The 56,629-nt window shown below is 65.4% G+C and carries 54 protein-coding genes and 1 pseudogene (1 of these 55 cut by a window edge); 31 read left to right on the forward strand and 24 right to left on the reverse strand.

Annotation, left to right across the window (positions count from 1 at the left end):
• Positions 1-156: 156 nt before the first annotated feature.
• A pseudogene (locus J5474_RS23235) lies at positions 157-255 on the forward strand (IS5/IS1182 family transposase); the annotation flags it as partial.
• An 88-nt stretch (positions 256-343) separates the two neighbouring features.
• Here the strand turns inward: J5474_RS23235 and J5474_RS06285 are convergent.
• Both J5474_RS06285 and J5474_RS06290 read right to left on the reverse strand, forming a co-directional pair.
• Positions 344-787, reverse strand: a complete 444-nt coding sequence (locus tag J5474_RS06285; RefSeq protein ID WP_209359966.1) for a host attachment protein — start codon at positions 785-787, stop codon at positions 344-346.
• Between the two features lie 11 nt (positions 788-798).
• Positions 799-1,218 carry a CBS domain-containing protein gene (locus J5474_RS06290; RefSeq protein WP_209359967.1) on the reverse strand — a complete coding sequence of 140 codons (420 nt, stop codon included), beginning with the start codon at positions 1,216-1,218 and terminating at the stop codon, positions 799-801.
• A 136-nt stretch (positions 1,219-1,354) separates the two neighbouring features.
• Here J5474_RS06290 and J5474_RS06295 point away from each other — a divergent pair, with 136 nt between their 5' ends.
• From J5474_RS06295 to J5474_RS06325, 7 genes are all read left to right on the forward strand, one after another.
• On the forward strand, positions 1,355-1,780 hold the full coding sequence (locus J5474_RS06295; protein WP_209359968.1) for a DUF2267 domain-containing protein: 426 nt from the start codon (positions 1,355-1,357) through the stop codon (positions 1,778-1,780).
• A gap of 300 nt (positions 1,781-2,080) precedes the next feature.
• On the forward strand, positions 2,081-2,803 hold the full coding sequence (locus J5474_RS06300) for a FadR/GntR family transcriptional regulator (RefSeq protein ID WP_209359969.1): 723 nt from the start codon (positions 2,081-2,083) through the stop codon (positions 2,801-2,803).
• On the forward strand, positions 2,800-3,981 hold the full coding sequence (locus tag J5474_RS06305) for a PLP-dependent transferase (protein WP_245216296.1): 1,182 nt from the start codon (positions 2,800-2,802) through the stop codon (positions 3,979-3,981). Before J5474_RS06300 ends, J5474_RS06305 begins: the two co-directional genes overlap by 4 nt.
• A 66-nt stretch (positions 3,982-4,047) precedes the next feature.
• Complete coding sequence (locus J5474_RS06310) at positions 4,048-5,295, forward strand: ABC transporter substrate-binding protein (RefSeq protein WP_209359970.1); 1,248 nt, start codon at positions 4,048-4,050, stop codon at positions 5,293-5,295.
• Between the two features lie 75 nt (positions 5,296-5,370).
• Positions 5,371-6,312: a carbohydrate ABC transporter permease gene (locus J5474_RS06315; RefSeq protein WP_209359971.1), complete on the forward strand. Its 942-nt coding sequence runs from the start codon at positions 5,371-5,373 to the stop codon at positions 6,310-6,312.
• A gap of 15 nt (positions 6,313-6,327) precedes the next feature.
• Positions 6,328-7,146, forward strand: a complete 819-nt coding sequence (locus J5474_RS06320) for a carbohydrate ABC transporter permease (RefSeq protein ID WP_209359972.1) — start codon at positions 6,328-6,330, stop codon at positions 7,144-7,146.
• 3 nt (positions 7,147-7,149) lie between these two features.
• Positions 7,150-8,217: an ABC transporter ATP-binding protein gene (locus tag J5474_RS06325; protein WP_209359973.1), complete on the forward strand. Its 1,068-nt coding sequence runs from the start codon at positions 7,150-7,152 to the stop codon at positions 8,215-8,217.
• A 3-nt stretch (positions 8,218-8,220) separates the two neighbouring features.
• Here J5474_RS06325 and J5474_RS06330 read toward each other — a convergent pair whose 3' ends face one another.
• The 7 genes from J5474_RS06330 to J5474_RS06360 form a co-directional block, all read right to left on the reverse strand.
• The gene (locus J5474_RS06330; RefSeq protein WP_209359974.1) at positions 8,221-8,637 is read right to left on the reverse strand and encodes a RidA family protein; all 417 of its coding nucleotides are present in this window, start codon (positions 8,635-8,637) and stop codon (positions 8,221-8,223) included.
• A gap of 102 nt (positions 8,638-8,739) precedes the next feature.
• Entirely contained in the window at positions 8,740-9,507 is a 768-nt protein-coding gene (locus tag J5474_RS06335) for an SDR family NAD(P)-dependent oxidoreductase (protein WP_209359975.1), read from the reverse strand.
• Positions 9,504-11,789: a bifunctional salicylyl-CoA 5-hydroxylase/oxidoreductase gene (locus J5474_RS06340; RefSeq protein ID WP_209359976.1), complete on the reverse strand. Its 2,286-nt coding sequence runs from the start codon at positions 11,787-11,789 to the stop codon at positions 9,504-9,506. The genes J5474_RS06335 and J5474_RS06340 overlap by 4 nt, the downstream gene beginning before the upstream one ends.
• Positions 11,790-11,946: 157 nt before the next feature.
• Positions 11,947-13,566, reverse strand: a complete 1,620-nt coding sequence (locus J5474_RS06345; RefSeq protein ID WP_209359977.1) for an AMP-binding protein — start codon at positions 13,564-13,566, stop codon at positions 11,947-11,949.
• Positions 13,567-13,732: 166 nt separating this feature from the next.
• Positions 13,733-14,884: an acyl-CoA dehydrogenase family protein gene (locus J5474_RS06350; RefSeq protein WP_209359978.1), complete on the reverse strand. Its 1,152-nt coding sequence runs from the start codon at positions 14,882-14,884 to the stop codon at positions 13,733-13,735.
• The gene (locus J5474_RS06355; protein WP_209359979.1) at positions 14,884-15,684 is read right to left on the reverse strand and encodes an enoyl-CoA hydratase family protein; all 801 of its coding nucleotides are present in this window, start codon (positions 15,682-15,684) and stop codon (positions 14,884-14,886) included. The genes J5474_RS06350 and J5474_RS06355 overlap by 1 nt, the downstream gene beginning before the upstream one ends.
• A complete protein-coding gene (locus J5474_RS06360; protein ID WP_425342863.1) occupies positions 15,681-16,175 on the reverse strand; it encodes a MarR family winged helix-turn-helix transcriptional regulator in 495 nt (164 codons plus the stop codon). Before J5474_RS06360 ends, J5474_RS06355 begins: the two co-directional genes overlap by 4 nt.
• A gap of 192 nt (positions 16,176-16,367) precedes the next feature.
• Here J5474_RS06360 and J5474_RS06365 point away from each other — a divergent pair, with 192 nt between their 5' ends.
• From J5474_RS06365 to J5474_RS06400, 8 genes are all read left to right on the forward strand, one after another.
• Entirely contained in the window at positions 16,368-17,198 is an 831-nt protein-coding gene (locus J5474_RS06365; protein WP_209359980.1) for an alpha/beta hydrolase, read from the forward strand.
• Between the two features lie 121 nt (positions 17,199-17,319).
• Positions 17,320-18,507, forward strand: a complete 1,188-nt coding sequence (locus J5474_RS06370) for an ABC transporter substrate-binding protein (RefSeq protein WP_209359981.1) — start codon at positions 17,320-17,322, stop codon at positions 18,505-18,507.
• Between the two features lie 30 nt (positions 18,508-18,537).
• Complete coding sequence (locus J5474_RS06375; protein ID WP_209359982.1) at positions 18,538-19,455, forward strand: branched-chain amino acid ABC transporter permease; 918 nt, start codon at positions 18,538-18,540, stop codon at positions 19,453-19,455.
• Positions 19,452-20,453 (forward strand): branched-chain amino acid ABC transporter permease, encoded by a 1,002-nt coding sequence (locus tag J5474_RS06380; RefSeq protein ID WP_209359983.1) that lies wholly within the window; start codon positions 19,452-19,454, stop codon positions 20,451-20,453. Before J5474_RS06375 ends, J5474_RS06380 begins: the two co-directional genes overlap by 4 nt.
• A complete protein-coding gene (locus J5474_RS06385; protein ID WP_209359984.1) occupies positions 20,450-21,205 on the forward strand; it encodes an ABC transporter ATP-binding protein in 756 nt (251 codons plus the stop codon). The genes J5474_RS06380 and J5474_RS06385 overlap by 4 nt, the downstream gene beginning before the upstream one ends.
• Positions 21,205-21,891, forward strand: coding sequence for an ABC transporter ATP-binding protein (locus J5474_RS06390; RefSeq protein WP_209359985.1), 687 nt, complete (start codon positions 21,205-21,207; stop codon positions 21,889-21,891). The genes J5474_RS06385 and J5474_RS06390 overlap by 1 nt, the downstream gene beginning before the upstream one ends.
• Positions 21,892-21,924: 33 nt before the next feature.
• Positions 21,925-22,371, forward strand: coding sequence for a cupin domain-containing protein (locus tag J5474_RS06395; RefSeq protein WP_209359986.1), 447 nt, complete (start codon positions 21,925-21,927; stop codon positions 22,369-22,371).
• A gap of 4 nt (positions 22,372-22,375) precedes the next feature.
• Positions 22,376-23,617 (forward strand): flavin-dependent oxidoreductase, encoded by a 1,242-nt coding sequence (locus tag J5474_RS06400; RefSeq protein WP_209359987.1) that lies wholly within the window; start codon positions 22,376-22,378, stop codon positions 23,615-23,617.
• A 57-nt stretch (positions 23,618-23,674) separates the two neighbouring features.
• Here the strand turns inward: J5474_RS06400 and J5474_RS06405 are convergent, their stop codons facing one another.
• Positions 23,675-24,490: a sulfite exporter TauE/SafE family protein gene (locus tag J5474_RS06405; protein ID WP_209359988.1), complete on the reverse strand. Its 816-nt coding sequence runs from the start codon at positions 24,488-24,490 to the stop codon at positions 23,675-23,677.
• Positions 24,491-24,675: 185 nt separating this feature from the next.
• Between J5474_RS06405 and J5474_RS06410 the strand changes: the two genes are divergently transcribed.
• The 12 genes from J5474_RS06410 (at position 24,676) to J5474_RS06465 (ending at position 38,543) form a co-directional block, all read left to right on the forward strand.
• Entirely contained in the window at positions 24,676-25,719 is a 1,044-nt protein-coding gene (locus J5474_RS06410) for a C4-dicarboxylate TRAP transporter substrate-binding protein (protein WP_209359989.1), read from the forward strand.
• 77 nt (positions 25,720-25,796) lie between these two features.
• Positions 25,797-26,306, forward strand: coding sequence for a TRAP transporter small permease (locus J5474_RS06415; RefSeq protein WP_209359990.1), 510 nt, complete (start codon positions 25,797-25,799; stop codon positions 26,304-26,306).
• Positions 26,306-27,643, forward strand: a complete 1,338-nt coding sequence (locus J5474_RS06420; RefSeq protein ID WP_209359991.1) for a TRAP transporter large permease — start codon at positions 26,306-26,308, stop codon at positions 27,641-27,643. The genes J5474_RS06415 and J5474_RS06420 overlap by 1 nt, the downstream gene beginning before the upstream one ends.
• A gap of 17 nt (positions 27,644-27,660) precedes the next feature.
• Entirely contained in the window at positions 27,661-28,467 is an 807-nt protein-coding gene (locus tag J5474_RS06425; protein WP_209359992.1) for an IclR family transcriptional regulator, read from the forward strand.
• Between the two features lie 11 nt (positions 28,468-28,478).
• The gene (locus J5474_RS06430) at positions 28,479-30,557 is read left to right on the forward strand and encodes a 3-hydroxyacyl-CoA dehydrogenase NAD-binding domain-containing protein (RefSeq protein ID WP_209359993.1); all 2,079 of its coding nucleotides are present in this window, start codon (positions 28,479-28,481) and stop codon (positions 30,555-30,557) included.
• The gene (locus tag J5474_RS06435; RefSeq protein WP_209359994.1) at positions 30,554-31,744 is read left to right on the forward strand and encodes an acetyl-CoA C-acyltransferase; all 1,191 of its coding nucleotides are present in this window, start codon (positions 30,554-30,556) and stop codon (positions 31,742-31,744) included. The genes J5474_RS06430 and J5474_RS06435 overlap by 4 nt, the downstream gene beginning before the upstream one ends.
• A 40-nt stretch (positions 31,745-31,784) precedes the next feature.
• Positions 31,785-32,981: an acyl-CoA dehydrogenase family protein gene (locus J5474_RS06440; protein ID WP_209359995.1), complete on the forward strand. Its 1,197-nt coding sequence runs from the start codon at positions 31,785-31,787 to the stop codon at positions 32,979-32,981.
• A 1-nt stretch (position 32,982) separates the two neighbouring features.
• Positions 32,983-34,089: an acyl-CoA dehydrogenase family protein gene (locus J5474_RS06445; RefSeq protein ID WP_209359996.1), complete on the forward strand. Its 1,107-nt coding sequence runs from the start codon at positions 32,983-32,985 to the stop codon at positions 34,087-34,089.
• Positions 34,086-34,505 (forward strand): PaaI family thioesterase, encoded by a 420-nt coding sequence (locus J5474_RS06450; protein ID WP_209359997.1) that lies wholly within the window; start codon positions 34,086-34,088, stop codon positions 34,503-34,505. Before J5474_RS06445 ends, J5474_RS06450 begins: the two co-directional genes overlap by 4 nt.
• Positions 34,502-35,491, forward strand: coding sequence for an NAD(P)H-dependent flavin oxidoreductase (locus tag J5474_RS06455; protein WP_209359998.1), 990 nt, complete (start codon positions 34,502-34,504; stop codon positions 35,489-35,491). The genes J5474_RS06450 and J5474_RS06455 overlap by 4 nt, the downstream gene beginning before the upstream one ends.
• A complete protein-coding gene (locus tag J5474_RS06460) occupies positions 35,488-36,966 on the forward strand; it encodes a class I adenylate-forming enzyme family protein (protein WP_209359999.1) in 1,479 nt (492 codons plus the stop codon). The genes J5474_RS06455 and J5474_RS06460 overlap by 4 nt, the downstream gene beginning before the upstream one ends.
• Positions 36,967-37,031: 65 nt before the next feature.
• Entirely contained in the window at positions 37,032-38,543 is a 1,512-nt protein-coding gene (locus tag J5474_RS06465; RefSeq protein ID WP_209360000.1) for a malonate--CoA ligase, read from the forward strand.
• On the opposite strand, the gene htpX is transcribed toward J5474_RS06465, so the two are convergent.
• From htpX to chvE, 11 genes are all read right to left on the reverse strand, one after another.
• Positions 38,544-39,482 carry a zinc metalloprotease HtpX gene (gene htpX / locus J5474_RS06470; protein WP_209360001.1) on the reverse strand — a complete coding sequence of 313 codons (939 nt, stop codon included), beginning with the start codon at positions 39,480-39,482 and terminating at the stop codon, positions 38,544-38,546.
• A gap of 82 nt (positions 39,483-39,564) precedes the next feature.
• Complete coding sequence (locus J5474_RS06475) at positions 39,565-41,463, reverse strand: pyrroloquinoline quinone-dependent dehydrogenase (RefSeq protein ID WP_209360002.1); 1,899 nt, start codon at positions 41,461-41,463, stop codon at positions 39,565-39,567.
• Positions 41,464-41,470: 7 nt separating this feature from the next.
• Positions 41,471-41,836 carry a hypothetical protein gene (locus J5474_RS06480; RefSeq protein WP_209360003.1) on the reverse strand — a complete coding sequence of 122 codons (366 nt, stop codon included), beginning with the start codon at positions 41,834-41,836 and terminating at the stop codon, positions 41,471-41,473.
• Positions 41,837-41,928: 92 nt separating this feature from the next.
• The gene (locus J5474_RS06485; RefSeq protein WP_209360004.1) at positions 41,929-42,417 is read right to left on the reverse strand and encodes an RES family NAD+ phosphorylase; all 489 of its coding nucleotides are present in this window, start codon (positions 42,415-42,417) and stop codon (positions 41,929-41,931) included.
• On the reverse strand, positions 42,414-42,764 hold the full coding sequence (locus J5474_RS06490; protein ID WP_209360005.1) for an antitoxin Xre/MbcA/ParS toxin-binding domain-containing protein: 351 nt from the start codon (positions 42,762-42,764) through the stop codon (positions 42,414-42,416). The genes J5474_RS06485 and J5474_RS06490 overlap by 4 nt, the downstream gene beginning before the upstream one ends.
• Before the next feature lie 84 nt (positions 42,765-42,848).
• Positions 42,849-43,766 (reverse strand): dihydrodipicolinate synthase family protein, encoded by a 918-nt coding sequence (locus J5474_RS06495; RefSeq protein ID WP_209360006.1) that lies wholly within the window; start codon positions 43,764-43,766, stop codon positions 42,849-42,851.
• Between the two features lie 16 nt (positions 43,767-43,782).
• Positions 43,783-44,706: a Gfo/Idh/MocA family protein gene (locus J5474_RS06500; RefSeq protein ID WP_209360007.1), complete on the reverse strand. Its 924-nt coding sequence runs from the start codon at positions 44,704-44,706 to the stop codon at positions 43,783-43,785.
• Complete coding sequence (araD, locus tag J5474_RS06505; RefSeq protein WP_209360008.1) at positions 44,706-46,448, reverse strand: L-arabinonate dehydratase; 1,743 nt, start codon at positions 46,446-46,448, stop codon at positions 44,706-44,708. The genes J5474_RS06500 and araD overlap by 1 nt, the downstream gene beginning before the upstream one ends.
• 3 nt (positions 46,449-46,451) lie before the next feature.
• On the reverse strand, positions 46,452-47,684 hold the full coding sequence (gene mmsB, locus J5474_RS06510) for a multiple monosaccharide ABC transporter permease (RefSeq protein ID WP_209360009.1): 1,233 nt from the start codon (positions 47,682-47,684) through the stop codon (positions 46,452-46,454).
• A gap of 12 nt (positions 47,685-47,696) precedes the next feature.
• Positions 47,697-49,217: a multiple monosaccharide ABC transporter ATP-binding protein gene (gene mmsA, locus J5474_RS06515; protein ID WP_209360010.1), complete on the reverse strand. Its 1,521-nt coding sequence runs from the start codon at positions 49,215-49,217 to the stop codon at positions 47,697-47,699.
• A 97-nt stretch (positions 49,218-49,314) separates the two neighbouring features.
• Entirely contained in the window at positions 49,315-50,370 is a 1,056-nt protein-coding gene (gene chvE / locus J5474_RS06520) for a multiple monosaccharide ABC transporter substrate-binding protein (RefSeq protein ID WP_209360011.1), read from the reverse strand.
• 164 nt (positions 50,371-50,534) lie between these two features.
• Between chvE and J5474_RS06525 the strand changes: the two genes are divergently transcribed.
• The 3 genes from J5474_RS06525 to kce all read left to right on the forward strand — a co-directional run bounded on the left by J5474_RS06525 (position 50,535) and on the right by kce (position 53,426).
• The gene (locus J5474_RS06525) at positions 50,535-51,452 is read left to right on the forward strand and encodes a LysR family transcriptional regulator (protein WP_209360012.1); all 918 of its coding nucleotides are present in this window, start codon (positions 50,535-50,537) and stop codon (positions 51,450-51,452) included.
• 102 nt (positions 51,453-51,554) lie between these two features.
• A complete protein-coding gene (locus J5474_RS06530; protein ID WP_209360013.1) occupies positions 51,555-52,487 on the forward strand; it encodes a 3-hydroxyacyl-CoA dehydrogenase in 933 nt (310 codons plus the stop codon).
• Positions 52,488-52,496: 9 nt separating this feature from the next.
• Entirely contained in the window at positions 52,497-53,426 is a 930-nt protein-coding gene (gene kce, locus J5474_RS06535; protein WP_209360014.1) for a 3,5-dioxohexanoate:acetyl-CoA acetone transferase, read from the forward strand.
• 1 nt (position 53,427) lies between these two features.
• Here kce and J5474_RS06540 read toward each other — a convergent pair whose 3' ends face one another.
• The 3 genes from J5474_RS06540 to repA form a co-directional block, all read right to left on the reverse strand.
• Positions 53,428-54,513, reverse strand: coding sequence for a helix-turn-helix domain-containing protein (locus J5474_RS06540; RefSeq protein ID WP_209360015.1), 1,086 nt, complete (start codon positions 54,511-54,513; stop codon positions 53,428-53,430).
• Between the two features lie 176 nt (positions 54,514-54,689).
• Positions 54,690-55,652 carry a plasmid partitioning protein RepB gene (gene repB, locus J5474_RS06545; RefSeq protein WP_209360016.1) on the reverse strand — a complete coding sequence of 321 codons (963 nt, stop codon included), beginning with the start codon at positions 55,650-55,652 and terminating at the stop codon, positions 54,690-54,692.
• Positions 55,652-56,629 carry the 3' portion of a plasmid partitioning protein RepA gene (gene repA, locus J5474_RS06550; protein ID WP_209360017.1) on the reverse strand. 207 nt of this gene lie beyond the right edge of the window, so 978 of the gene's 1,185 nt are visible here — the last part of the coding sequence; its start codon lies off the right edge, out of view; its stop codon occupies positions 55,652-55,654. Before repA ends, repB begins: the two co-directional genes overlap by 1 nt.

The raw sequence follows: 56,629 nt of genomic DNA on the forward strand, positions 1-56,629 counted from the left end.
AAACACTGAAATGGGTCGACTGGTCCAACAACCGCCGCCTTATCGGGCCGGTCGGGAACATCCCGCCAGCCGAGGCCGAACGCAACTTCTATGAAACGATCGAAGGAGTGAATATGGTCGCCTGAAACCAAGCAAACTGCCTCCGGCAAACCCGGGGCGGCTCACGTCGACCGACAGGTCGCCACGCTCCAAGTCCGCATCGCCCTCATGAACAACTACACGGCTCTCGGCATTCCTGTCACGGAAGCTGTGGGATTGGCCCGTCCGGGCAGGGGGAACCTCTGCCGTAAGCCGCTTTGTGCTACAGCGACTGACGGCCCCCTTCGCTTGCGGTGTGCCGCGATCAGCACAATTCACGCACAGCCGGGATCAGCTTCTCGGGGGGCAGGTTCACGAGGTTCTTCACCACTTCGCGCTGCAAGCAGGCGCGCAGCGGCGTGGGCAGGGCGTCCCGCCAGAGCCCTACCATATCGGCCGGACCGATCAGCACCAGCGCATCGAAGTCCCCGGCCAGGCGATGCTTTTCCAGATAGGCAAAGACCTCACGGAGAAATGAAAGCGAATCCTCGCGAAGCGGGTCGCTACCCGGCTCGATCCCCGAGCGCCGCCCGTCCCCGGAGGAGGAAAAGCTGCGCCCCGGCGCGTCCTGCATGGTATCGCGCAGCCTGCGTTTCGGCCCGCCAAGGTCAGTCTCGCTATGGTCCGGGTCGGTTACGTCACGAAGATCGTGCAAGATTCGCGCCTCGTGGGAGTTCAGAATGACGTACCAGGGCTTTGTCTGTGCCATGTTGATGCTCCTCAGCGATGATGGGCGGCGACAGCGCGGGCCAGTTCGCCTGCCAACTGCAATCCCGTCGCGTGAGCGACGTCCCCGAGCGACAGCATTCCCACCATGCGGCGGTTGTCGTCCAGCACCGGCAGGCGACGGATCTTCTTGAGGTCCATCAGGTGCACGGCGTCCTCCACCGTCGCCTCTGTGCGCGAAAAGACGACACCGGGGGTCATCACCTCCTCGGCGGTGGTCTTCTGCGGGTCGAGCCCCTTGGCCACCACCCGAAGCGCCAGGTCACGATCGGTTATCATGCCGATCAAGCGGTCATCATGGCCCACCGGAACCGCGCCGATATCGTCCTTCGCCATACGCACGGCCACTTCGAAGACCGGGGTGTCGGCCTTCACCCATTCCGCCGGGGCGTGCATTGCTTCGCTGACTTTCATGCTGTCCTCCTGTGTCATGCACGTCATTCTGCGCCCCCATTCTGCGCCCCCGAAAATCCGGTGCATTGACGGCTGTCACTGCGATGCCCCGCAGAACAGGCACAGTGGGCTGAACCCATGGCACAGGAGAAAGAGCATGAGCACCACCGGACATCCCGCTGTCGACGAGGCCCCGCAGGTGGTGGCCGAATGGTTGAACCTGTTATGCGACGACCTGGATTGGCAGGAACGCGGCCGCGCCTACCTGCTGCTGACCGAAGTGCTGCACGCGCTGCGCGACTACCTTGGCGTGGACGAGGCCGCCGACCTTGCCGCACAGCTGCCGCTGATTCTGCGCGGGATCTACTACACCGGGTGGAATCCCTCGAAGACCCCCGAAAAGCCGCGCAGCAAAGAAGCGTTCCTTTCTCGTGTCGCCGCGCCGTTTTCCAAGGCACCGCTGGAGGATCCCGAACGCGCCGTGGCTGCGGTCTTCGACCTGCTTCGGCGCAAGGTATCGATGGGCGAGATCGATCAGGTGGCTGGCGCCATGCGCGGCCCTTTACAGGCGCTCTGGGATTAGGCCGGGGGCGCAGCAGAGGGGGCGACCCGACGCTGAATTGCCTTGGCGCGGGACGTCTCCGGTCGCTCTCGCAAATGGCCACGCGTTTGCAGGCACCCAAAACCTGGACAACATAATCCCGATTACACGCCCACCACATGGGCCGGCCGGTCGTATGTGCCCTGTGATGCCCAACGTGACGCGCACACCCGAAGTGTGGGTGTCGTGCCCCCCAATTTGACAGGCATATGAACGAAACCAGTCTACCCGCGCCGCCAAGAAAAGCTTGCGCTAACAGAATTGGTCTGACCTAATACCAATATGCCCGAGTCACCCCTCCACACCGCCGGCCTCAATGCCCTCCCACAACAGAGCCGCAGTCGGCAGATCATGGATGCGCTGGTGACGTGGATCGACGAACGCGGACTGAAACCCGGTGATCGCCTGCCGCCCGAGCGCGATCTGACGGCGGCGCTCAAGGTCGGACGTTCGTCCCTGCGCGAAGCGGTCAGCCAGCTCTCCGCGCTCGGGGTGCTGGAGGCGCGCATCGGGTCGGGAACCTATCTGAAGCGCCGCGTTACGCCGGGTACGCATTACATGCCCCTGACCGTCACCGCCGACGGGCTGGCGGAGGCGCTCCTGATGACGCTGGAAGTGCGGCGCGGGATCGAGATCGAAGCCTCCATCGCCGCCGCACGCCGCCGCACGGCCGACGACATCGTTCGGATGGAGGTGGCCCTGAACGAGATGGAGAGCGCGCACAAAACCGAAGGCGGCAGCGGCAAGGCGGATTTCGCCTATCATATGACGATCTACGACGCGGCGCATAACCCGCTGTTCCGGCAGCTTCTCGAACAGATGCGCGACATCGTCGAACGCTTCTGGGAGCAACCCTTCGACCGCCCGGATTTCGCCGCGCGGTCCTTTCCCTTCCACCGCACCCTCTTCAACGCGATCCGCGACGGCGATGCCGAAGCGGCGGCAGCGGAGACGCGCAAGATCCTCGACGTGGTCGAGGAAGACATCAGGAACATGCGCCCATGACGCGAATGACGGACAGTCACCCGCTCGACCCCGTGGAGGCAGCCCGGCTGATCGCTGCCCACGACGCCGAAAGCCTGCTGGGCGCGGTGGTGCCGCCGATCGTGCAAACCTCGCTTTTCACCTTCGGCAGTTACGACGAGATGCTGGCCGCCTATCGCGGAGAGATCACACGCCCGATCTATTCCCGCGGGCTGAACCCGACGGTGCGCGCCTTCGAAGAGAAACTCGCCGCGCTCGAAGGGGCCGAGGATGCGCTGGCCTTCGGGTCCGGGATGGCGGCCATTTCGGCGGCGGTCCTCGCGCACGTAGGCCCCGGCGACCGCATCGTGGCGGTGCGGCACGTCTACCCGGATGCGTTTCGACTGTTCGGCACCTACCTGCCGCGCATGGGCGTGCAGGTCGATTATGTCGATGGCCGCGACCTCGACGCCATGGCGCAGGCGCTGCCGGGGGCAAAGCTGCTGTACCTGGAAAGCCCGACAAGCTGGGTGATGCAGGCGCACGACGTGGGCGAGTTGGCGCGGCTGGCGCGGGAGCACGGCGCGGTCAGCGTGATCGACAACAGCTGGGCCTCGCCGGTGTTCCAGAACCCGCTGACGCTGGGGGTCGACCTCGTGCTGCATTCCGCGTCGAAATACATCGGCGGGCACAGCGACGTGGTCGCCGGAGTAGTCGCGGGCCCGCGCGCCCGGATCGATCTGCTGCGGGCCGAGATCTACCCCTACCTCGGCGGTCGCATCGCGCCGATGGACGCATGGCTTCTGCTGCGTGGGCTGCGCACCCTGCCTCTGCGCGTCGAGGCCCATCAGAAAAGCGCGCTTGAGATCGCCCGCCGTCTGTCCGTGCACGACACCGTGGGAGAGGTCATGCATCCCGGCCTTGCCCCCCTTCCGCCGGGGCTGCGCGGCACCACGGGGCTTTTCTCCATCGTCTTCCGGGATGGCGTCGATCCGCGCGCGTTTTGCGACGCGCTACGGCTTTTCAAGCTCGGCGTGAGCTGGGGTGGGCACGAAAGCCTCGTCGTTCCCGGAGAGGTCGTGCTGCAGCAGAAGGCGCGTCCGAACTCCGCCCATGCCTTCGGCATCTCGCCGCGTTCCGTCCGGCTTCACGTCGGGCTGGAAGGCACCGAGGCGCTCTGGGCCGATCTAACCGCTGCCATCGACGCAGCCCGCCGCTGAGCCGGGCCGTGCGCGGCCCGGCTCGACCGAAAAACAAATAACCGACCAAAAACAGGGAGAAGACAGATGAAGAGAATGCTTGCCGCCAGCGCGCTGGCCATGCTCGCGGGAACCGCTCAGGCGGAGACGCTGCGCCTCGTGGAGGTCATCACCAGCCCCGCCCGGACCGAAACGCTCAAATCCATCGTGGCCAAGTTCGAGGAAACCCATCCCGGCACCGAGGTGGAGATCATTTCCCTGCCGTGGGGCGAGGCCTTCCAGAAGTTCGCCACCATGGTGTCCGCCGGCGACCTGCCAGACGTGGTGGAGATGCCCGATACCTGGCTATCGCTCTATGCCAATAACGGCCTGCTCGAAAGCCTCGAGCCGCACCTTGCCGACTGGGAGAACACCGCCGATCTGACCGACCGCGCGCTGGAGCTGGGCCGCGACATCGACGACACCGCCTACATGCTGCCCTACGGTTTTTATCTGCGTGCGATGTTCTACAACAAGGAGCTGCTGGCCGAAGCAGGCGTCGAGCCGCCGACCACGCTGGAGGAATTCCGCATCGCCGCCGCCGCAGTGTCGGAACTGCCGGGCAAGTCGGGCTACTGCATGCGCGGCGGCCCCGGCGGCCTGAACGGCTGGATGATGGCGGGCGCGACCATGGCGGGCGACAACGCCTTCTTCAACGCCGACGGCACCTCCACCATGGACAGCGAGGGCTGGGCCAGCGGCATCGAATGGTACGTGAACCTCTACAAGGACGGGCTGGCGCCGAAGGACTCCGTCAACTGGGGCTTCAATGAAATCGTCGCGGGCTTCTACTCGGGCACCTGCGCCTTCCTCGATCAGGACCCCGACGCGCTGATCGCCATCGCAGAGCGTATGTCCGAGGACCAGTACGGCGTGATCCCCATGCCGAAGGGCCCCGACGGCAAGGCGTTCCCGACCATAGGCTATGCAGGCTGGTCGATGATGGCCGCGTCCGAACACAAGGACCTCGCATGGGACCTGATCGCCACGCTGGAGGGGCCCGAGGGCAACGTCGCCTGGAACAAGACCATCGGCGCCCTGCCGGTGCTGAAGTCCGCCGAGAAGGATGAATTCTATGCCGGACCCGCCTTCAAGGGCTGGTTCGACGAACTCTCCGACCCGGACGTGATCCCGACGGTGATGCCGACCTACCTGGAGGAATTCGCTTTCTTCAAGGACTCCATGGCCATCGCCTCCGGTCAGCGCGCGTTGCTGGGTGAAATCACGCCTCAGGAGCTGGCCGCCGAATGGGCCGCCTACCTGACCAAGGCGCAGCAGAAGTTCCTCTCCCAATAACCGCTCACGAAACGAACCGGGGCGGGCACGCAATGTCCGCCCCCCTCCCGATCCGAGAGGCCCCCGAGAACCGAAATGTCCGACTCCGTCCTGCACCACGTCGCGCCCGACCGCTACCGCCGCCCCCTCAGGCAGCGCGTGGCCAGCGTCATCGAGCCCTGGCTCTATTGCGCTCCGGTGCTGGTGATCATCGTCGCGGTGATGTTCGTGCCGCTGGTGCTGGGCGTGTCATACGCCTTTCGCGATATCCAGTTGCTCAATCCCTTCTCCGGCGGGTTCGTGGGGCTCGACCACTTTCGCGCGCTGGGGCAGGACGATGCCTTTTTCCGGGCGCTGCGCAACACCCTCTGGTGGACCGGGGCGAGCGTCTTTCTGCAGCTGGGCTTCGGCTTGATCCTCGCGCTCCTGCTGAACGTGCCCTTCGCCGGGCGCGGACTGGCGCAGGCGCTCGTGTTCCTGCCCTGGGCGGTACCGACCTTCCTCGCCGGTCTCAACTGGGCCTGGCTCTTCAACCCGGTGATCGGCCCGCTGCCGCACTGGATGACAGCACTCGGGCTGATGGATGAACCCTCGAACATCCTCGCTGACCCTTCGATCGCCATGTGGGGCCCGATCATCGCCGCCGTCTGGTGGGGCATCCCCTTCTTCGCCATCACGCTGCTGGCCGCGCTGCAGTCGATCCCGAAAGACCTGTACGAGGCCGCCTCAATCGACGGCGCATCGCCCTGGCAGCAGTTCCGCTCGATTACCTTGCCGTTCCTCGCCCCGGTGATCGCCATCACCGTGCTTTTGCGCACTGTCTGGGTGGCGAATTTCGCCGATCTCATCATCGTCATGACCAACGGCGGCCCCGCCGACAGAACACAGACCGTGGCGAGCTACATCTTCACCCAGGCCTTCAAGCGGCTCGACTTCGGTTACGCCTCCGCCGTCGCGCTTGTTCTTCTGGCGCTGCTTCTGGCTTATTCCATGGTCATCCTCGTGCTGCGGCAGCGCCTTTCGGACAGAGACAAGTGAACGGGGACACGTGAGATGCTGAAAACCATTGCCCACCGCGTCGCGATCCTGTGCTTCATCGCCTTCTCGCTGTTTCCGCTTTTCTGGCTGCTGAAGGTCTCCGTCACGCCCAACGACCTGCTTTATTCGGAGGGCGTGCGGCTCTGGCCCTCACGCGTGACGCTGGACCATTTCTCCTTTGTTCTGGCGAACAGTGAATTCCCGCGCTTCTTCGGCAACAGCCTGATCGTCTCGGGCACCACCGCGGTCTGTACCACCATTCTGGCCGCGTTGATGGGCTACGCGCTGTCACGTTTTCGGTTCCGGGGGAAACTCTGGCTGGCGGGTCTGTTGCTTGTGACGCAGATGTTTCCGCTTGTCATGCTGGTGGCGCCGATCTTCAAGATCCTCGCGCCGCTGGGACTGACCAACAGCCTGGCCGGCCTGATCGTGGTCTACACCGCATTCAACGTCCCGTTTGCCTCCTTTCTGATGCAGGGCTTTTTCGACGGGATCCCGCCCGACCTCGAAGAGGCCGCGATGATCGATGGCGCCGACCGTTTCACCGCCTTCCGGCAGATCATCCTGCCGCTGGGTCTGCCGGGCATCGCCGCCACGCTGGGCTTCGTCTTTACCGCCGCCTGGTCAGAGATGATCTTTGCGCTGATGCTGATTTCCGGCAATGACAAGGCCACTTTCCCGGTGGGCCTGCTGTCCTTCGTGTCGAAATTCTCGGTCGACTACGGGCAGATGATGGCGGCGGGCGTGCTGGCTCTGATCCCGGCCTGCCTCTTCTTCCTGATGATTCAACGCTACCTGGTGCAGGGCATGACCGCCGGCGCCGTGAAAGGATAAACCATGGCCACGATGGAGATCCGCTCCGCCCGCAAGACCTACGGCACGCTCTGCGTTCTGGAAGACATCAACCTGTCGATCGGGGACGGAGAGTTCATCGTGCTCGTCGGTCCGTCGGGCTGCGGCAAGTCCACGTTGCTGCGCATGATCGCCGGGCTGGAGGAAATCAGCGCGGGCGAGATCCGCATCGAAGACCGCGTGGTCAACGACCTGCCGCCCAAGGCGCGCGACATCGCCATGGTTTTCCAGAGCTACGCGCTGTATCCGCACATGAACGTGGCCGACAACATGAGCTATTCGCTCCGCCTGCGAAAAGCGGACAAGCCGACGATCGCGGACAAGGTACGCGACGCCTCCGCCAAGCTCGGGCTCGGTGCACTGCTCGAGCGCAAGCCCAAGGCACTGTCCGGCGGTCAACGTCAGCGTGTCGCCATGGGCCGCGCCATCGTCCGCCAGCCAAAGGCCTTTCTGTTCGACGAACCGCTGTCAAACCTCGATGCCCGTTTGCGTGAACAGATGCGGGCGGAAATCCGCAAACTGCACCGCGCGCTCGGCGCGACATCCATCTACGTGACCCACGATCAGGTGGAGGCGATGACGCTCGCCGACCGCATCGTTGCCATGCACGGCGGCCACATCCAGCAGGTCGGCACGCCGCTGGAACTGTACGACCGGCCCGCGAACCTCTTCGTCGCCGGCTTCATCGGCTCGCCGGGGATGAACTTTGTCGAAGGCGCGGTGGAACTCGGAACCTTTGTCATGCGCGACGGCACCCGCCTGCCACTGCCGGAAGGGATGCCCGAGACGCTGGGCGGTGCCACGTTGGGCATCCGGCCGGAACATGTCACTCTGGGAGAGGGGCTGGCGGCTGAGGTCGAACTGGTCGAACCCACCGGCCACGGCATCATCCTGCACCTTCGGCTGGCGGGTGCCGTGTTCCGCGTGCTGACAACCGACCGCCGCTGGCTGACCCCCGGCGATCAGGTGCAGGTCGGGCTACCGGCAGGCGCGCTGCACCTCTTTGATGAAAGTGAACAGCGGGTGGCGCCAGCGCCGCACCCGCAGCAATAGGGATCAGCCTTCGGTGGGAATGACGGCCGTCGCCTCGATCTCGATCTTGGCGGCATCCTCCATCAGGGCAACGACTTGCATGACGGCCATGGCGGGGTAGTGGCGCCCGATGATCTCGCGGTAGGCCGCACCAAAAGCCTTCAGGTTGTCGAGATATTCGCGTTTATCAGTGATGTACCACGTCAGCCGCACGATATGTTCGGGCCGGGCATCTGCCTCCGCCAGCACGGCAACGATGTTCTGCAAGGTCTGGCGAAACTGCCCCGCCATGTCGGAATGCTCCCATTCCTGCCGCGCGTTCCAACCGACGAGCCCGCCGGTATAGACGGTCCGGCCCTCTGCCAGAACACCGTTGGCATAGCCCTTGGCGGGCACCCAGTCTTCGGGCTGGAGGAAGGTGTGGGGGCTGGACAGGGTCATGCGTGGGTTTTCCCGGTTCTTGCGGCAGAGGTAGTGAGTTCAGGGGCGGCGATAGGGTCTGGCACCGGTATTGTCACGGCGTATCGCGGACACGTTCGGGGTTCATGTTTCTCCCCCGGAGATGGAAATCGCCTGACCCGTCACCATGTCCGATCCCGGCCCGCAGAGCCAGATCGCGGCCTCCGCCACGTCGCCGGGCGGCACCAGCCGCAACATCGGGTTGGTCGCTTCCAGCGTGGCACGGGCCTCGTCGGCGCTTCGGCCGGTCTTTTCGACGATGGTCGCGATGGAGCGCGCGGTCATCTCCGTATCGAGGAAGCCGGGGCAGAGCGCGTTGGCCGTGATCCCCTTCCGCGCGAATTCCAGCGCCACGGATTTCACCATGCCCACGACGCCATGCTTTGCCGCCGCATAGGGTGCTACGTAGGCGTAACCCTTCAGCCCGGCGGTAGAGGCCACGGCGATAAGCCGCCCCCAGCGCTTGTCCTGCATGGCCCGGGCGCCTTCGCGCAGGGTCAGGAAGGTACCCGTCAGGTTCACGTCCAGCATTCGTTGGAACGCATCGAGTTCGGTACGGGTGAAAGCCGCGCTTTCCGACGCGCCGGCATTGGCGACGACGATATCGGGTCGCGCGCCGGTCATCAGGGCGGCCACGCCGGCCTCATCCGTGATGTCGCAAACCACCGCGCGCAGCCGGTTGTGGCGCGCCGTCATGGCCTCCAGCGGACCCTCGCGGCGGCCGCAGATCGTCACCTCCGCACCGGCCTCGGCCAGTCGCAGGGCGATGGCGGCGCCGACGCCGGAACCACCGCCCGTCACCACGGCGGATTTCCCCGCCAGCATCATTGCGTCCACCCCATCAACCGTCATTGCGCCATGGCCCGTGCACGGTCCGCCAGCGTGATCGCCTGCCGTCTGCCGCCTTCGTAGGGTGCCGGCCACACCTGATCGGTGTCGCCCAGTTCCACCGCCGCGTGCAACGTCCAGTAGGGATCGGCCAGATGCGGGCGGGCCAGCAGCACCAAGTCCGCCCGCCCCGCCATGAGGATGGAATTCACGTGATCGGGTTCGTAGATGTTGCCCGCCACCAGCGTCGGCAGGTCGATTTCATTGCGCACCCGGTCGGCGAAGGGTACCTGGAACATGCGGCCATAGACCGGCTGTTCCGCCTTGTCCGTCTGACCCGAAGAGACATTGATCGCATCCGCGCCCGCCTGCTTGAACATCGCGCCGATCTTTACCGCCTCGTCCGGGGTCACGCCGTCCTCGCCCATCCAGTCATGCGCCGAGATGCGCACCGTCATCGGGCGATCCTCCGGCCATGCCGCGCGCATGGCGGCAAAGACCTCCAGCGGGAACCGCATCCGATTCCCGAGGCTGCCGCCGTAGTCGTCCTCGCGCCGGTTGGTCACCGGCGAAATGAAGGAGGCCAGCAGGTAGCCGTGCGCCGCGTGCATCTCGATCATGTCGAAACCGGCAGCCGCCGCTGCCTCGACCGCCGCCACGAATTGCGCTTTCACGCGATCCATGTCGGCGCGGTCCATCGCCTTCGGCACCACGTTGCCTTCCATCAGCGGGATGGCGGAGGCGGAGAGCAGCGGCCAGTTCTCCCCCTCGGGCAGAGGCCTGTCAATGCCCTCCCACGCCAGCCGGGTAGACCCCTTGCGACCGGCATGGCCGATCTGGGCGCAGATTTTCGCGGGGGTCTCCGCATGTACGAATTCGGTCAGGCGGGACCACCCCGCCACCTGCTCGGGTCCGATGCAGGGACAGCCCGGAGTGATCCGCCCCTCCAGACCGACGCAGAGCATTTCCGTGAACACCAGACCCGCTCCGCCCTTCGCGCGTTCGGCGTAATGCACGAAATGCCAGTCGTTGGGCATTCCGCCCGTCGCCTTGTACTGCGCCATGGGCGAGACGACGACGCGGTTAACCAGTTCCATGCCGCGCAGTCGGAAGGGCGCGAACATCGGGCTGCGGCGGGAATTGCTTCCTGCACGCTTCTGGAACCAGCTTTCCGCCGTGGCCAGCCATTCGGGATCGCGCAGGCGCAGGTTTTCGTGGCTGATCCGTTGCGATCGCGTCAGCAGCGCGTAGTTGAACTGCATCATGTCGAGGTCGAGATAGCGCTCGATTTCCTCGAACCACTGGGTTGAGTTGCGCGCAGCCGATGTCACCCGCAGCACCTGCAGTTGCCGCTCCTCCTGATAGGCGGCGAGAGCCTCCTCCAGCGGCTTGCCCGACGACAGTTCGTCGGCCAGCGCGATGGCGCTTTCCATGCCCAGCTTCGACCCCGACCCGATGGAGAAATGCGCCGTAGCGGAGGCATCGCCCAGGAGCACCACGTTATCGAAATGCCAGCTTTCGCAGGTCACGCGCGGGAAGCGGATCCAGGCCGAGCCGCGCAGATGGTTGGCATTGCTCATCAGGGGGTGCCCGCCGAGGTGCCGGGCAAAGATCTTTTCGCAAAGCGCGATCCCCTCCGCCTGCGTGAGGCGGCCAAAGCCGAAGGCCTCGTAAACTTCCGGCCCGCATTCCACGATGAAGGTCGCCGTGGTGTCATCGAACTGGTAGGCATGCGCCCAGATCCAGCCGTGCTCTGTCTTCTCGAAGATAAAGGTGAAAGCGTCGTCGAACTTCTGATGCGTGCCGAGCCAGACGAAGTGGTTCGTGCGCATGTCAATTTCCGGTTGGAAACGGTCCGCATAAAGGCTGCGCGTCTTGGAGTTCAGACCGTCGGAGGCCACCAGCAGGTCATTGTCGCGGCGCAGTTGCTCGATCCGTTCCGGCGTCACTTCGGTCTCGAATTCGATCGTCACGCCCAAATTACCGGCGCGTTCCTGCAACAGCAGCAGCATCTGCCGCCGCCCGATGCCGCAAAAGCCGTGCCCCGAAGAAGTCATCTCTTCATTGCCGCGCACGACCTTCACGTCGTCCCAATAGGCGAACTGCTCGCGGATCATGCGTTCGCTGACGGGATCGTTCTGGTCGAAGTTCGACATGGTTTCATCCGACAGCACCACGCCCCAGCCAAAGGTGTCGTCGGCACGGTTGCGTTCATAAACCGTGATGTCGTGCGATGCGTCGCGCAGCTTCATCGAGATGGCGAAGTAGAGACCGGAAGGTCCCCCGCCGAGAACAGCGATTTTCATGACCGGGTTTCCCTGTTGGTTGAGGCCAAGCTACCCTGTGGAGACCATATTTCAAGTATAAAATATTTAAACATAAGATTTCACGGCCGAATGGCATGCCGGCTCCAAGGCTCCCCCCAAAGCGCGCAGGCCGGGATTGCGCCCGAAAGGATGCCCCTCAAGCGCGCAGGCGAAACCGTTGGATCTTGCCGGATTCGGTCTTGGGCAGGGCCTTGGTGAACCGAACCGATCGGGGATACTTGTAAGGCGCGATCACCGCCTTCACATGCTCTTGCAGGGTCCGCACCAGCGCCTCGTCCGGTGCGTGACCCTCCGCCAGGACAACATGCGCCTCGACGATGCTGCCGCGCTCCTCGTCGGGGCGGCCGATCACCGCGCATTCCGCAACGGCAGGGTGCGAGAGCAAAGCCGCCTCCACCTCCGGCCCGGCGATGTTGTAGCCGGACGACACGATCATGTCGTCGGTGCGCGCTGCGAAATGCAGATAGCCGTCTTCGTCCATCACAAAAGCGTCGCCGGTTATGTTCCAGCCGTCCAGAACGTAATTCCGCTGCCGGTCATCGGCGAGGTAGCGGCAGCCGGTCGGACCGCGCACAGCCAGCCGCCCCACCGTTCCGGGCGGCACTGTATTGCCGTCCTCGTCGATCACCTTCGCCTCATAGCCTTTCACCGGGCGACCGGTGCAGGCAGGTCGGTGGTCGTCAAACCGGTTGGTGACAAAGATATGCAGCATCTCGGTCGCGCCGATGCCGTCCAGCATGGGTTTCCCGGTCTTGGCGATCCAGTCGTCATAAACTGGCGCGGGCAGGGTTTCACCTGCCGACACCGCGGCGCGAAGCGACGTCAGGTCCGCGCCCTCATCCATGGCGCGGAGCATGGCGCGATACGCCGTCGGCGCGGTAAAGCAGACCGTGGCCCTGTATTTCTGGATGATCTCGATCAGGTTCGGCGGGCTGGCATTCTCCAGAAGTGCCGCCGCCGCGCCGAAGCGTAGCGGGAAGACCGCGAGCCCGCCCAGCCCGAAAGTAAAGGCCAAGGGCGGCGAGCCGACAAAGACATCTTCCGGCACGACCCCCAACACGTCCTGCGCGTAGCCGTCCGCGATGGCGAGGATGTCGCGGTGAAAATGCATCGTCGCCTTGGGCGATCCGGTCGTGCCGGAGGTGAAGCCCAGCAGCGCCACGTCATCACGGCCTGTCCGCACCGCATCGAAATGAACCGGCTTTTCCAGCGCCAGCCGGTCCAGTTCCGCGTCGTGGTTGGAAGTGCCGTCGAAGCCCACCACCGTTTCGAGATGCCCGGAATTCTTGGCGCAGGCGACCATCTCCTCCATCAGCCGCGTATCGCAAAAGGCGAACCGGATTCGCGCTTTGTCCACGATGGCCGTCAACTCCCCGGCGCGCAGCAGCGGCATGGTATTGACCACCACCGCCCCGGCCTTTGTCGCGGCCAGCCAGACGGCGACCATGGCCGGGTTGTTGGCGGAGCGGATCAGCACGCGGTTGCCGGGCTGCACGCCCAGATCCTCGACCATCGCGTGGGCAAGGCGGCTGGTCCAGTCGGCCAGCTCCTTGTAAGTGCGCCGCCGACCGTTGCCGATCAGCGCGATCCGGTCGCCATGGCCCTTTTCAACCATCGCATCGGTCAGTTCGACCGCGGCGTTCAGGTGCTCGGGATAGTCGAAACCGTCCATCAGCAGGTCCGGCCATCGCTCTGCCGGGGGCAGGTTGTCCCTGGTGAAGGTATCGACATGGGCAGTTGGGCCCAGGGCGATCATGGCCGGCCTTCCCGTGGCCGCGGTGGGGGTCGGCTTGCTGGCTGTCTCGAGATCCGTCATCGCGTCACTCCTGTTGCTGGTTTGGCCGCCCCGTTCGCCGGGGTCGTCTTTCATGGTCGTCCTGTCGCCCGCTCCGATGCCCCTCGCCTCGGGGCCGGGCCAGCTGTCACGCCGACGCCAGCGTCTGGCGGGCGATTATGACTTTCTGCACGTCCGACGCGCCCTCGTAGATGCGCAGGGCGCGGATTTCGCGATAGAGCCGTTCCACCGTCTCGCCAACGCGGACGCCATCGCCGCCATGAAGCTGCACCGCCGCGTCGATCACCTTCTGCGCCTCGTCGGTGGCAAACAGCTTTGCCATAGCCGCCTCGCGGGTGACGCGCGGCGCGCCGCTGTCCTTGGCCCAGGCGGCGCGGTAGACCAGCAACGCGGCCGCATCGACGCGCAAGGCCATCTCCGCGATCTGGCCCTGCACCAACTGCAGGTCCGCCAGCGGGGCCCCCTGTACCTGTCGGGTGGTCACGCGGGCGATCGCTTCGTCCAGCGCGCGGCGGGCAAAGCCCAGGGCGGCGGCGGCCACCGTGGTGCGGAAAACGTCAAGCACCGACATGGCGATGCGGAACCCCTGCCCCGGCGCACCGATCAGCGCGGACTTCGGCAGCCGCACGCCGCCGAAGCGCAGCCGCGCCAGCGGGTGCGGCGCAATCACCTCCAGCCGCTCGGCCACCTCCAGCCCCGGCGTGTCGGCGGGCACCACAAAGGCCGACAGCCCTCTCGCCCCCGGTTCCTCTCCGGTGCGGGCGAACAGCGTATAAACGTCAGCGATGCCGCCGTTGGAAATCCATGTCTTCTCGCCATCCAGTACCCATGCATCGCCGTCGTCGCGGGCGGTCATGGTGGAGTTCGCCACGTCCGATCCCGACTGCGGTTCGGTCAGTGCAAAGGCGGAGATCGCCCTGCCCGTCCGGGTCAGCGGCAACCATTCCGCTTGCTGCGCGGGGGTCCCGAACAGCGAGAGCGCGCCGGTGCCCAGCCCCTGCATGGCGAATGCAAAGTCTGCCAGACCGTCGTGCCGCGCCAGGGTTTCGCGTGTCAGGCACAGGGTGCGCACGTCAAGCGGAGCAGGCGCCCGAGGGTCGATGGCGGAGGGCATCAGCCAGCCGTCCGCGCCCAGTTTCGCGACCAGCGCGCGGCAGGCGGCGTCGGTGTCGTGGTGGTCGATGGTGCCAAGCCCACCGGCCCAGTCATCCAGCGCCAAGGCATGCGCCTTGTGGTCCGGCGTCAGGAACGGCCAGTCGAGAAAGCTGCGATCAGCCATCAGTTGCCCTCGAACACGGGTTTTTCCTTTGCCACGAAGGCGTCGTAGGCGCGCTTGAAATCTTCGGTCTGCATGCAGATCGCCTGCGCCTGCGCCTCTGCCTCGATGGCCTGACCCAGCGACATGCTCCATTCCTGCTGCAACATCGTCTTGGTCATCATGTGGGCAAAGTTCGGCCCCGCCGCGATGCGCTTTGCCCAATCCACCGCTTCGGCTTCCAGCCGGTCTGCGGGCACGAGCCGGTTCCAGAAGCCCCAGCGCTCGCCCTCCTCCGCCGTCATGGCGCGGCCGGTGTAGAGCAGTTCGTTCGCGCGCCCCTGCCCGATGATCCGGGGCAGCATGGCGCAGGCACCCATGTCGCAACCCGCCAGCCCCACGCGGGTAAAGAGGAAGGCGCATTTCGCCTCCGGCGTGGCGAGGCGCAAGTCAGAGGCCATGGCGATGATCGCCCCCGCGCCGACGCAGACGCCATCGGCGGCCGTCAGGATCGGCTTGCCGCAGTTCAGCATCGCCTTCACCAGATCGCCGGTCATGCGGGTGAAGGCCAGCATTTCCTTCATGCTCATACGCGTGAGCGGACCGATGATATCGTGCACATCGCCGCCGGAGGAAAAGTTGCCACCGTTCGAGGCAAAAACCACCGCCTTGACCGTATCGTCGTAATGCAGGTCACGAAACCAGTCGCGCAGCTCGGCGTAGCTGTCGAAGGTCAGCGGGTTCTTGCGCTCGGGGCGGTCCAGCCGCAGCGTGGCAATACCCGCCTCTATGCTGCACTGGAAATGTGTTGTCTCGGCCCTCATCGGCCCTCCTCCTCGTGGTTGCGGCTGATCGCATCGAAATGATCCGAGAACATCCGCGCCTCCTCAGGGGTGAAATCGGCGAGCAATTCGTCAATCCACGCCTCATGCGCCTCCGCCTGCGCGGCAAAGACCTCCCTCCCCTTCTGCGTCAGCCGCACCAGAGAAGCCCGCCGGTCGCCGGGCACCTGCACCCGAACGACAAGACCCTCCTCGGCCAGCCGGTCGACGATACCCGTGACATTGCCGTTCGACACCCGCAGCACGCCGGAAAGCTCGCTCATCCGCAGGCCGTCGACGTAGCGCGCCAGCGCCGCCATCACGTCGAAGCGTGGCAGGGTGGAGCCGTACGCCACCCGCAGCCGCTCGCGCAGCTGCGATTCCACATGGCGGGTGGTCTTCAGCATCCTGAGCCACATCCGCAGCCGCTCCTTGGAGGCGGCGGTCGGCGCGGCGCGCGGGGTCTGATCCGGGTCCGGGCTTTGCGATGCCACCTGCGTCTCCTCAAGGGTGTGGGGGGGGGTGTTGGTGAAAGGCTAGGCAGCGTCCAAAATTATTTCAAGCAAAAAAGGTTTTAGCTTGAAATATATTTCAGCCCCCGTAACGTGGGCTGGGAAACGTGGCCTGTCACCCCCGGCGCACCCGGATTGCAGACCTCGCAAATCAGGATGAACAGGGAGCATTCGATGGTGGCCTTCGCCGTGACCGACTGGGACGACGCCTACGAGAACGGGCGCAACATCCCCGGCGGCACCGGCTACCCAGATGCGTGGATCGCGCCCTCTGCCGCCTTCCGGGAAACCGCCCGCGCCCGGTTCGACATTCCCTATGGCGAGGGCGCACGGCACCGTTACGACCTGTTCCTCCCCGAAGGCACGCCACGCGGTCTCTTTGTCTTCGTGCACGGCGGATATTGGGTCGCGCTCGACAAGTCCTACTGGTCGCATCTCGCGGCGGGGCCGCTGGCCCTCGGGTGGGCCGTGGCCATGCCGTCCTACGACCTCTGCCCCGATGTGTCGATCGCCGAAATCACCGCACAGACCGGCGCCGCCATAGCCCAAGCCGCGCGCGAAATCGCCGGTCCTGTCGTACTCAGCGGCCATTCGGCGGGCGGCCACCTCGTTACCGCGATGATGTGTGAGGATACGCCCCTGCCCGGCGATGTCCGCGCGCGGCTCGCTCATGTGCTGTCGATCTCGGGCCTGCACGACTTGCGCCCACTGCTGCGTACCGCCCGAAACGACGCCCTGCGGCTGGACATGGAAAGCGCCGAGGCAAACAGCCCCGCACTGAAGCGCCCCCTGCCGGGCGTGCGGCTGACCACATGGGTCGGAGGCGGCGAGCGGCAGGAGTTTCTGCGCCAGTCGGCGCTGCTGGCGAATATCTGGCACGGGCTCGGCTGTCTGACCGGGTCCGTCATTGCCCCCGACCGCCACCATTTCAACGTCATCGATACGCTGGCGGAGCCCGACGGGCCGATGCTGCGCAGCCTGCTCGCCACACCCGAACCGGCGTGACCAGAAAATAGCTTGCATGTGCAACGCGTTGCCCCGCTGAATAGGGGTTGCGCGCCAGACAATACCGGCCTCGCGCCCAACCAGACGGCAAAAGCCGCTGCCATCAACCAGGGAGTTCATCATGAACCGCACGACCAGACTTCTAGCTTCCACCCTGTTGGCCTCAGGGCTCGCCGCCCCGACGCTTGCGCAGGATGTCCCCGCCTCTGCCAATGACGACGTGCTCAAGATCGGCCTCGTCTACACCCTTTCCGGCCCGCCCGCAGCGCTTGGCGTTCAGGCGCGCGACGGCTTCCTGCTGGCCGCCGAGAAATTCGGAGAGATCGGCGGCATGAAGACCGAGATCATCGTCGTCGACGACGAAGGCAAGCCTGACCTGGCCGCCGAGAAGGCGCGCGAACTGGTTGTGCGCGACAACGTCGACTTCGTCGTCGGACCGATTTTTTCCAACATCCTGATGGCCATCGTGCAGCCCGTCACCTCGACCGGCACGGTCCTGATCTCGACCAACGCCGGTACCTCGACGCTGGCGGGCGAGTCCTGCAATCCGAATTTCTACACGACCTCCTACCAGAACGATCAGAACCACGAGGTCATGGGCGCCTACGCGCAGCGGCAGGGCTACGGAAACGTGTTCCTGATGGCGCCGAATTACCAGGCCGGCAAGGACAGCCTCGCCGGGTTCAAGAATTCCTACACCGGCGGCACCGCGGGCGAGGTCTTCACCGAACTGGGGCAGCTCGACTTCTCCTCCGAACTGGCGCAGATCGCCGCGTTCCAGCCCGACGCGGTGTTTGCCTTCATGCCCGGCGGCATGGGCGTGAACCTGGTCAAGCAGTACAGCCAGGCGGGGTTGTCGGACATTCCGTTCCTGTCCGCCTTCACCGTCGACGAGACCACCCTGCCCGCGACGCAGGATGCGGCCGTCGGCATGCTGGGCGGTGCCAACTGGGCGCCCGACATGGACACGCCCGCCAACAAGGACTTCGTCGATGCCTACATCGGCAAGTACGGGTCGGTTCCCGGCACCTACGCCATGCAGGCCTATGACGCGGCGCAACTGATCAACAGCGCGGTGGCAAAGATCGGCGGCGACCTGACCGACCGCGCAGCGTTGCACGACGCCCTGCATTCAGCCGACTTCGACAGCCCGCGCGGCGACTTCTCCTTCGGCGCGAACAACTTCCCCGTTCAGGATTTCTACCTCGTCGAGGCGGTGAAGCGCGAAGACGGCATGTACGGCACCTCCATCAAGGAGAAGATCTTCGACGACTACGTCGATAACTACGCCGCACAGTGCAAGATGTGATCTGAGACCAAGGCCGGGAGGATCACGACCATGACCAACCTGTTTGTCCTGCAGCTCCTCAACGGGGTGCAACTGGGCGTCCTGCTCTTTCTGATATCGGCGGGGCTGACGCTGGTTTTCGGGATCATGGACGTGATCAACCTGGCCCACGGCGTCCTTTATATGGTGGGCGCCTACCTGATCGCCACCTTCGCGGCGGCGACGGGCAGCTTCTGGTGGGGACTCCTGCTGACGCTGCCCGCCGCCGTCGTCGTGGGGCTGGTGATCGAGGCCGTCGTCATGCGACGGCTCTATGCACGCTCGCACCTCGATCAGGTGCTGGCGACCTTCGGGCTGGTGATGATGGCCAACGAGGCGGTCAAGATGATCTGGGGCACCTCGCCGCTGTCCGTCCCCATGCCGGAAATCCTCTCCGGCTCCGTGCCGCTGATGGGACCGCTGAAATACCCGGTCTACCGCATCGCCATCATCGTGGCGGGGCTTGCCGTGGCGCTGGGGCTTTTCGTGATGGTGAACTACACCCGCGTCGGCATGTTGCTGCGCGCGGGCGCCAGCAACCGCGACACGGTCTCCGCGCTCGGGGTCGACATCAACCGCCTGTTTGCCATCGTCTTCACGCTGGGCGCGACACTGGCCTGTCTCGCGGGGGCGCTGGTGGCGCCGATCCTGTCGGTCGATACCGGCATGGGAGAAAGCGTGCTGATCCTGACATTTGTCGTGGTGGTGATCGGCGGCATCGGCTCGATCAAGGGTGCCTTTCTTGGCGCGCTGCTGGTGGCCGTGGTCGATACCGTGGGCGGGGTCTTCGGACCGATCCTGCTGCGCTCGGTGCTCGACCCCTCCGCCGCCGGACAGGCCGGGCGGGTCCTGGCCCCCATGCTCGTCTACATTCTGATGGCTGTCATCCTCTTTGCCCGGCCTGCTGGCCTCTTCGGGAAGACCGCATGACCGACATGACCGATGCAACCCGCGTAACCGCCGCCGCGACCCGCCCTGCCCTCTCGGGCCGGGTAAAGGCGGCGCTGACACTCTTCGTGCTCTTCGCGCTTATGCCTCCGCTGGCGTCTGCGCTGAACGATCCCTTCTATGTGCTGATCGGCACCCGTATCCTGGCCTATGCCATCGCGGCGCTGGCGCTGGATCTTATCCTGGGGTTCGGCGCGATGGTCAGCTTCGGCCACGCCGCCTACCTGGGTCTCGGAACCTACGCTGTCGCGATCCTGTCGGGCTTCGGCATCAACGACCTGCTTGTGCAGATCCTTGCCGCCACGGCCATGTCCGCCGTCTTTGCCGCTGTCACCGGGGCGATCTCGCTCAGAACCCGCGGCGTCTATTTCATCATGATCACGCTGGCCTTCGGACAGATGGCGTTCTTCTTCTTCATCTCGCTTTCGGCCTATGGCGGTGACGACGGGGTGGCGCTGGCCAGCCGCTCGACGCTTTTGGGGATGGAGGTGCTGAAAACCGATTTCGGCCTCTATTACACCACCCTGGTGATGCTGATCGGGCTGTTCTTCCTTTGCCACCGGATCACCAAATCGCGTTTTGGCCGGGTGCTGACCGGTATCCGCGAAAACCCCACGCGGATGGAGGCCATCGGCTTCGCCCCCTTCCGTTACCAGCTGACCGCCTTCGTGATCTCCGGCTGCATCACCGCCATGGCGGGGGTGGTGCTGGCAAATCAGGCGCAGTTCGTGTCGCCCGCCTTCATGTCCTGGCACAAATCTGGCGAGCTGATCGTCATGGTGGTGCTGGGCGGCCCCGGCACGCTGGCCGGCCCCATCGCGGGCGCAGTCGCGGCGCTGCTGCTCGAGGAATGGCTGGGCGCGCTCTCGGAACACTGGAAGCTGTTCTTTGGCCTCTTCCTCGTGCTGATGGTGCTGTTTTCACCAAACGGGATCACCGGCCTGCTGAAGAAACTCGGCTTCGGGGAGAAACAGAAATGACCGCGCTCACCGTCACCGACCTGTGCAAGCACTACGGCGCGCTGAAGGTCACCGACCACGTGTCGCTCGACATCGCGCCGGGCGAGATCCACGCAATCATCGGCCCCAACGGCGCGGGCAAGACCACGCTGATTGCGCAGCTTTCGGGACAGCTGGGTTCGGACAGCGGGCGGGTGGCGCTCGACGGGAAGGACATCACGCATCTGTCGATGCCGGAACGTGTCCGGCTGGGGCTGGCGCGGTCGTTCCAGATCACCTCTGTCCTGCCGGGGTTCACTGCGTTGGAGAACGTCGCACTCGCGGTGCAGGCGCGGCAGGGGTCGTCCTTCCGCTTCTTCGGCACAGTCGCTGCGGAACGCGCGTTGAACGCGGCCGCCATGGAGGCGTTGCACGAGGCGGGCCTCGACCACCGCGCGCAGATCCCCGCGCGCTCGCTCAGCCACGGTGAACACCGGCGGCTGGAACTCGCCATCGCGCTCGCCACGAAACCGCGCGTTCTGCTGCTGGACGAACCGCTGGCGGGCGTCGGCGGCGAGGATGCCGAGACCTTCGTCGAGAACCTCCGCCGTCTGAAGGGCCGCCTGACCATGGTGTTGATCGAACACGACATGGACGCGGTCTTTGCCTTGGCCGACCGCGTGTCGGTACTGGTGTACGGTCGCATCATCGCCACCGGAGCGCCCGATGCGATCCGGTCGGACCCGGAGGTGCGCGCCGCCTACCTCGGCGAGGAAGAACAGGAGATCGCCTGATGCTGGACGTCACCGCACTGGAGGCAGGCTATGGCGAAAGCCAGATTCTCTTCGGCATCGACCTTACCGTGGGCGAAGGCGAGGTCGTGACCCTTCTGGGCCGCAACGGCATGGGCAAGACCACGACGATCAAGTCGATCTTCGGCTTGCTGAAGCCCCGCGGCGGGCGCATCGCCATCGGCGGCGAGGATCTGACCGGCGCCGACCCGCATCGCATCGCGCGTGCGGGACTGGGCTACGTCCCCGAGGGGCGGCAGATCTTTCCGACGCTGACCGTAGAGGAAAACCTCCGCGCCACCGCCCGCCCCGGCAAGTGGACCTTGTCCGCCGTCTATGACCTGTTTCCGCGCCTGCGCGAACGCCGCCGCAACATGGGAAATCAACTGTCGGGCGGCGAACAGCAGATGCTGGCAATCGGGCGCGCGCTGATGACCAACCCGCGCCTGATCGTGCTGGACGAAGCCACCGAAGGCCTCGCCCCCCTGATCCGCGCCGACATCTGGAAATGCCTCGGCCACCTGAAATCCGAGGGCGAGGCGATCCTCGTCATTGACAAGAACGTCGACGCCTTGACCCGCTTTGCCGACCGTCATGTGGTGATCGAGAAAGGCCGCGTCGTCTGGACCGGCACCACAGCCGACATCCTTGCCACACCGGAGGTCAAGGACCGTTTCCTGCACGTCTGAACCCCCGAACATCCGAACCCGAGGAGTAGCCCCATGATACCCGGCGTCACCAAGTCCAACAGCGGTATAGAAGAAATCAGCTGGAACATCCTTGGCCAGATATACGTGCCCAAGCAGAAGTCAGACAGTTCCATGGCATGGCACGCGACCCTTCCCAAGGGCACCTTCGTACCGCCGCATATCCACCCGACGCAGGATGAATTCATCTACGTGCTCGAAGGACGATTTGATGTGCTTCTGAACGGGGTCGAGACCTACGCCGAACCCGGCGACCTGATCCGCCTGCCCAAGGGCATCCCGCACGGCATCTACAACAAGACCCAGGGCGCCATCAAATGCCTGTTCTGGGTGGCACCGACGCGCAAGCTGTTCGATCTGTTCTGGGCCTTGCACAACCTCGGACCAGAGCCGAACCCGGCGGACGTGGTGGCAATCTCGGCCAAGCACGAGGTCGATTTCCTGCCCCCCGAGGAGGATTGATGCCATGACGGTCATGATCGCAGGCGCGGGTATTGGTGGGCTGACCACCGCGCTCATGCTACACGCGCGCGGCGTGCCCGTCGAAGTCTTCGAGGCAGCCCGCGAGGTGCGCGAGGTCGGCGTGGGCATCAACGTCCTGCCCCACGCCATACGCGAACTTGCGGCTCTCGGGCTGCTTCCGGCGCTCGACAAGGTCGGCGTGCGCACGCGCAAGCTTTCCTACCTCACGAAGCGGGGGCAGGAAGTCTGGTCCGAACTGCGCGGCATGCACGCAGGCCACGAGGTGCCGCAGTTTTCCATTCACCGGGGGCGGCTGCAAAAGGTGATCCTTGACGCCGTGCTGGACCGGCTGGGAAAGAACGCGGTGCACACCGGCCGCCGCCTCGCGGGTTTCATTCAGGACGAAGGCGGCGTGACTGCCCATTTTACCGATAGCGTAATGGGCGATGCGGGGCTGACTCGCCGCGCCGAGGTGCTGATCTGTGCCGATGGCATCCACTCCGCCGGGCGGCGGCACTTCTACCCGCACGAGGGCCCGCCATCGTGGCAGGGCGTCGTCATGTGGCGCGGCGCAACCGACTGGCCCGTCTGGGAGGACGGCGAGAGCATGGCCATCGGCGGCGGGCTGGGGGGCAAGTTCGTGCTCTACCCCATCGCACCTGCTGTGAAGGGCAGACAACTGATGAACTGGGTGGTGAACGTCCGTATCAAGGACCCCGCCGTGTCCACCCCGCCCCCCGACAGCTGGTCCCGCCGCGCGACGCTGGCAGAGGTTCTACCGCACGCGCTGCGCTTCCACGTGCCCGGCATGGACATTGGCGCGCTGGTGCAGAAATCGGACACGATCTATGAATATCCCATGGCCGACCGCGACCCGCTGCCGCGCTGGACCTTCGGACGCGTGACTCTGCTGGGGGATGCGGCGCATCCGATGTATCCGGTAGGCTCCAACGGTGCGTCTCAGGCGATCCTCGACGCGCGTTGTCTGGCGGATGCGCTGGCGAGTGCCGAACACCCTCGCGCGGCGCTATGGGCCTACGAAAAGCAGCGTCTGCCGAAAACGGCAGAAGTCGTCCGCACCAATCGCATCGGCGGTCCGGAACGTGTCATCGACGAGGTCGAGCGCCTCGCGCCCGCCGGGTTCAAGTCCATCGACAATGTGCTGTCCCACGAAGACCGCAAGGCCATCGTCGGCGGTTACGCCACCATGGCCGGCTATTCCCGGGTCACCGCGCGCCGTACCTGAGCGCCGTACCTGAGCGGCGCGCCGGCTGAAGGCAAGCCCGGGAACAAGTCCCCAAGGTCAGGCTACCACGTCCGCTGCCATGCGGGCAATGACCAGCAGCAGGAACAGGCCAAAGGCCACCTCAAGCCGGCGCGGCTGCATCGAATGCGCTAACCGTGCCCCCAGCGGCGCCGCGAGCATCGAGAACGGGACAATCAGCGCCGCCGCAAGCAGGTTGACGTATCCCAGCGCCCAGTACGGCAGCAGCGGGTTGCCCCACCCGGCATAGACGTAGCCCAGCGTCGCGGGCACCGCGATCAGGATACCCAGCCCCGCCGACGTCGCCACCGCCTGATGGATCGACTGCCCGAAGGAGGTCATGAACAGGGTGTTCAGGTTGCCGCCGCCGATCCCCATGAAGGTCGACAGGAACCCGATTCCAAAGCCAACGCCGTTGGTCACCGGCGCGCCGGGAAGTTCATCGGCCACCTTCCAGTGTGCCTTGTTGAACAGCATCTTCAGCGCCATCAGCAGCGCGACCACCGCAAAGACCACGCGCAGCACGTCACCCGACACATACCGTACCACCAGCGAGGCGCAGATCACCCCGAAGGGCACCCAGATTTGCCAGTGGCGCAGAAGCTCCGCATTGCCCGCGCCCTTCATGCGGTGCGCCTTATAGCTGCGAAAAGCGGTCGGGAGGATGATCGCCAGCGATGTGCCGATTGCCATATGCGCCGTGATCTCGGGCGCCACGCCCAACAGCGGAAAGGCGGTCATCAGCACCGGCACGAGGATCGCGCCCCCGCCAATGCCGAACAGCCCGGCCAGAAACCCCGACACCACGCCCGCGGCCGCCAGCCCGAGCGCCAGGAAGATAAATTCGCTGCTCATGGGTTTCCCTCCCCTGTGTCTTGCGGCGCAGTCGTGGCATTGCCCGTAAGGAAAGGCCAGAGGGCGTTACATGCCTACGACATGGAAATCGCTCGCGGCAGGTGGAAAAGGGGTTGCGTGGGCCGGGGATCGTGTGTGAACATGATGGAATAGAATTCCATATAGTGGAATTAGGGAGGAAATCGATGACTTTCATGAGAACGGCCGCAACTTGCGCGCTGATCGCGGCGGCGTCTTTGGCGCAGGCCGAAACCACACTGATTTTTGGCGAGGCGGGCCCGAATCGAGGCGCTCGCGCTGCAGCGCTGACACAGTTCACCGAGGACGCTACCCGTCTGTCCGAGGGCGACCTGCAGTTCGACATCCAGTGGGGCGGCGCGCTGTTCAAGGCGGGCGCGGCCCTGTCCGGGATCGCCGACGGCGTGGCGGATCTTGGCACGGTGATCTCCGTCTACTTCCCGCAGGAGATGGTCGCCTACGGCATCGCCGACCTGCCGCTGAAGAACGATGACGCATGGGTGGGGATGAAGGCCACCGATGATCTCATGCGCAACAACGCCGGCATCACGAACAGCCTCGCGGACATGAACCTCGTCTACCTTGGAACCTTCACCACCTCCGCCGTGCACATCGGGTGCAAGGGCGCGGCGATCCGGTCCGTCGACGACATCAAGGGCCTGAAGGTCCGCGGCGTCGGCGCCTATGGCAAGGCGTTCCAGGATCTCGGCGCGACCATGGTGCCGATGTCGGTCTATGACGCCTATCAGGGCCTCGATTCCGGCCTGCTCGACTGTTCGCAGGGCTATTCCTACGCCACCGCCGCGCTGAAGCAGCAGGAAGTCATCAACAGCTACACGCTGCTGAACTGGGGCCAGGTTGGCGCGCTCGGTATCCTGATGAACAAGGACGCCTTCGACGCCCTGTCCGAAGCAGACCAGCAGGCGCTGCTAAAGGCCGGTGAGGCGATGCCCGACACGCTGGGCGAACTCATCACCATCGACAACGACAAGGCGGTCCAGACCATGAAGGACGCCGGGGTGGAGATCATCACCCTGCCCGACGCCGACCGCGAAAAGCTGGTGACCGCTGGCGCGCCCTACATCGACGCCTGGATCGAGCAGGCGAACGCCGCCGGTCTGGACGGCGCGGCGCTGTTGACCGAGTACCGCGACCTGATCGCCAAGTACGAAGCGGAGCGCGCGGAACAGGGCTACCCCTGGACACGCTGACGCGCTGAACGCTACAGGCCGGGCCCACGCGGGTCCGGCCACCCCTTCCCCCGATCCTCATGCCTCAAGGTGTCGCCATGCTGCGCCGCATCGAGCGTTTGCTCGTCGATCTTTCCATTGCCGCCGTGCTGGGCCTTTGCGCGCTCATCACCGCCAACGTGCTTCTCAGGGCGTTGTTCAACGCCGGCATCCCCGACAGCACCGTGCTGGTGGCCGAGCTGATGGTGGCCGCCGTGGTCCTGCCCCTCGCCGCCACCACCACCGCCCGCGCGCATATCGCGGTTGAACTCGTCGCCAACCGCCTTCCGCCCCGCGTGGGCGATGCGCTGATCGTCCTCGGATCGGTCTTCGGACTGATCGCGCTGGCGCCGCTGATCTGGGCCGGGTGGCGCGAGGCCACCGGCGTGATCGAGAAGGGGTCTTTCTTCTATGGCGAACTCCAGCTGCCGAAGTGGCCAGGCAGGGTAATCTTCCTGATCGGCATGGTGATCTGCTGGGTCCGCCTCGCGCTCATGGTCGTGACGGACATCCGCACGCTGAGGGCCGGGGGCCGACTCGCTGATCAACACCCGGAGGAGGCAGCCTGATGGACGGAACACTCGTCGGCCTCGTTGCCTTTGCCGCGCTGATCCTGCTGCTGGGCCTGCGCGTGCCCATCGCCTTTGCCCTCGCGGGGGTGGCAACCATCGGCACCTTCGTCATGTTCGCCTTCCGCACCGGGGCGTTTTCCCCCGACCGGGCATTCCGGCCCACGGCGAGCCTGGTCTTTTCCAACAGTTTCGACCTGATCCACAGCTACGACCTTTCGATGATCCCGCTATTCGTCGCGCTCGGCCACATCGCATACCGCGCCGAAATCACGACCAAGATCTACCACGCCGCGCGCGTCTGGCTTTCGGCCATTCCCGGTGGCGTCGCCATGGCGTCAGTCATGGGTTGCGCGGGCTTTTCCGCCATCACCGGGTCGTCCATCGCCTGCGCCTCGACCATGGGCCGCATCTGCGCGCCCGAAATGCTGTCGATGGGCTACGACAAACGGCTCGCCACGGCATCGGTCGCGGCGGGCGGCACGCTGGGCTCGCTGATCCCGCCGTCCGTGCTGTTCATCATCTACGGCATCTTCACCGAAACCTCGATCTCCTCGCTGTTCCTTGCGGGGATCCTGCCGGGGCTGATCTCGCTGCTGGGCTTTCTGCTGGTGATCTGGCTCTGGGTGTTGCGCGATCCCGGCGCGGCTCCTGCCGGGGTCGACACCCTGCCGCTGGGCCAACGGCTGAAGGCCGCGCTGGAAGCATGGCCCGCCGTGCTGCTGTTCGTCATCATCGTGGGCGGCATCTACGGCGGCATCTTCACCGCGACCGAGGCCGCAGCCGTCTGCGTCGCCGTGACCCTCCTGATCGGCTTCGCGCAGCGCCGGCTGACGTGGCGCGCGGTAATCGAATCCCTGCGCGAGACCGTGGTGCAGACCACCTCCATCTTCATCATTGCCGCCGGGGCGAAGATCTTCGTCGCCTTCATTGCGCTGACCGGCGTGGCGGGCGATATCGTGGGTGCCGTGCAGGCGGCGGACCTGTCCATTCCGCTCCTGATGCTGGCCATAGCAGCGATCTACCTGCTGCTGGGCATGTTTCTCGACCCCATCGGGATCATGGTTCTGACCCTGCCGCTGCTGGTGCCGCTGGTCGAGGGCTACGGGCTGGACCTGATCTGGTTCGGCGTCGTGGTCATCAAGCTCCTGGAAATCGGCCTCATCACGCCGCCCGTCGGCCTGAACGTCTTTGTCATCGCCTCCGTGGTGGGCAAGGAAGTCCCCATCGACCGCATCTTCTCTGGCATCACCCGCTTTCTCGCGGTGGACGTCATCGTGCTGGCTCTGTTGATGGCCTTCCCGATACTGTCGCTGCTGATCCCGAACGCGATGTGATGCAGGTGAACGCGCCCATGACCGAACCGGCCGCCCGTGATCCCCGCTTTGCCACCACCCTCGCGCGAGGGTTGACGGTACTGCGCGCATTTCGCGCCAGTGACGACGGCCTTGGCAACGCCGAGATAGCAGAGCGCACGGGCCTGCCGAAAAGTACCGTGTCGCGGCTGACCTTCACCCTGCAATCGCTGGGATATCTCACCCACGCGCACCGCAACGACCGTTACCGCCCCGGCCCGGCGCTGCTGGCGCTGGGGAACGTTGCGCAGGCGTCGATCTCCTTTGTCGACCTTTCGGGGCCGATCATGCAGCGACTGGCAGATGAAACCGGGACCCTCTCTTTGCTGCTGGTCCGCGACGACCAGAAACTGCTGATCGTGCGCACCTGGCGGCCGCGCGGGGTGTCCTCGCTCTGGCTGGAGGCCGGGCACCGCCTGCCCTTCAACGGAACATCGTCGGGGCACGCCATGCTGGCCGCCATGAACGACGCGCTGTTCGAGGAAACCGTGGCCCGCGTCGACGGCGACCGGGGGCTGACACCTGAGCGCGCCCGCGCGGTCCGTCGGCGCGCCTACGAACAGCTCATCACGCGCGGCTTTTCCATCACGCCGCCGGACGAATATTTCGCCGCCTCCATCCACGCCGCCGCGCGCCCCTTCTTTGCCCGCGACCTGGCCGAACCGGTCGTCTTCACCTGCGGGGCCATGCCACAGGACCTGACGCTGGAACGGCTGGAGACCGAGGTGGGCCCACGTCTCAACGACGCGGTAAAGGAACTCGAACGCATGATGGGGCAGCCGGCCTCGATCACGATGCGCACCTGAAAGGACGACCCATGACAAAGGCTGTAAGATACGAACGCGACGGCGACGTTGCCCTGATCGTCATCGCAAACCCGCCGGTGAACGCCCTTGGCCACGCGGTCCGCGAAGGACTGTGGCAAGCGATGGACCGCTTTGCGCAGGATGACGCCCGCATCGCGGTGATCCTGGGGCAGGGTAAGCTGTTCCTCGGCGGCGCGGACATCTCGGAGTTTGGCACCCCCCCGCGTGAGCCGCACCTGCCCGACGTCTGCACCCACATCGAACGCAGTGCCAAGCCCGTCGTCGCCGCCATCCACGGTCCGGCGCTGGGGGGCGGCTGCGAGGTCGCGCTTGGCGCGCATTACCGACTGGCGATGGAGGGCGCACGGCTTGGCTTCCCGGAGGTCCTGCTCGGCCTGATACCGGGCGCTGGCGGTTCACAGCGGATGCCGCGCCTGACCGGCGTCGGCCCCGCGCTGGACATGATGCCCGCCGGTGGCTCCGTCTCCGCCTCCGAAGCGCTGAAGATCGGCCTTGTTGACCGCGTGGCGACCGGCGACGTGCGGGAAGCAGGTCTTGCCTACGCGCGTGACCTGCTGGACGCGGCCGCCGAACCACGCCGAACCGGCGCCCTGTCCCGCCCCACCCATGATGCGGAAGCGTTCGACGCCGCCCGCGCTCTCTGGACCAAGAAATCGCGTGGAGAGGTCGCACCGCTTGCGGCCATCGACGCGGTTGAGGTCGCCACAAGGACCGATTTCGACGCGGGCATCAAGGAAGAGCGTCGCATCTTCCTCGACCTTATGCAGACGCCGCAACGGGCGGGAATGATCCACGCCTTCTTCAACGACCGCAAGGTGTCGAAGCTACCGGAACTGAACGGCGTGTCGCCCCGCGAGATCGCGCATGTTGGCGTCATCGGCGGCGGCACCATGGGCGCGGGCATCGCCACCGCCTGCCTGCTGGCCGGCCTGCCCGTGACGCTGGTGGAACGGGATGAGGCCGCCGCCAAGAAGGCGCGCACCACCATCACCGGCAACCTCGACGCCGCCGTGAAGCGTGGCAAGCTGAAAGACCGTGACGGCACCTTGGCCCACCTGAACACCGTCACCGACTACGCCGCGCTCGGCGACGCCGATCTCGCCATCGAAGCGGTGTTCGAGGACATGGGCGTGAAGAAGGACGTTTTCGCCCGTCTCGACACGGTGCTGAAACCCGGCGCGATCCTTGCGACGAACACCTCCTACCTCGATGTAAACGAAATCGCCACCAGCACTTCCCGCCCTGGCGACGTGATCGGGCTGCACTTTTTCTCGCCGGCGCACGTCATGAAACTGCTTGAGGTCGTCGTCGCGGGCCAGACCGCTGCCGACGTGACCGCCACCGCCTTTGCACTGGCCAAACGGCTGAAGAAAACCGCAGTGAAGGCAGGCGTCTGCGACGGCTTCATCGGCAACCGCATCCTCGCCACCTATCGCGGTGCCGCCGACCGGATGATCCTCGACGGCGCTTCTCCGTGGGAAATCGACGCTGCCATCAAGGCTTTCGGCCTGCCCATGGGGCCGTTCGAAATGGGCGACCTTGCAGGGCTTGATATCGGCTTCATGACGCGGCAGCGCAAGGCGGCGACCCGCGACCCGCGCGACGTGGTACCCACATGGGCCGACGCGATGTATCATGAGGGCTGGCTGGGTCAGAAGACCGGCCGGGGCTACTACACCTACGAGGGCCGCAAGGGCACACCGAACGAGGCAATCCTGCCCTTCATCGAAGAGGCGCGCGGCGACCGCCCGCAGCGGTCCTTTACCCCCGAGGAGATCCAGCGCCGCTACTTGGCGGCCATGGTGAACGAGGCGGCGAAGGTCGTGGGCGAAGGCATCGCCGCCCGCCCGCTCGATGTCGATGTCACACTCCTGTATGGCTACGGCTTCCCGCGCTGGCGCGGTGGGCCGATGCTCTGGGCCGACCACGAGGGTCTGCCCGCACTGCTCGCCGACATCAAGGCATGGGCCGAAACCGACCCCTACTTCTGGGAACCCAGCGCCCTGCTTGAACAGCTGGTGGCCGAGGGACGCAGCTTTGCAGATCTGAACAAGGAGAACGTGCAATGACAAATGCCGTGATCGTCTCCACCGCACGCACAGCCATCGGCAAGGCCGGGCGCGGTGCCTTCAACGCTACCCACGGCGTCACGCTCGCGGGCCACGTCGCGCGCCACGCTGTCGACCGGGCCGGAATCGGGTCCGGTCTCGACCCGGCGCTGATCGAGGACTCTATCTGGGGCACCGGCTATCCGGAGCATGTCACCGGCGGCAACCTGGGCCGTCAGGCGGTGATCCGGGCGGGCCTGCCGGTGTCAGTCGCAGGGACGACCGTCAACCGCTTCTGCGCCTCCGGCCTTCAGGCCATCGCCATGGGCGGGCAGATGATCGCGGGCGAAGGCGCGCGTGCCGTGCTGGTGGGGGGCGTCGAAAGCATCTCGCTCAACCAGCCGCCGCCGCGTCACAGCCGCGAGGCGTGGATCGAGGCCAACAGGCCCGACCTATACATGACCATGATCGAAACCGCCGACACAGTCGCCGCGCGCCATGGCATCAGCCGCGACGCACAGGATGCACTTGCGCTCGAAAGCCAGCGACGCACGGCGCACGCCCAGCAGGCGGGCCTGTTCGCCGATGAAATCGTGCCGATGACTGTGAAAAAGGCCATTACCGACAAGGCCAGCGGCGAGACGCGTTTCGAAGAGGTGACCATCGCGCAGGACGAGTGCAACCGTCCCTCGACCACGCTCGACGGTCTGCAAGGGCTGAAGCCGGTCATGGGCGAGAGCAAGTTCATCACCGCCGGGAACGCCTCCCAGCTGTCGGACGGCGCGGCGGCACTGGTGATGATGGACGAAAAGGCGGCAGCAAAGGCCAACCTCCAGCCGCTGGGCCGCTACCTCGGCTTTGCCGTGGCGGGCTGCGAGCCCGACGAGATGGGCATCGGCCCGGTCTTCGCCATTCCGCGCCTGCTGGAACGCCATGGGCTGACTGTGGACGACATCGACCTGTGGGAGCTTAACGAGGCGTTCGCCTCTCAGGTCATCTACTGCCGCGACCGGCTGGGCATCCCCGACGCCCGGCTGAACGTCAACGGCGGTTCGATCAGCATCGGCCACCCCTTCGGCATGACCGGCGCGCGCATGACCGGCCACCTGCTGCTGGAAGGTCGCCGCCGTGGCGCGCGGCTTGGAGTCGTAACCATGTGCGTCGGCGGTGGTCAGGGCGCGGCGGGCCTGTTCGAGATTTTCGCATGAGCGCCCCGGCAGAAAAGCCGCAGCGCAGGAGTACAAGACAATGGACCTGAGTTTCACCCCCGAGCAGGAAGCCTTCCGCGCCGAGGTGCGGGAATTCCTGAACGACAAGCTTCCCAAGCGCCTTTCGGGCAAGGTGCGGCAGGGCAAGCGCCTGACAAAGCAGGACTACGAGGAATGGCACGCCATCCTCAACGATCGCGGCTGGCTGGGCGTCACATGGCCGACAGAGCACGGCGGGCCCGGTTGGGACGTGGTGCAGCGCCACATCTTCGAAGAAGAGACCACCGCCGCGCACGCCCCCCGCGTCGTGCCCTTCGGCCTTGCCATGCTGGGTCCGGTGCTGATGACCTTCGGCAGCGATGAACAGAAGGCCCATTACCTGCCGCGCATCCTGAATGGCGAGGACTGGTGGTGCCAGGGCTATTCGGAACCCGGCGCGGGCTCCGACCTGGCCAACGTGCAGACGACCGCCGTGCGGGACGGCGACCACTACGTGGTGAATGGTCAGAAGACCTGGACCACGCTGGGCCAGCACGCCAACATGATCTTCTGCCTCGTGCGCACCTCGAAGGAGGGCAAGAAACAGGAGGGCATCTCCTTCCTGCTGATCGACATGAACACCCCCGGCATCGAGGTTCGCCCCATCGTCCTGATCGACGGCGAACCAGAGGTGAACGAGGTATGGTTCTCCGACGTGCGTGTGCCTGTCGCGAACCTCGTGGGTGAGGAGAACAAGGGCTGGACCTACGCCAAGTACCTGCTGACGCATGAACGCACCAACATCGCCGGGGTCGGCTTTGCCCGCGCCGGACTTGCCTCGCTCAAGCGCATCGCGGGCGAGCAGCAGCAGGACGGCCGCCCGCTGATCGAAAACCCCTTCTTTGCCGCGAAGGTGGCGCAGGTGGAAATCGACCTGATGGCCATGGCAACCACCAACCTGCGCACGCTGGCCGCCGCCGCGGCGGGGCAGGCCCCCGGCGCCGAAAGCTCCATGCTGAAGGTCAAGGGCACCGTCATCCGGCAGCAGATCAACGCGCTGGCACGGCAGGCGGTGGGGCCCTACGCCCAGCCCTTCGCGTCGGAAAGCCTCGACGAGGGGGCGAACGCCGAACCCGTCGGCCCCGACTACGCCCTGCCTGCCACGCAGGCCTATTTCAACAACCGAAAGCTTTCGATCTACGGCGGCTCCAACGAGGTGCAACGCCAGATCATCGCCAAGGCCATTCTGGAGCTTTGACATGGATTTTCGACTGACCGAAGAGCGCCAGATGCTGCAGGACGCCCTGCGCCGTTTCCTCGCCGACACCGTGACGCCCGAAGGCATCGTGGAGGCGACAGGGACCGCCACGGGCTTTGCCCCCGCTCTCTGGGAACAACTGACCGAACTGGGCCTGCCCGGCGCCATGTTTACCGAAGAGCAGGGTGGCTTTGGCGGCGCGGGCTTCGACCTCATGGTGGTATTCGAGGAACTGGGCCGCGCGGGGCTCTCCGTGCCGCTGGTTGAAACCGTCCTTTCGGGGGCGCTGCTGGACGCGGCGGGGATGCCGGTCGACGACCTCGCCGGAGGGCAGATCCTGGCACTCGCACACACCGAACCCGCCGCGCGCTACGACCTGAACCGGGTGGACACACGGGCGGAGCGCACTGCCGAAGGCTGGCGCGTGATCGGTCAGAAGGCCGTCGTTCACCACGCCCCGGCGGCAAAGGCGATCCTGCTGACGGCCCGCACCTCTGGCGCAGCGGATGCGGAGGAAGGCATCTCTCTTTTCCTCGTGACGCCCGCGGACGTGACCCTACGCGATTACCCGCTTCAGGGCGGTGGCCGCGCCGCCGAGCTGACCATCGACGCCACCCTGCCGGAAAGCGCCCTGATCGGCCCCGCCGGAACGGCCTTCGATGCCCTGCAGACCGCCCACGCCCGTGCCACTGCGGCGCTGTGTGCCGAGGCGCTGGGGATGATGGAGACCGTGAAGACGTTGACCGTCGATTACCTGCGTCAGCGCCGCCAGTTCGGCCAGCCCATCGGCAAGTTCCAGGCGCTGCAGCACCGCATGGCCGACGTGCTGATCGAGATCGAGCAGGCGCGCTCCGCCGTTATAAACCTGTGCGGCAATCTGGACGGGCCAGACCGCGACCTCCACGTGAGCGCAACGAAAAACCTGATCGGGCGCACCGCCCGGCTGGTTGTCGAGGAAGCCATCCAGATGCACGGCGGCATCGGCATGACGATGGAGTATGCGTTGGGACACTTTGCCAAGCGGCTGACCATGGTCGACCACCGCTTTGGCGACACGGATTACCACCTGGAACGCTTCATCCGCCAGGCCAAGAGCCGCGCCTCATGATCGAGACCATCCGCGACGAGACGGGGACCCAGCGCACGCTGGGTTACCTGATCGAGATCGGCCACGAGGACGGCACCGCGCGCTGCATCCTCGACGTGAGCGAGGCGCATGTGAACCGGCACGACGTGCTGCACGGCGGGCTGGCGGCGACGCTACTGGACAACGCCATGGGTGCCACGTCTTCGCTGACGGTTGATGCCAGCGGTCGCACGCCCTTTCTGACCGTGTCCATGACGACGCAGTACCTCGCCCCGGCCCTTGCCGGGACGCGGCTGACGGCGACTGCGCGCGTGACGGGGGGCGGCCGCAGCCTGCTGTTCCTCGCCTCCGAGCTGCGCGACAGCGACCGCCGCCTGATCGCCACCGCCACCGGCGTGTTCAAGCGGGCAAAGCTTGACCGGGGCGGCGACGCATGATCCTGCAGACCCGTTTCACACAGGACTGGGGCCTGCGGCTGCCGGTGGTGGCGGGTGGGCTGCAATGGCTCGCCAATGCGGACTACGTGGCGGCGGCGGCCAATGCCGGTGTGCTGCCTTTCCTGACGGCGGCCAGCCTGCCCGACGAAGCCACGCTGCGGGCCGAGATCCGGCGCACGCAGCAGCTGACCGACCGGCCATTCGGGCTGAACGTCTCCATGCTGCCAAAGCTTGTGGCCGGCGACCGGGCGGAAGCCGTGCTGAAGATCGCCATCGACGAGGGACTGAAGATCGTCGAAACCTCCGGCCGCTCGCCGGAAGCCTATGTCCCGATGCTGCGCAACGCGGGCGTCACGGTCCTGCACAAGGTGCCCTCCGTCCGATACGCCGTCTCGGCGCAGCGCGCGGGCGTGGACATGGTTTCCATCGTCGGCGCGGAATGCGGCGGGCATCCCGGCCTCGACCTCGTGGGCAGCCTCGTCAACATGGCGCTGGCGGAACGGCGGCTGACCATCCCCTTCCTGATTGGCGGCGGCGTCGCCACCGGCGGGCAGATCGTCGCCGCAATCGCCAATGGAGCGGAGGGCGTGGTGATCGGCACCCGGTTCCTTGCCGCGGATGAGACCCCCGCGCACGCCGCCTATAAACAGGCCATCGTCAATGCCACCGAACGCGATACCGCGCTGACCATGGCCAGCGTCCGCAACACAATCCGCACGCTCAGGAACGCCACCACCGATGCCGTCGCCCGGCTTGAGGCGACAAAACCCGACATCACTTACGAAGACCTGCGCCCGCTTGTCGCCGGGGCCATCGGACGCGAAGCCTACCGCACCGGCGATACGTCACGCGGGATGCTGTCCGCCGGGCAGGCGCTGGGACTGGTCGCGGAGACCGCCCCCTTTGCCCGCATCGTCGCGCAACTCGAAGAAGAGGCGGAGCGTGCTCTGGCGCGACTGAACCGCTTGACGGGAGACTCCAGATGACCCGCATTCACGACCTCGTGGACCACAACGCGGCAAACACCCCTGACGCCCCGGCAATCAAGGATTGCGACGGTCGGGTGTATTCATGGGCGCGTTATCGCGAGCTGACGCACGAGGCCGCCGATCTGCTGACGGCGCAGGGTGTGCAGCCGGGCGACCGCGTTCTGGTGGTCGGCGAAAACTGCCTCGCCCTGCCCGTGCTCATCAACGCCGCCTCACGCATCGGCGCATGGGCGGTGCCGGTCAACGCCCGCATGTCCGCGCCGGAAATCGCCCGTATTGCGGCCCACGCGAAGCCCGCGCTGACGCTCTACACCTCCAACGTTTCGAAGGAGGCCGCCGCCCATGCAGCGGGCGCGGCGGGCGTGGCCCCCTGCCCCACCGGTTTTGGGGCCTTGCACCTGGTGCGGGGCCAAAACGATCCCGAGGACGACAGCGACACCGCCATCCTGCTTTATACCACCGGCACGACCGGTGACCCCAAGGGCGTGATGCTGACGCATGACAACCTGCTGTTCGCCGCGCAGGCGTCGTGCTGGCTGCGCCAGCTCACCGCCGCCGATCACGTCTATGGCGCGCTGCCGCTGACACATGTTTTCGGCGTGGCCTCAATGCTGATGGCCTCCGCTCATGTCGGTGCGATGGTGGAACTGGCGACCCGTTTCAACCCGGCGCAACTGCTGCAAGCGCTGCGCGATGGCGCGACCGTCATGCCCGCCGTGCCGCAGATGCACGCCCTGCTCATGGCCCACGCGGAGGCGCAGGGCCACGCGACGCTCGGCCCGTCGAAACTGCGCTACGTTTCCTCCGGTGCGGCGCCGCTCGATCCCGCGTGGAAGCGCAAGGCCGAAGCCTTCTATGGCATCCCGTTGCAGAACGGCTATGGCATGACCGAAAGCACCGCCGGTGTTTCGGGCACGCGCAACGCCATCGGCGATCCCGACACTTCCGTCGGACCGCCGCTGCCTGGAGTGGAGGTGCGCCTCGACCCGCAGGGCGAGGACCCGACCGTGGGCGAGGTGCTGACCCGTGGCCCGCACGTGATGAAGGGCTATTTCCGCAATCCCGAGGCCACCGCCCAGACCGTGCGGGACGGCTGGCTGCGCACCGGAGATCTGGGCAAGATCGACGCACAGGGCCGCCTGCACATCGTCGGACGCGCAAAGGAGTTGATCATCCGGGGTGGCTTCAACGTTTACCCGCCAGAAGTCGAGGCCGCGCTTAACGACCACCCCGACGTGGTGCAGTCCGCCGTCATCGGGCGCAGACAGGACGGCGACGAACAGGTTCTGGCCTTTGTCCAGCCGCGCGCGCCGGGGGCGGTAACACCGGAGACGCTGGCCGATTTCGTGGCGGAGCGCCTGACCGGCTACAAGCGCCCGAACCGGATTTTTGTCATTGATGCCCTACCTGCTGCAGCCACCGGAAAAATACTGAAACACAAGCTGCTGGAGGCATTCGCGGACCGCCTCTGAGGCGACCTTGGCCACTGCGGCAAGACGCGCTATCACCGTCATGCAGACTTGGAGGAGCCAGCGCGATGAACCCGCTCTACGACCGTCTCTTTGGCCGTCACGCCGGGAGGAATACGCCCTTTCTCCACCTCCCGGATGGCGGTACGCTGACCCATGCCGGCTTTCTCGCTGCGGCGGCGCGGTTCGCGCATGTGCTGGACGGAGCGGGGCTGCAACCGGGCGACCGGCTGGCGGCGCAGGTCGAAAAGTCCCCGCAGGCGCTGGCGCTCTATGCCGCCTGCGTACAGGCGGGCGTTGTCTTCCTCCCGCTCAACACCGCCTATACCCGCGACGAGCTGTCCTATTTCATCGAGAACTCCGGCGCGAAGCTGGTGGTGGCCGACCCGGCGAAAGCCGCCGACACGCGCCCCATGGTGATGGGCCTCGGCGCGCGTCTCATGACGCTCTCCGCCGATGGTGCCGGCACCCTGCCGGAGGCCGCCGCGGATCGCCCCGACACCTACCCCACCGTCGAACGTGGGGAGGGCGATCTTGCCGCCTTCCTCTACACATCCGGCACCACGGGGCGATCAAAGGGCGCGATGCTGACGCAGGCGAACCTGCTTTCGAACGCCGAAGTGCTGGTGGACCACTGGCGTTTTTCGGTGGAGGACGTGCTGCTGCACGCGCTGCCGATCTTCCATACGCACGGCCTGTTCGTGGCAACCAACGTGATGCTGCTGTCGGGCGGCGCGATGATCTTTCTGCCAAGGTTCGACGCAGGGACGCTCATCGCCCAACTTCCCCGCGCCACCGCGCTGATGGGGGTGCCGACCTTCTACACCCGCCTGCTGGACGATCCGCGTTTTGACCGGGATCTGGTGCAGGGGATGCGGCTCTTTATCTCCGGCTCCGCGCCGCTGCTGGCGGAAACGCATGTCCGTTTCGAAGAACGCACCGGGCACCGCATCCTGGAACGATACGGGATGACGGAAACGAACATGAATACCTCAAACCCCTACGAAGGCGAACGCCGCCCGGGCACGGTCGGCCTCCCCTTGCCCGGCGTGACACTGAAGATCACGGACCCCGAAACTGGCGATCCCGTCCGCCAAGGCGACGTCGGTCAGATCGAGGTGCGCGGCCCCAACGTGTTCAAGGGTTACTGGCAAATGCCGGAAAAGACCGCCGCGGAGCTGCGCAGCGACGGCTTCTTCGTAACCGGGGATCTGGGCACGATGGACCCGGATGGCTACATCACCATCGTGGGCCGCAACAAGGACCTCATTATTTCGGGCGGCTACAACATTTATCCCAAGGAGGTCGAACTGGTGCTCGACGACCAGCCGGGCGTGCTGGAGTCGGCGGTGATCGGCGTACCGCACCCGGATTTCGGTGAAACTGTCCTCGCAGTGATCGTGCCCGAGGCGGGTGCCACCCCCGACGAGGCGGCGCTGATGCGCGCCTGCGAGGCGAGCCTCGCGAAGTTCAAGCACCCCCGCCGCCTTGTCACACTGCCAGAGTTGCCGCGCAACACGATGGGAAAAGTTCAGAAAGCCATACTACGGCAGGATTACGCCCGCTTGTTTACCGGCTGATCACCCCCACGGACCGCCGTCCCGTGTGATCGACCGCCTCGGCCGATCCGCCACCGGACGCGTCTGCCCCACCGGACGCGTCTGCCCCACCGGGCGCGGCCGCCCGCCACCAGCCATCCGCTGCAGCTCCGCGATGCGGTTTTCCGTGGCCGGGTGCGTGGCAAAGAGGCTGTCTGCCCCTCGACCGTGCAGCGGATTGATGATGAACATATGCGCCGTGGCCGGATTGCGTTCTGCCGCCATGTTGTCGATCCGCGCGGCCCCCTCCGCGATCCGCCCCAGCGCGGAAGCAAGCCAGAGCGGTTGTCCGCAGATCTCCGCGCCAGCCCGGTCGGCGGCATATTCCCGCGTCCGGGAAATCGCCATCTGCACCAGCATCGCGGCAAAGGGCGCCAGCAACATCATTGCCAGCGTCCCCAGCATACCCATGCCGTTCTCCCGCCTCCCGCCAAAGAACATGGCGAAATTCGCCAGCATTGTGATTGCCCCGGCAAAGGTCGCCGTGATCGTCATGATCAGCGTATCGCGGTTCCGGATATGCGCCAGTTCGTGCGCGATCACCCCGGCCAGTTCCTCGCGGCTGAGCGATTGCAGCAGGCCCGTCGTCACCGCCACAGCGGCATTGTCGGGGTTGCGTCCCGTCGCGAACGCGTTGGGCTGCGACTGGTTGATGATGTAGACGGCAGGCATCGGCAGTCCGGCGTTTGCCGCCAGCTGGGCCACCATCTCGGTCAGCCCGAACCGGTCTCCGCGCGTCACCGGCTGGGCGTTGTGCATCCTCAGCACCGCCCTGTCCGATCCGTACCATGCCCACAGGTTTGTCCCGGCAGCGAACAGAAGCGCCAGCAGCATCCCGGCAGAGCCGCCCAGCAGGTAACCCACTCCCATGAACAGGGCCGTCATCGCGGCCATCAGCATCCCGGTCTTCACATAACCCATCTCTCGGGCCCTCCACGCAACAGCCCTTCCGATATGGGTTCGCCTCCGGCCCCTGCAAAGGGGACCGGGGCCACCGCGGGGGTCACTTCTTCAGACGGTAGGCAACCACCTGATCGGACACCTCCGGTTTCAGGATCGTGTTCCCGCCGGATACGAAGACGACGTATTGCTCGCCCTCGTGTTCGTAGACCGCCGGATTCGCCACCACCGGCACGTCGAGCAGATCCGACCACAGTTCCTCGCCGGTCTCGGCGTCGATCGCCCGCACGCGATCATCCATCGAGGCGCCGATGAACAACAGTCCCGAGGCCGTCACCACAGGTCCACCGATATTGGGTGATCCCCACGACTCCGGCATGTAAAAGCCCCACTGCTGCACGGCACCAAAGGGTGTCTGCCACAGTTTTTCTCCGGTGTTCAGGTCGTAGGCCTGCAAGGTCCCGAAGGGCGGCTTCCAGCAGGGAATGCCCAGCGTCGGTGTCACGAAATTGGTCAGGCTGAAACCGTAGGGCGCACCCTCCTGCGGATAGAGCCCCTGCTCGTTGCCCGATCCGCCCTGCATCTGATCGTACTCCGCGCGGGGGAACAGTTCGAGGATCTGCACCACCCGCGAGGTGTTGACGTAGTAGACGCCGGTTTCGGGGTTCACCGCGCCGCCGCCCCATTGCATGCCACCCGCCGTGCCGGGATAGATCAGCGCGCCGCCGTGTTCGTTCGGGGGCGTGAACAGCCCCTCGTAGGTCAGTTCCTCCAGCCTCCGCGAGCAATAGCCAAAGGACAACGTATCAGCCAGCGGCCAGATCCCCGGCCATTCGGTCGAGGAATTCGGCGGCTCCGGGGTGGTCACAAAGGGCTGCGTCGGCGCGGCCTGCTCTCCTTCCGCGTCCGAAGCGGGGACCGGCCGTTCTTCCCAGTCAAAGATCGGCTCCCCCGTTTCCCTGTTCAGCACATACAGCATCCCCTGTTTCGTGCTTTGCACCAGCGCTGGCACGCGCTCACCATCCACCGTCAGGTCGACAAGAGTCGGCGCGGAATCGGTATCGTAGTCCCAGATGTCGTGGTGCACCAGTTGCCGCGACCACAGTACCGCGCCGCTCTCTGTATCCACCGCCGTGACGGAGGTCGCCATGGGGATTTCCTGCGTGCGGTTGCCGCCCCAGTAGTTGGGAGAAGGCGAGGACACCGGCAGGTAGAGGATGCCGCGTTCCTGGTCCACGGTCATGGCCGTCCAGACGTTGGCCGTACCGGTCTTCGCGCGGATCTCCTCGGGAATGAAATCCACCGTCCAGTCCAGTTCCCCCGTGCGGGCGTCTACCGCGAACACGGTGCCCGGAGGCGCCTCGGAATACTGCCAGTCCATCCCGGCCCAGCCGATGAACAGCTTGTCCTTGTAGGCGGTGGGTGGCTGCAACAGCGACAGGGGCCAGCGGTTGTTGGTGGTGTTCCACTGGTTGACGTCCAGCGCGCCGCCCTCCGCGAAATCCTTGCAGGGCCGACCGCTGTCGGCATCCACCGCGAACAGCCGTGCATCCATCGTGCCGATATATACCGCCTTGTCGCAGGCCTGCCCGGTGGGTTGCTCTGCCTCCCAATAGGTGACGCCTCGGTTTTTCAGCCCCGGTTGGGTCAGCGCCTCAAGCGTCGATTCAGTGTCGAAGGACCAGCGTTCCTCCCCCGTGGCGGGGTCGAGCGCGAGGATGCGATAGAAGGGCGTTCCCAGATAGAGCGTGTCGTTCGCATATACCGGTGTCGCGGACCAGATGGTTTTCGGCAAGTCGCCGTTACCGAGGCTGAGATCCCCGGTGTGCACTTCCCATGCCCGTTCCAGATCGCCCACGTTTTCCGGCGTGATCTGCGTCAGGGGCGAATATTTCTGCGAGGCGAGGTTGCCGTGAAAGCCCGGCCAATCCTGCGCATGCGCGGCTACCGGGAGGGTCAGGGGGAGAAGGGCGGCCAGCGCCGCGGTGCGAAGCAGGGTCATGACGGCCTCAGAGAAAGAAGGAAAAGACAAAGGCGACCGCAGCCACCACAATCAGGACGAAGACGGCCCAGGCGTGCAGAAACCAAGCGGCCAGACCGGTCCCGATGAGGCCCAGCACGATCAGCACACGAAAGACGCCGCGCACCCAGCCCGGCATAGGCGTCAGCAGTAGCAGCAGCCCCGCAAAGGCCAATGCCACGCAGCCGAACAACGCCAACCCCGCACCCAATGTCCCATGGATGCCGGGGTCGGCCATGTAGTTGTATAGCGCAATGCACGCTGCCAGAACCGCGGCGAGCGAGAATGCCGCAGTGCCCGGCTTTCGCTCCGGCGCGGAAGACGGAGAGGGTGCGGGAGGGGGGGAAACGGACATGGCGGGGCTCCTTCGCGGCGGTGCCTGTAGGCAAGACCAACGATGCCGCGCGCCCTTCCGTTCCGCCTTCCTCTACAGTCGGGGCTGCGCGGTCAGCGCAGACGGTCTTCGTCGTCGATCACAGAGAGCGCCGGCCAGTCCCATAGAACCATGTTCAGCCCCCGCGCCCCGGCGGCAAAACTGCGCACCAACAGCCCCGCATAACCCGCGGCGATCAGTCGGGTGGCGAAATCCTGCGTCGGAACGGGGCGACGGTCCAGCATGGCGATACGCCAGCCTGGATCGGCCAGCGCATCGGGCGTCAGCCCCTGCCCTGCCAGCGCGGCCGCGTCGCGGGTGTCGAAGACTGGGCCGACCTCACCCCGGTAGCTGACCAGCGTCGTGGGTTGCAGGTCGCCCACCTGATTGGCCTCGCGCAGCGCCGTGACCGGATCAAGCGCGGTGTATAGCGCCGCCACGCCCTGTGCGTTAAAGCGCCCGCCAAAGCGTTCCGCCCCCCGCCCCGATAGCGGATCGCGCGCGTAGACAGGGTTCAGCGCACGGTAAAGCCGCCCGCTGTAACGCCCGTTTTCCAGCGTCATGCGTAAACGCCTGCGTCCACTGCGTCTATGTAGTCCAGCACGTCCTGCGCGCGGCCTTCCTGCACCAGCGTCATGGCGGTGCGGCCGTCGAAGCCGGCCAGTGGCTCGGAACGATACCATGCGTAGGCAATGAGATCCGATCCGAAGCGCGGCGCGACCTTGTTGAGTACCTCGACCAACTCGCGCAGGCGGCGCTGGGTCTTGTCGGAACCCACGCGGGACCGCCGTTGCAACGCGTCCTTGTTCAACCCGACTGTCGCCGCGACCTCGTCGAACGAGGTACGCAACGCGGCCGCGATGCGGCGCGGTTCAAAACGGCCGTCCTCGATGTATTCGGCAAGCGCCATGGCAGAAATCTCCGGTGATCTTCACGTTAGATAGCGTAAGGATCACCGAATTTCAAGCGCGCGCCACTGCGTCTGCCTATGGCGTCACTTACCCCAGCGCAGCGCGATCAGGTCCAGTTCGCGCGACAGGGACATCAGGCGGTCCTTCGTCCGGGGCGACAGTGGCTTCAGCGGGTGGCGCACGAAGTCCGACCCGATCACGCCGCCCTCCATCATCACGGTCTTTGCCGCGCGCAACCCGCACTGGCGGTTCTCGTGGTTGATCAGTGGCAGGCAAAGCTTCCACTGCTCCAGCGCGGCATCGAGGTTGCCAGCGCGGTACTCGGTCACGATGGGTCGGATCTTCTCCGGTTGCAGCGCGGAGGTCATCGTCCCCGTGCAGCCCGCGTCCAGATCGGCCAGCAGCGTCACCGCCTCCTCGCCGTCGAAAGGCCCCACGATATGTTCCCCGCCCGCTTCGATCAACGCCGCCAGCTTGTCGGCGGCAAAGGGCGTCTCCATCTTGAAGTAGGAGACGTTCTCGATTTCCTTCGCCATCTTCACCAGCAGCGGTACAGGAAGCGACACACCCGACAGCGGCGCGTCCTGCACCATGATCGGAATCGACACCGCGTCCGACACGGCGGCGAAGTGTTCAAAAATGCCTTCGGGCGCGGGCACCAGACCCACACCGTGGTAGGGGGGCATCATCATGAGCATCGACGCACCCAGCGCCTCGGCTTCCTTGGCGCGGGCCACGACCACGTCGGTGGCGAAATGGCTGACGGTCACGATTACAGGCACGCGGCCTGCGACGTGGGTCAGGCTGACCTTGGTCAGGGCGGCGCGTTCCACATCGGACAGCAGGAACTGTTCGGAGTAGTTGGCAAGGATGCAGATCGCATCCACGCCCTGGTCGATCATGCAGTCGAGGACGCGGGTCATGCCCTCCGGGTCGATGCGGCCATCGGCGTGAAAGGGCGTCGGCGCGACGGGCAGGATGCCGGTAAGGGGGTTTTTCATCTCGTCTCTCTCGAATTTACCAGTCAAAGGCGGGGGCCGTCACGCGGCGTCCCAGAAGGAAGGCATCGGCCACATGCCGCAGCGGGCTGAGATCCATATCAATGCCGCCTCGGTGCACCAAATCCGCCATCTGCGCATAAAGGCGCGGGTATTCGCCGGTCAGGCCCGGCAGGCTCTCATCGGTCTGCCCGTCAACCGTCAACGTTCCGCCGCCGTTCTCCAGCACCATGGTGCCCTGATCGGTCTCGGCGGTGATGGTCCAGACCGGCTCGCCCGGCTCCAGCCAGTCGAGCACCATGCTGACCTCCGCCCCCTCCGGATGGCAGAAGGTGCATTCCGCCGCGATGGGCGTTTCGCGGTTCGCGGGAAAGTTCAACTCCGCGCGGGTCAGATGGACCGGCACCGGCAGGATTTGCGTCAGGATCGACAGCGCGTTGATGCCCGGGTCAAAGACGCCGAGGCCACCGGCCTCGAACACCCAGTCCTGCCCCGGATGCCACTGGCGCACATCCTCGCGCCAGTCGATGCGCAGGCGCTTCAGCGTCTTGTCGGCCAGCCATGCCTTTGCCGCGGGCACCTTGTCCGCCTGCCGCGAGTGCCACGTTGCATAGAGGGAAACTCGATGCTCGCGCGCAAGCGCCTCCAGCGCGTGGCATTCAGACAGAGTAGCGCCCGGCGGTTTCTCCAGCATGACGTGCCGGCCGGCCAGGATCGCCTTGCGGGCGTAGTCGAAGCGCGGAACCGGCGGCATGCAAAGCGAGACGACGCGGATTTCCGGCCGCTCCTCCAGCATCTGCCAAAAGTCGGTGTAGGCGGGAACGCCATCGACCGAGCCGTTACGCGACACGGTGGCGGCAAGGTCCCAGTCGGCGCTGTCACGGATCGCGGGGACATGCTGATCCACCGCGATCTTGCCGATACCTAAGAGAGCGATGTCCATCAATGCGCATCCTTTCCCACGGGCGAGCCGCGGCAGCCCTTGAGAAAGTCGAGATCCGCACCGGTGTCGGCGCCCTGCACGTGCTCCTGATGCAGCCATGCATAGCCGCTTTCGGGGCGTTCATGGCTGGGTTTCCACGCAGCGAGCCGCTCGGCCAGTTCGGCCTCCGGGATATCGAGGTGCAGGCGGCGTGCTTCCACGTCGACCTCAATCATGTCGCCCGTCCTCACCACTGCCAGCGGACCACCGGCGGCGGCCTCCGGCGAGGTGTGCAGGATCACGGTGCCATAGGCGGTGCCGGACATGCGCGCGTCGGAGATGCGCACCATATCCGTGATGCCCTTGCGCAGCACCTTCGGCGGCAGGCCCATGTTGCCCACCTCGGCCATGCCGGGATAGCCCTTCGGGCCGCAGTTCTTCAGAACCATGACGCAGGTCTCGTCGATATCCAGCGCCTCGTCGTTGATCTTGGCCTTGTAGTCGTCGATGTCCTCGAAGACGACTGCCCTCCCCCGGTGCTGCAGCAGGTGCTTTGATGCAGCGGAGGGTTTTAGAACCGCGCCGCTCGGGGCCAGGTTGCCTTTCAGAACGGCGATGCCACCCTGCGGGGTCAGCGCCTTCTCCAGCGGCAGGATCACGTCCTCGTTCCAGTTGCGGACGTCCTTGACCTCGTCCCAGATGCTCTGGCCAGATACGGTCAGCGCGTCGCGGTGAAGTTGGCCGCCCTCTCCCAGACGCTTCAGCACCACGGGCAGGCCGCCGGCGTAGAAGAACTCCTCCATCAGGTACTTGCCCGAGGGCATCAGGTTCACGATGGTCGCCACGTCGCGCCCGCAACGATCCCAGTCATCCAGCCCAAGGTCGATGCCCACCCGGCCCGCGATGGCGAGCAGGTGGATCACCGCGTTGGTCGACCCGCCGATGGCGCCGTTGGTGCGGATCGCGTTCTCGAAGGCTTCCTTCGTCATGATGTCCGAAGGCTTCAGGTCGTCCTTTACCATCTGCACAATGCGCCGCCCCGACAGTTGCGCCATCACGCGGCGACGTGAATCGACCGCCGGGATCGCGGCGTTGCCGGACAGCGCCATGCCAAGCGCCTCCGCCATCGACGCCATCGTCGACGCGGTGCCCATGGTGTTGCAGGTGCCCGAAGAGCGGGACATGGATTCCTCCGCCTCGAGGAATTCCTCCTGTGTCATCTCGCCCGCCTTCACGGCTTCGGAGAACTTCCACAGGTGGGTGCCGGAGCCCACGCGCTCGCCCCGGAAGTAGCCGTTCAGCATCGGCCCGCCGGTGACGACGATGGACGGCAGGTCGGTCGAGGCCGCCGCCATCAGCAGCGAAGGCGTGGTCTTGTCACAGCCCACCAGCAGCACGGCGCCGTCGATCGGCTGGCCGCGCATCTGTTCCTCGATCGACAGCGCCGCTAGGTTGCGGAACATCATCGCCGTCGGGCGGAAGGTGTTTTCCGAGGCCGAGAACACCGGCACCTCGACCGGAAAGCCACCGGCTTCCCAGATGCCCGCCTTCACCTTCTCGGACAACTCGCGCAGGTGGCCGTTGCAGGGCGTGAGGTCGGACCATGTGTTGAGGATGCCGATGATCGGCCGCCCGTCGAACAGGTCGTGCGGGTGGCCCTGGTTCTTCATCCAGCCACGGTGGTAGATCGTGTCCCGCGAGGTGCCGGAATACCATTCTTGCGAGCGCAGCCGCCGCGGCCAGGGTTTCGGTTCGAATGCCATGACTTACCCCTGCCGCGACTTGTTGTAGACGTCGAAGATCACGGCGGCGAGCAGCACCAGCCCCTTGATCATCTGTTGATAGTCGATGCCGATGCCCATGATCGACATGCCGTTGTTCAGCACGCCCATCAGGAAGGCGCCGACCACCGCGCCAACGATCTTGCCGACGCCGCCGGACATGGATGCCCCGCCGATGAAGACGGCCGCGATCACGTCGAGTTCGAGGGCGAAGCCGGCCTTTGGCGTCGCCGTGTTCAGACGGGCCGCAAAGACCAGCCCGGCGGCGGCGGCGAGGATGCCCATGTTGAGGAAGGCGAGGAAGGTCAGGCGCTCGGTCTTGATGCCCGACAGCTTTGCCGCCTTGGCGTTGCCACCCAGCGCATAGATGCGGCGGCCGATCACGGTCTTTTCCGTGAGAAACGCGTAGATGATCGTCAGCACGCCCATGGTGATCAGCACGTTGGGCAGCCCCCGGAAGGTCGACAGCTTGTACATGATGAAGACCAGCGCCACCGAGATTATGACGATACGCGCCACGAAAAAGGGCGTCGGTTCGCCATCGACCCCATAGGCACGGTCGCGCGCCCGCTGCCGCAGGCCCGACCAGATCACCGCCGCAGCCGCCACGACACCTGTCAGCAGCGCCAGCACGTTCACCTTGCGCGCGTCGAAGATCGGTGCCAGCGTCTCGCCGATGCCCGCCGGGAAGATATCCGGAACAAATCCGTTGGCGATGGTCTGGAATTCACGCGGGAAAGGGCCGACCGACTGGCCTTCGAGCAGCCACAGCGACAGCCCACGGAACACCAGCATGCCCGCCAGCGTCACGATGAAGCTGGGGATCTTCCAGTAGGCGACCCAGTAGCCCTGCGCCGCGCCGATCAGTCCTCCGACCCCGAGGCAGACAACGATCGTCAGCAGCCAATTGACGTCCCAGTTGACGATCATCACCGCCGCCAGCGCGCCGACGAACCCCATCACCGACCCCACCGACAGGTCGATGTTGCCCGACACGATGACCACCAGCATGCCTAGCGCCATGATGATGATATAGCTGTTCTGCAACAGCAGGTTGGTGATGTTGACCGGCTTCAGCAGCACGCCGTCCGTCATGATCTGGAAGAAGACCATGATGACGATCAGCGCCGCCAGAAGCCCGTATTCCCGCAGGTTCGCCAGCAGGTAGGCACCGATGCCTTGCCGCTTTGCGTCCCCGGTATGTTCTGCAAGAGCCATTGCGCCCTCCCCTCAATCCGTCACGATGAGCGACATGATGCGCTCCTGGCTGGCCTCGGCCGCCGTCAGTTCACCGACCAGTTCACCTTCGTTCATCACGTAGATGCGGTCGCACATGCCCAGAAGCTCCGGCATCTCGGAAGAAATCATCAGGACTCCCTTCCCCTGCGCCGACAGCTCGTTGATGATGCCGTAGATCTCGAATTTCGCGCCCACGTCGATGCCGCGGGTCGGTTCGTCCAGGATCAGCACGTCGGGTTCCGCGAACAGCCATTTCGACAGAACCACCTTCTGCTGGTTGCCCCCCGAGAGGTTCATCACCTTCTGGAAAACCGAGGGCGTGCGGATGTTCAGCGCGGTCCGGTAGCGTTCCGAGACCGCCGTTTCCTCGTTCTCGTTCAGGATGCCGCCGTGCGACACCCCGCCGAGGTTGGCCAGCGTCACATTACGCACGATGGGTTCCTCGAGGATCAGGCCAAGGCTCTTGCGGTCCTCCGTCACGTAGGCAAGGCCCGCGTCGATGGCGCGGTTGACGCTGGAGACGTCGGCCTCCTGCCCCTTGACCCGCACTCTGCCCGAGATGTTTTGCCCATAAGAACGCCCGAAGAGGCTCATCGCCAGTTCCGTCCGACCGGACCCCATCAGGCCCGCGATACCCACGACCTCCCCTGCCCGCACGGTCAGGTTTGCGTCGTGGATTACCTGACGGTCGGCGTGCTCGGCGTGGAAGACGTTCCAGCCCTCCACCTCCATCAGCATGTCACCCGCGCGGCGCGTACGGTCGGGGTAGCGGTGCGCCATGTCCCGGCCCACCATGTCGCGCACGATGGCGTCCTCGGTGATGGGCGTGGCGCGCGCGTCCATGGTCGACACCGTGCTGCCGTCGCGGATGACGGTCACGCTGTCCGCCACCCGGCGCACCTCGTTCAGCTTGTGGCTGATGATGATCGACGTGACGCCCTGGGTCTTCAGCTCCAGCATCAGGTCCAGCAGCGCCTGGCTGTCCTGTTCCGAAAGGGCAGCGGTCGGCTCGTCGAGGATCAGCAGGCGGACCTCCTTCGACAGGGCCTTGGCGATCTCGACCAGCTGCTGCTTGCCGACGCCGAGCTTGTCCACCAGCGTGGTGGGCGCTTCGCGCAGCCCGACCTTGCGCAGCAGCTCTCCCGTCCGGCGGTTCGTCTCGTTCCAGTCGATGACGCCGTTGGCCGCGCGTTCATTGCCCAGGAATACGTTCTCGGCAATCGACAGCAGCGGCACCAGCGCCAGTTCCTGGTGAATGATGATGATGCCCTTCGCCTCGCTGTCCGAGATGTCCCGGAACTGCGCCAGCTGGCCATCGTAGTGGATCTCGCCCTCGTAGGAGCCGAAGGGATAGACCCCGGACAGCACCTTCATCAGGGTGGATTTGCCTGCGCCGTTTTCGCCGCAGATCGCGTGGATCTCGCCTTGACGGACCGTCAGCGTGACCTCGTCCAGCGCCTTCACGCCGGGAAAGGTCTTCGTGATCCCACGCATTTCGAGAAGTGCGGTCATACGCCATTCCTCGGGTCCGGCGGACTACCGCGAAACCCTTGATATGGAAAGAAAACGCCCGTGCAAGGTCTCCCCCGCACGGGCAGCGGGAGCGGTCTTACTTGACCTGGTCCATGGTGTAGTAGCCGGAGCCCACCAGCACCTCTTCCCAGTTCGCCTTGGTCACCGGCAGCGGTTCCAGCAGGTAGGAGGGTATGACCTTCACACCGTTGTCATAGGTTTCGGTGTCGTTGATCTCCGGCTCGCCGCCCTTCAGCATGGCGTCGACCATGCCCACGGTGACGCGCGCCAGTTCGCGGGTGTCCTTGAAGATGGTCGAATACTGCTCGTCCGCGAGGATGGACTTGACCGAAGGCACTTCGGCATCCTGACCGGTGACGATCGGCATCTTCATGTCGCCGGAGCCGTAACCCACGCCCTTCAGCGAGGACAGGATACCGATGGACAGGCCATCGTAGGGCGACAGAACGCCGTGGACCGGCTTGTCGGTGTAGTTGGCCGACAGCAGGTTATCCATGCGTGCCTGCGCCACAGCGCCATCCCAGCGCAGGGTGCCGACCTTGTCCATTCCCATCTGGCCCGAAACGACGTTGACATCGCCTGCGTCGATCAGCGGCTGCAGGACGGACATCGCGCCATCATAGAAGAAATAGGCGTTGTTGTCGTCCGGGGAGCCACCGAACAGTTCGACGTTCCAGGGCTTGTCGTCGCCGAAGCGTTCCTTGAGGCCATCAACGAGGGTCGTGGCCTGCTGCACGCCGACCTTGAAGTTGTCGAAGGTGGCGTAATAGTCGACATCGCCGGAGTCGCGGATCAGGCGGTCATAGGCGATGACCTTGATGCCCGCGGCGCCAGCATTTTCAAGCGCGTTCGACAGCGTGGTGCCGTCGATGGCGGCGATCACGAGGACATCGACGCCCTTGGTGATCATGTTCTCGATCTGCGCCAGCTGGTTCGGGATGTCATCCTCGGCATACTGGAGGTCGGTCTCGTAGCCGGCTTCCTCGAACTGCTTGACCATGTTGTTGCCGTCGTCGATCCAGCGCGCGGACGACTTCGTCGGCATGGCAATTCCAACCATACCGTCGGCCAGGGCCGCGCCCGACAGCAGCGCAAATACGCTGGCCGAAGCCAGGATTGTCTTGAAACTCATGATGTTCCTCCCGTTGCGCGCCCATCGCTTGACCGGACGCGTGGTCTCCCTTGCGGGTGTGTAACCCGCGCCAAGGGCTAACAGCGGGTTTGCATATCATTCAATTTCCAATAATGAAAATCTGCATACCAATACTGATATGTTACAGCGTGTGGAGCTTGCCCTTGGATTTCGCCAGCCGACTGAAGCCCGCCCACCTCGACCTTATCCTGCACATCGCGGAGTCCGGGCAGTTGCAGCGCGCCGCCCAGATGACGCGCATGTCGCAGCCCGCCGCCTCGCGCGTGCTGACCGAAATAGAAAGCCGCGCCGGCGGTGCCCTGTTCGAGCGTCACCCGAAGGGCATGGTGCTCACGCCCCTGGGCGAGATCGTCATCCGCCACGGCAAGGTGATACTCGAAGAGGTCCGCGCCCTCGACCGGGAAGCCTCGCGCATGGCCGGGGGTCAGACGGGACGCGTGCGGGTGGGGTCGGTCACCGGCCCGGCGGTGGGGGTCCTGATGCCCGCGCTGCGACAGGTGAAGGCCGAGGCCCCCGACATCGAGGCCACGATCGAGGTCGGGCCGTCGTCGGACCTGGTGCGCGGTCTGGTGGCTGGGCGTTTCGATTTCGTCATCTCGCGCCTGCCGGCCGAACACGACAGCCGCGATTTTCTGATGTACCCCGCCCGCAGCGAAATGGTCGCCCTGCTCGCCCGGCCCGGTCATCCGCTGGCTGGCCGCTCCGGGGTGACGCTTGAAGAAGTGCGCGCCTGCGAATGGGTGATCCAGGAACTCGGCTCTCCGATCCGGCTGGCGGTGGAACACGCCTTTCACGCCGCTGGGCTCGGGGTGCCGCAGCGCGTGACGAACTCATCCTCACTGTTGATCGCGCTGTCGCTGCTCGAAGGGTCGGACATCATCGCCCCCCAGTCGATCGAGGTCGCCCGGATGCTGGCCGAGGGTCCGCTGGGCGCGCAGATCGCCGTCATAGAACTGGCGGAGCCGATTTCCGTTTCGCCCTGCTTCGTGATCCGCAACCGCTACCGGCAATTGCCCATGGCAGCGGACCGGGTGCTGCGGGCAGTGCTGGGGATGCTGTGACCGGCGCAGGAAGCCGCTTGCGGCCCGCCCCCCCTGCCCCGTAGCGTGCCCGCACCGGAGGGTCCAAAGAGACCCCGAGGGAACCTGAGGGGGAGGAAACCAATGGGAGAAAAAGTCGCGATCATCGGCGCGGGGCTGATCGGACGGTCGTGGGCCGTGCTTTTTGCCCGCGCGGGCCACAGCGTCCGGGTCTGGGACCTGGACGAGGGTGTGCGGGCGCGTGTCGGCACCGAGTGTTTACAACTGTCAACAACGCTCGCCGAAGAGGGGTTGCTGATCGACCCGGAGGGCACGCGGGCCCGGATAACCACTTGCGAAACTCTCGAAGACGCCGTGGCGAACGCGTCCTTCGTGCAGGAGAGCGGACCGGAGCGGGTTGAGGTCAAACAGGCGCTTTACGCCCAGCTCGATACCGCCACACCGCCCGAGGCAATCATTGCCTCGTCGACCTCCGCTATCGTGGCCTCACGCTTTACCGAAGAACTCACGCATCGCCACCGCTGCCTCGTCGGGCACCCGGTAAACCCGCCGCACCTCGTGCCCGTGGTCGAACTCTGCCCCGCGCCCTGGACCACGCAGGAGACCGTCGACCGCGCCTATGCCGTCTACGCCGCCCTTGGCCAGGTGCCCGTGCGGATGCGGCGGGAACGCGACGGCTTCGTGCTGAACCGGCTTCAGGGCGCGCTGCTGGCCGAAGCCCTGCGGTTGGTGGACGAGGGCACCGTCAGCGTCGAAGGGCTGGACAATACCATCCGGCACGGGCTTGGCCTTCGCTGGGCGCTGATCGGCCCGATGGAAACCATCGACCTCAACGCCCCCGGCGGCATCACCGATTACGCCGCGCGCTACGGTGGCTTCTACCAGCGCCTGCTGGAGGATGCTCCGGGGCCGGAGGTCTTCTCCGTCGAGACGGCAGAGCGCATCGCCGCCGACTGGCCGCAGGACCGGACCCCCGAGGCCGTGCGCCGACGCGCCGACCGCCGCGACCGCAGGCTTGCCGCGCTTCGCCGCCACCTGAATTCCGAAACCGAATAGGAGCCATCCATGGCCAAGCCACGCAAGGTAATCGTCACCTGCGCCGTTACCGGCGCGATCCACACGCCCTCCATGTCGCCGCATCTCCCGGTCACTGCGGCCGAGATCGCCGAGGCCGCCATCGGGGCCGCCGAGGCCGGGGCCGCCATCGTTCACCTGCACGCCCGCGACCCGCGCGACGGCCGCCCCGACCAGACGCCGGAGGCCTTCGCGCCCTTCCTCGGTGTCATCAAGCAGGCCTCCGACTGCGTTGTGAACATCACCACCGGCGGCGCGCCGACCATGACGGTGGAGGAACGCGTCCGCCCCGCCGAACACCACCGCCCGGAAGTGGCCAGCCTCAACATGGGCTCGATGAACTTCGGTCTCTTTCCCATGCTGAAACGGTTCCCCGACCTGGAACACGAATGGGAACGCGACTACGTCGGCAACAAGAACATCATCTTCAACAACAGCTTTGGCCAGATTGAATACATCCTGACCACGCTCTTGCCGCTGGGCACACGGTTCGAGTTCGAGTGCTACGACACGGCGCATCTCTATAATCTGAAGTATTTCCTCGACGCGGGCCTGGTGAAGCCGCCGCTGTTTATCCAGACAGTTTTTGGTCTCATGGGCGGGATCGGCGCGCATCCCGACGACGTGATGCACATGAAGCGCACGGCGGATCGACTCTTTGGGGATACCTATATCTGGTCGGTGCTGGGCGCAGGGAAGAACCAGCTTCCGATTGCCGCCATGGCGGCGGCCATGGGGGGTAACCTGCGTGTGGGACTCGAGGATTCGCTCTGGATCGGGCCGGGGAAACTGGCACGGTCGAATGCGGAACAAGTCGCCAAGGCCCGCCAGATCGTGGAGGGACTGGGTTTACAACTGGCAACACCCGATGAGGCCCGCGAGGCGCTGGCGCTCAAGGGCGCCGACAAGGTCGGTTTCTGAGTCATGCGGGCAGGGGGTCGCGTGGTCCCTGCCCTTTCAGCAGGCTGCGCCAGTCCAGGCGCCCCTGCGCCTCGGCGCTCAGAAGCATGCGTGCGTAGGCATTCGCGTTTCTAAGCTTTTCTGTCCGCTCATGAAGATAGCCCAGTAGCATAAAGGCGCGTTGCGGGCCGAGTGCCCGGATTTCCGGCCATATTCTTCGCAAGCCTATCTCTCGGGCAAGCCTGTCCATGCGATCGTGACAGTCAGACAGCGTGCGGCACGCGCGCAGCCGTGCGCAAAGCCGGGGGAAGGCACGTTCCATATCCACATCCTCGGGTGGCTCGGCTCTTACTTCAGGGTTAATATCGGTCTCTTTGTGCCCCTCAATTGCGGTGTCGTTCCCCCTCAAATCGCGGGGCACGGCATTGTTTTGATACAGGTTTTCCACCGGAACGGGGGTTTCCTCGCTGATTTGGTGAAGGAGGTCGGCATGGAGGGCTTCGAGGGCCTCGGCGGAAGACTTGCGACGCAGCACCAGAAAGGCGCGGTCAATCAGTTCATGCGCCGAAGTCGCAACGCCATCGACCTGCTCTTTCAGCTGTGCCACTGCCATCCGGCAGCGGTCACGCAACACGCGCAGAGCGGTTTCACGGTCCTCCTGCGCGTCACCCATGGTCCGGAGTTCCTCGTGCCGGTTCAGCAGCGGCAGCAGCGACAGCCCGGTTGCCAGTACCACCCGGCCCAGCCGGTCCCGCCGCGCCCAGCGTTTTCCGTTGGCGCTGGCGTGGCGATCGATGAGGCCAAGTTTGACCAGGAGTCCGACATGCCGTTCCACAGTCTGCACGCTCACATGCGCACGCTCCGCAAGCGCCCGGTTCGAGGCAAAACAGATGTGGTTGTCGGCACGTGCCGCGTTCAGCCGGTCATCTGGCAGGAACGACAGCATCGCGCGCAAGATGTTCAGTGACGTGGCCTTCAGGCCGAGCGGTCGGCGGGCGCGTTCCACCGCGCGCAGCAATTGCCAACGGTCGGGCAGGGGGCCGCCGTGCCCTGCCACAGTCTGCGACAGGGGCCCCCCGGTGCGGGGGTGAATGATTTTCTGTGTCATGGTTTGCCAGCAGGCAAGGAAATCCCGGTCGCACGGATGCGTTTGGTCTTGTTTGCCGATTCGAGTGCTGCTACCCTTCAGGTGTCAAGCTAAGGGCGCCTAGTGCGCTGCAGCCCTCGAAGCCTCCGGTTTCGGGGGTTTTCCTTTGTCCTTTCTCCCTTTCTCTGCGCGTTGCCTCAATTTTCCTCTGGAGTGTTTACAGTTGTAAACACTTCGAAGCTCTCTTCGACGATCCGGGCGAGGTTCTCGTCGAGCCACGTCCCGAATGCCGCGTTTTCTCCAGTCTTTGCCACCGACAGCGTGACGGAGCCGCGCCCGGAGCGGATCGTGACCCCCTCCATCGGCTGGATTTCCAGGGTTTGCGCCGGACGGGCGACGCGGCGCGAGACCTCGCGCACAACATGATTCAGCCGCTCGTCGGAGGTCAGCTCAGGGTCAGCACGGTCGAGGATGGCGTGCAGCCTCTCTTCGGTCACCTTTTCGTGCTGGAATGCCTCCGCCAGCGCCATCCACTTGGGGCGCCCCGATTTCGGCGCGGCGCCAATGCGGTCACCGATGGAATCGGGGATGTATGTCGCGATCTTCTGCAGATGCGACAGGTAGGAGCGCGTCAGCCCCAGCACTTTGCGCGCGGTGGTGTTGTCATAGCCGAGCCGCTGGATGACGGCGGCAAAGCGGGCCCGTTCATAAAACGACAGGTTGCGGCGGGCGGCGTTTTCCAGCCCTTTCGCCAGCAGGGCCGCGTCGTCCGAAAGGTCCTGAACATTCGCGCGGACCTTGATGCCCAACTCGCGGCAGGCCTGCAAACGACGGCGCCCGTAAATGACCTGAAACCGACCATCGGTCGGTGCGCGCCGCACGAGGATGGGGACTTGCTGGCCTCCTTCCGCGATGCTTGCCCGCAGCCCTTCGAGCCCGTCTTCCTCTTCGGGCGTGCTTACAGCTGTAAGCGGATCGAGCCGATCCGTCGGCCCCCAGTCATCGACCAGCGCGGGATCGATTTCGCGGATCGCGGAAAGCGAGCCCTGAAGCGCGCCAAGCGCGGGCGCACCGCTGCGGGCGGGGCGGTCCTTCGCAGGGCCGGACCGCGCGATTGTGCTGGCGATACCCGACATGTCCCCGAGTGATTTCCGTGCCATCAGCTACGCCCCCATGCCCGTTGAATCATGGTTTCGATCTCATGTCCCACCGCGTCCATCGACTGCTTTGCCCTGTCGTAGGTCGCGCGCGTCATGTCAGAGCGCACCACCTCGTAGATCGACTGTTTGAGCATGGTCGCATCGCTGATTGCGGTGGATTTCAAGGCCGTTGCCGACATCACCCGGTCCTGGAAAAGCGCCCTCATGAAGCTGGTCAGCTGCTGCGACGGCACGTCTGTCGGTTCGTCGCGGGTGATGAGAAAACGGAAGTTGTCGTAGTGCAGGGTCGCGCCAGCGTCCTCGATCACGCCCATATAGGCACCGACCAGTTCCATGAACTGCGCGGTCGACGACACGTCGAGCATCGAAGGCGTGAGTGGCACGATCAGGGAGGTCGCCGCCGCCATGCCGGAGATCGTCAGAAAGCCCAGTTGCGGAGGGCTATCCATCAGGACGATGTCGTAATCGCCCTCAATTTGCTCCAGTGCGGCGCGGATGCGGGTAAAGAACGGCTGGTCGGGTGCCGAATGCACCGCAGATTCGGTTTCGAACTCCGACAGCATCAACCGCGACGGGGCGAGGCTGAGCCCGGGGAAATAGGTGTCCTTGATGACCTCGGAAAATGGCATGGGATCGTCGTAGCGGATCGCGTCATAGACGGTGAGGCCCTCGAATTCGATTTCCGGCGAGATCCCGCACATCGAAGTCAACGATCCTTGCGGGTCGAGGTCGATGGCCAGAACGCGGTAGCCCCGCAGCGCGAAGTAATGCGCGAGGTGAATCGTGGTCGTGGACTTCGAGGAGCCGCCCTTGAAGTTCATCAGTTGCCAGACCTGCAATCGGTCGCCATCCCGGCGACCGGGCATATAGCGTCCCTTCTTGCGAGATGTCGTTTCGAGCACGCGTCGGGCATTCAGCAGATCCTGAGCGGTGTAATAGCGGCGACCGGCGCGGATGTCCGCGGGTTCGGGCAGGGT

This window comes from Sagittula salina (assembly GCF_017813235.1).
Classification (GTDB): Bacteria; Pseudomonadota; Alphaproteobacteria; order Rhodobacterales; family Rhodobacteraceae; genus Sagittula; species Sagittula salina.

Coding starts and splice junctions, on each gene's coding strand:
- J5474_RS06285 (WP_209359966.1), bottom strand. CDS start 787: ATGGCACAGACAAAGCCCTGGTACGTCATTCTGAACTCCCACGAGGCG.
- J5474_RS06290 (WP_209359967.1), bottom strand. CDS start 1,218: ATGAAAGTCAGCGAAGCAATGCACGCCCCGGCGGAATGGGTGAAGGCC.
- J5474_RS06295 (WP_209359968.1), top strand. CDS start 1,355: ATGAGCACCACCGGACATCCCGCTGTCGACGAGGCCCCGCAGGTGGTG.
- J5474_RS06300 (WP_209359969.1), top strand. CDS start 2,081: ATGCCCGAGTCACCCCTCCACACCGCCGGCCTCAATGCCCTCCCACAA.
- J5474_RS06305 (WP_245216296.1), top strand. CDS start 2,800: ATGACGCGAATGACGGACAGTCACCCGCTCGACCCCGTGGAGGCAGCC.
- J5474_RS06310 (WP_209359970.1), top strand. CDS start 4,048: ATGAAGAGAATGCTTGCCGCCAGCGCGCTGGCCATGCTCGCGGGAACC.
- J5474_RS06315 (WP_209359971.1), top strand. CDS start 5,371: ATGTCCGACTCCGTCCTGCACCACGTCGCGCCCGACCGCTACCGCCGC.
- J5474_RS06320 (WP_209359972.1), top strand. CDS start 6,328: ATGCTGAAAACCATTGCCCACCGCGTCGCGATCCTGTGCTTCATCGCC.
- J5474_RS06325 (WP_209359973.1), top strand. CDS start 7,150: ATGGCCACGATGGAGATCCGCTCCGCCCGCAAGACCTACGGCACGCTC.
- J5474_RS06330 (WP_209359974.1), bottom strand. CDS start 8,637: ATGACCCTGTCCAGCCCCCACACCTTCCTCCAGCCCGAAGACTGGGTG.
- J5474_RS06335 (WP_209359975.1), bottom strand. CDS start 9,507: ATGACGGTTGATGGGGTGGACGCAATGATGCTGGCGGGGAAATCCGCC.
- J5474_RS06340 (WP_209359976.1), bottom strand. CDS start 11,789: ATGAAAATCGCTGTTCTCGGCGGGGGACCTTCCGGTCTCTACTTCGCC.
- J5474_RS06345 (WP_209359977.1), bottom strand. CDS start 13,566: ATGATCGCCCTGGGCCCAACTGCCCATGTCGATACCTTCACCAGGGAC.
- J5474_RS06350 (WP_209359978.1), bottom strand. CDS start 14,884: ATGGCTGATCGCAGCTTTCTCGACTGGCCGTTCCTGACGCCGGACCAC.
- J5474_RS06355 (WP_209359979.1), bottom strand. CDS start 15,684: ATGAGGGCCGAGACAACACATTTCCAGTGCAGCATAGAGGCGGGTATT.
- J5474_RS06365 (WP_209359980.1), top strand. CDS start 16,368: ATGGTGGCCTTCGCCGTGACCGACTGGGACGACGCCTACGAGAACGGG.
- J5474_RS06370 (WP_209359981.1), top strand. CDS start 17,320: ATGAACCGCACGACCAGACTTCTAGCTTCCACCCTGTTGGCCTCAGGG.
- J5474_RS06375 (WP_209359982.1), top strand. CDS start 18,538: ATGACCAACCTGTTTGTCCTGCAGCTCCTCAACGGGGTGCAACTGGGC.
- J5474_RS06380 (WP_209359983.1), top strand. CDS start 19,452: ATGACCGACATGACCGATGCAACCCGCGTAACCGCCGCCGCGACCCGC.
- J5474_RS06385 (WP_209359984.1), top strand. CDS start 20,450: ATGACCGCGCTCACCGTCACCGACCTGTGCAAGCACTACGGCGCGCTG.
- J5474_RS06390 (WP_209359985.1), top strand. CDS start 21,205: ATGCTGGACGTCACCGCACTGGAGGCAGGCTATGGCGAAAGCCAGATT.
- J5474_RS06395 (WP_209359986.1), top strand. CDS start 21,925: ATGATACCCGGCGTCACCAAGTCCAACAGCGGTATAGAAGAAATCAGC.
- J5474_RS06400 (WP_209359987.1), top strand. CDS start 22,376: ATGACGGTCATGATCGCAGGCGCGGGTATTGGTGGGCTGACCACCGCG.
- J5474_RS06405 (WP_209359988.1), bottom strand. CDS start 24,490: ATGAGCAGCGAATTTATCTTCCTGGCGCTCGGGCTGGCGGCCGCGGGC.
- J5474_RS06410 (WP_209359989.1), top strand. CDS start 24,676: ATGACTTTCATGAGAACGGCCGCAACTTGCGCGCTGATCGCGGCGGCG.
- J5474_RS06415 (WP_209359990.1), top strand. CDS start 25,797: ATGCTGCGCCGCATCGAGCGTTTGCTCGTCGATCTTTCCATTGCCGCC.
- J5474_RS06420 (WP_209359991.1), top strand. CDS start 26,306: ATGGACGGAACACTCGTCGGCCTCGTTGCCTTTGCCGCGCTGATCCTG.
- J5474_RS06425 (WP_209359992.1), top strand. CDS start 27,661: ATGACCGAACCGGCCGCCCGTGATCCCCGCTTTGCCACCACCCTCGCG.
- J5474_RS06430 (WP_209359993.1), top strand. CDS start 28,479: ATGACAAAGGCTGTAAGATACGAACGCGACGGCGACGTTGCCCTGATC.
- J5474_RS06435 (WP_209359994.1), top strand. CDS start 30,554: ATGACAAATGCCGTGATCGTCTCCACCGCACGCACAGCCATCGGCAAG.
- J5474_RS06440 (WP_209359995.1), top strand. CDS start 31,785: ATGGACCTGAGTTTCACCCCCGAGCAGGAAGCCTTCCGCGCCGAGGTG.
- J5474_RS06445 (WP_209359996.1), top strand. CDS start 32,983: ATGGATTTTCGACTGACCGAAGAGCGCCAGATGCTGCAGGACGCCCTG.
- J5474_RS06450 (WP_209359997.1), top strand. CDS start 34,086: ATGATCGAGACCATCCGCGACGAGACGGGGACCCAGCGCACGCTGGGT.
- J5474_RS06455 (WP_209359998.1), top strand. CDS start 34,502: ATGATCCTGCAGACCCGTTTCACACAGGACTGGGGCCTGCGGCTGCCG.
- J5474_RS06460 (WP_209359999.1), top strand. CDS start 35,488: ATGACCCGCATTCACGACCTCGTGGACCACAACGCGGCAAACACCCCT.
- J5474_RS06465 (WP_209360000.1), top strand. CDS start 37,032: ATGAACCCGCTCTACGACCGTCTCTTTGGCCGTCACGCCGGGAGGAAT.
- htpX (WP_209360001.1), bottom strand. CDS start 39,482: ATGGGTTATGTGAAGACCGGGATGCTGATGGCCGCGATGACGGCCCTG.
- J5474_RS06475 (WP_209360002.1), bottom strand. CDS start 41,463: ATGACCCTGCTTCGCACCGCGGCGCTGGCCGCCCTTCTCCCCCTGACC.
- J5474_RS06480 (WP_209360003.1), bottom strand. CDS start 41,836: ATGTCCGTTTCCCCCCCTCCCGCACCCTCTCCGTCTTCCGCGCCGGAG.
- J5474_RS06485 (WP_209360004.1), bottom strand. CDS start 42,417: ATGACGCTGGAAAACGGGCGTTACAGCGGGCGGCTTTACCGTGCGCTG.
- J5474_RS06490 (WP_209360005.1), bottom strand. CDS start 42,764: ATGGCGCTTGCCGAATACATCGAGGACGGCCGTTTTGAACCGCGCCGC.
- J5474_RS06495 (WP_209360006.1), bottom strand. CDS start 43,766: ATGAAAAACCCCCTTACCGGCATCCTGCCCGTCGCGCCGACGCCCTTT.
- J5474_RS06500 (WP_209360007.1), bottom strand. CDS start 44,706: ATGGACATCGCTCTCTTAGGTATCGGCAAGATCGCGGTGGATCAGCAT.
- araD (WP_209360008.1), bottom strand. CDS start 46,448: ATGGCATTCGAACCGAAACCCTGGCCGCGGCGGCTGCGCTCGCAAGAA.
- mmsB (WP_209360009.1), bottom strand. CDS start 47,684: ATGGCTCTTGCAGAACATACCGGGGACGCAAAGCGGCAAGGCATCGGT.
- mmsA (WP_209360010.1), bottom strand. CDS start 49,217: ATGACCGCACTTCTCGAAATGCGTGGGATCACGAAGACCTTTCCCGGC.
- chvE (WP_209360011.1), bottom strand. CDS start 50,370: ATGAGTTTCAAGACAATCCTGGCTTCGGCCAGCGTATTTGCGCTGCTG.
- J5474_RS06530 (WP_209360013.1), top strand. CDS start 51,555: ATGGGAGAAAAAGTCGCGATCATCGGCGCGGGGCTGATCGGACGGTCG.
- kce (WP_209360014.1), top strand. CDS start 52,497: ATGGCCAAGCCACGCAAGGTAATCGTCACCTGCGCCGTTACCGGCGCG.
- J5474_RS06540 (WP_209360015.1), bottom strand. CDS start 54,513: ATGACACAGAAAATCATTCACCCCCGCACCGGGGGGCCCCTGTCGCAG.
- repB (WP_209360016.1), bottom strand. CDS start 55,652: ATGGCACGGAAATCACTCGGGGACATGTCGGGTATCGCCAGCACAATC.